The sequence below is a fragment of the Lysinibacillus sp. Bpr_S20 genome, from assembly GCF_023337835.1.
In the GTDB taxonomy this organism is placed as follows: Bacteria; Bacillota; Bacilli; order Bacillales_A; family Planococcaceae; genus Lysinibacillus.
The window spans coordinates 1-57,671 of record NZ_JALNLQ010000012.1 but is presented as its reverse complement, the minus strand read 5'-3'; the positions used below and the strand labels follow the sequence as shown (position 1 = coordinate 57,671).

Here is a 57,671-nt window from a genome sequence, read left to right as displayed (position 1 = left end):
GTAGAGGATACTGGAGTTTGGGAATCCGAAAAAAGAATTTCATAAACTTTAGCTTCCATTTTATCGTTTGTAGGGGTACCAGATCCGTGTGCATTAATATAAGAAATATCACTTGCTTTAAAGGGTGTTTGGTTTATTGCTTGCTCTATTACTCTTATTGCACCTAAGCCGTTTTCATCTGGTGCAGTTACAGATGAAGTATCGGTGGTATTACTACGTCCGATTATTGATGCATAGTAGTTCGCATTTTTTCGCTTAATATTCTTTGGAGCTTCCAAAATTATGAAGGCAGCTCCCTCTCCTAAAGAAGTTCCATCACTATCAAAGGAGAATGGCCTGCACTTTGTAGGGGAAAGAGTATGCAAACTAGAATGTCCTGTCATTTTGTAGATGTCTAGAATATCGACCCCTCCACAAATGACAATGTCAAACTCTTGAAATTGTATCAAGTCACAACCAATGCTAATAGCGTCACTACCAGATGAACATGCGGACGAAATTGCTAGGAAGGGAATAGTAAGACCTATTTCATTCAATACGTCAGGAATATAATCATCTATATTTGTAGGACTATTCTCATTTTCAAAAATGTGACCAAGGCTAGTTCCTAATACTAAAGCTGATTTTGCTTGGTTGATGTCGGTTATAGTTAAGCCTGAATCATTAATAGTATTGGTAATGGCTTCTTTTGAAAGTTGTAACATTCTATCTTTTCCTGTTAGCGAGTATATGGATTTTATTTCCCCACCTATAGAACTACGTAATTGCTCAGTATCGAATGAAGTTATAGGTGAAAGGCCATCTTTCCCACTACATAAGAACTCCCAAGTTTCTTCTATGCTTGATCCTAAACAACTAACTAAACTTAGACCGGTCACTAAAGGGCTTTTATATAATTCCATTAATTAACCTCCTAAATAATATATTAAAAAGAAAATAATTACATTTTATTTCAAATCAATAATTTAATTTCATTTGGTGTTTTTACTAACTCCCCTGTTCTACTATTTACAAATGCTATAGTCATTCTAGATCTATTAATAATTTTATTTTCAATAATCATATATATATTTAAAACAATACTGTTACGATTAATTGTCAAATCTTTTATACATATTGAGACTATATCATCTTGTTTTGCAGAACCATTATATATTGAATGTACTCGACCAACTCGGATTTCAGTCATTCCATCTTCAAATATGCCCTCCTTAAGTCCTTTGTGACGAAAAAATTTTAAAAAAGCTAAACTCGACCATTTAAAGTAATTAGAGAAATGGACTACTTTAAAAGCGTCCACTTCTTCTGGTAAAACACAGTGTTTAAGTTCGAAAAGCATTGAGAATCACCTACTTAAACTGTAATATTTAGTTTTTTTTCAATTAATTCAATAATTGCATTAATAGTTCTAAAATTTTCTGGTACAAATTCTTCATCAGAAATTTTAATGTTATAAACATCTTCTACATGAGCCATTAATTCGGTAAAACCTAACGAATCAACCCCTAATTCATTCCCTAAACTCATATTAGGAGAAATCTCCTCAATCGTGAAATCAACAAGAAGATCCTCTACCAAGAAATACTTTAAGTCTTGCTCCATTTTTGATTTGTCTAACATAAATAGCCTCCTAAGAATAAATAGTTTAGTTGTAAAAAACCCTATTAAGTTACTTTGAGAAAAAGGAACTTTATTATTTGAAAATAATGTATTAATACGGGATTTTTTCAACAAATATACTATAGTTCTTTAGATGCTAATAAATCAAGGTTTATTTTTCTTGGTACATACGAAAAAATAGGGTTTCTAGTTCTTTTAATGTTTTTTTATTATATTAATATAGTTAAAGAGTGCGATTAAAAATACATATATATAATAGGAATAGAATTTTCCTGAAAACTATATTTAAAAATTTTCATTTTTTTCTAAAAATTTTGTACTTTTTAGGAAATTACAGAGACTTAATTTAAAATCATGTATTTCTTTTATCTCTTTTTTATGAATAAAGTAAATTTGAGTAGTAGGAAGATTGAATTTTGAAGTTGGAATATGAACTAATTCATTTCGTTGTAATTCTTTTTGCACTAATAAGCTAGGTAAAAATGAAATGCCTAAACCAGCCATAATGAATTGTTTAGTAATTTCAACTTGTGTTACGGCCATTGATTTCGTATTTGGATAAAAATTTTTAATAATGGGTAATAAATCCTCCCAATATACTGGATGATTATGGGTTAGCATTTTGTATTTATAAAATATTTCCTCTTCTTTTATATTATTAACTTCCGTTTTTGGAGCAACTAGTATTACCTCGTCTTTCCATATACTTTCAAATATTAATTTGGATTGATATGGAACCATTCTAGAAATACCTATGTCTGCATTCCCGGCGTTTACCTCCTGTCCAATATCAGGAGATTTGGTCACATTAATTGTTATATCTATATGTGGATTTTCAATGAAATAATTTTTTAAAAATTCGGGAAATACTGTAGCAGCAATATGTGGAGCAATGGAGATAGTTAATTTTTTTTTATATCCTTGTTTCCAGTTTTGAATTCCTTCTAACCCAGAGTTATAAGCATCTATTAGTTTTCTTGCATAAGGTAAAAAGCAATGACCTGCCTCAGTTAGTGAAATATTTCTTCCATTTTTTTTAAATAAGTCAGTTTCTAAAAGTAATTCTAAATTTTTTATATGTAGTGTAACAGTTGGTTGAGAAATAAATAAAATTTCCGATGTTTTACGAAAGTTTTCATGCTCTGCGGCAGTAATAAAAGTTTGTATCCATTTGATATCCATTGTTTTAATTACTCCTCTCATTAATTACAAATCATAATTAATCTGATTGAATTTTCTTAATTTTAATAATAGTGTCTCGGTAGTATTATGTAAATAATTACAAATTTTAAATTCCGTTGTAATTATTAATTTATGGGAGGAAGTTAAATAATGAATATCCAATTGTTAGAACCGACTGAAGAGAATTTTGCTATAGCTGCCAATTGCGTTAAAAATGGGGGAGTAATAGTTTCACCAAGTGATACCAATTTAGCTTTAACATTAGATCCATGGAACGAAGATGCAATAAATAGGGCATTCGCTGTAAAAAATCGTCCAGCTAATTCCGCACTAACACTGTTCTTTTTAGAACCAAACGACTGGAAAAAATATGGGGAGGCAGTTGATGAGGAAATTGTTCAATCCTTAGTAGACGCTTTTTGGCCAGGACCATTAAATTTAATACTAAAGAAAAAAGATACTGTCCCGGATAGAATGGTATGTGGTGGAGAAACAGTTGCATTAGGATGCTTAAGTAATCCTGTATGGAGAGGATTTATGGGGAAATTAAATAAACCAGTAACAATGACTTCTGCAAACCTATCTGGACAGGCAGATGGAGTCTTAGTTGATTTAAACTTAGCCTTAAATCAGGTTGGGCAAAATGTTGATTATATTTTGAAAGGTGAGGCACAAAATACTACTAAATCAAGTACTATTATTGATTTAACTGGAACACCATACATTACAAGGTTAGGAGATATTACAGCTGAACAAATTAATGCTGTTATTAATATTATCCCTGAAATGGCACTTACAAAATAGTATCAGAAAAGAAGGGATTTTTAGTGAAAACAAATTTAATTTATTTTTATATTTACCGAATTATTTCAAGGTCATATTTTCATCTTCCTGTGTTATTTGTTTATTTTTATATTAAAGATATTCCACTGTTGCAAATAGAACTACTACTAGCTGTTTACGGTTTTATGTTAATAATTTCCTCGAAATGGAATGTGCTTTTAGGACAAAGACTGAAAAAAAAGTATGTAATAGCATTAGGAGAAATAATAAAGGCTATTGGGTTAGTTTGCTTTCTCTTTAGTTCAAATATTTTAATATTAATAGTTGGTCAAATTCTTTCTGGTATAGGCTATAGTTTAGCCGTAGGTACCGATGCTAGTCTTTTACGAAGTCTATTTTCCAATGAAATGTCCGAACAATATAAAAAAGTAGAATCCTCATCTAATAGCTTTATGTTTATTTCGTTTTTACTATCAGGAATATTAGGAAGTATTATTTTTCAGTGGAATGCTGAATATGTATTCTACTTTTCTATAGGAGCAAATATAATAGCGACTCTCTCTATTATATTAATTACTGAGAAGAATATAGATGAAGCTCCTATGAATATTAACCAAAGAATAAACAAAGATATCCATAGCCAAATAGTACCTGAAAATATCTTTTGGAAAAATTATTATGCACTTGCTAGAGGATTTTCGCAAGCGGTATTTGTGGGTTTCTTACCGTATCTTTTTTTTATAACTATTAAGGTTAATTTTTACTATTTCGGTATGATTTTGAGTCTATTTACAATAACGGGATTTTTTTCAGCACGTTTTATCATTAAATTGAGTAAAAAGATAGATAAGAGAAAATTAGCATTTGGAACGGTTTTCATGGCTACTCTTTCTATTATTTTATTTAGCTTTTCTGAAAATTACTTTATAAGTATTATTGCCATAAGTTTATTAGGTTTTTCATCAGGAGGGGTAAGACCTTTAACTTTCAGTAATTTAAATACTACAGAAATGAGCGATAACCAAAGAAGTTTATTCTTCTCTTCCATTGAAAAGCTTTATGGGTTTTGGAATGTTTTTTTATTAATAGGAGGAGGAATTCTATTTTATTTAACAAATTTCAAGAATATCATGCTGTTGTTTGCTGCAATTTATGTTATTTCTAGTATTTTTATTTTTAAAAAATATGAAATTTCCCCTTCAGGATATGCTACAAATAAAAAAATGAATTCGGAGGTTTTAAAATGATAGTTACTTTTTTAGGTCATTCTTGTTTATTAGTAGAGGAAAATAACTATAGAGTCATTATTGACCCTTTTTTAACTGATAATCCCCAAGCAAAAGTAAAGCCTGAAGAAATAGATGTAGATGCAATTCTGATTACACATGGACATTCAGATCATATTGGTGATGCAGTTGCAATTGCTAAAAAAAATAATTGTAAAATTGTCACTAACTATGAATTAGCAATGTATTTAGCTCAACAAGGTGTAGATGTTCATCCTCTAGGAATTGGTGGTGCATTTGATTTTGAGTGGGGGAGAGTAAAGTTAACTCAAGCATTCCATGGTTCTGGAATTGAAGTAAGTCCTGGTACATTTATTTACGGTGGGATGCCAACGGGAATACTGCTAACTATGAATAACAAAACATTGTATCACGCAGGTGACACGGGATTGTTTGGTGATATGAGGATAATAGGGGAATTAAACGAAATAGATGTTGCTGCACTACCGATTGGAGATAATTTCACAATGGGAATGAAGGATGCCACAATTGCAGCAACATGGTTGAAAGCAAAAACATATCTTCCATTACACTATAATACATTCCCTTTAATTGAACAAAATCCTCTAAAATGGAAGGAAATGATGAAAGAAAATAATAATGAAGTAATTATTTTAGACGTTGGTGAATGTCATATCTATGATAAAGGTCAACTAAAGTCGGGAGAAATCGTTTAATGAAAAAGAAAACAATGCTTGATAAAATCTGGGGAAAACACGAAGTATATAGTAAAAAAGATGAACCTAGTATTATATATATTGATTTACACTTAATTCATGAAGTGACATCTGCTCAAGCGTTTGAAGGCCTATCTTTAGCTCAGAAAAAGGTGAGAAGGCCTGATTTAACTTTTGCTACAATGGATCATGTCACACCGACTACAGCTAATCGTTGGAATATTGAAAACTCTATTTCGAAAGAGCAAATTAATGCGTTAATTGAAAATTGTAAAAAGTATGGCATAAAATTGTATGATTTAAACAGTATTGAACAAGGTATTGTACATGTGATGGGACCAGAACTTGGTTTAACACAGCCAGGTATGACTATAGTGTGTGGTGATAGCCATACCTCAACGCATGGTGCTTTTGGCTCGTTGGCTTTCGGAATAGGAACAAGCGAGGTAGAGCATGTACTAGCTACGCAATGCTTGAGACAAACAAAACCTAAAAGTCTTGAAGTAGCTATTACAGGAAATTTAAGACCAGGGACAACTGCTAAAGATTTAATTTTAGCAATAATATCCCGCTTCGGAACTGATTTTGCTACAGGTTATGTGATCGAGTACACTGGTGAAGTTATAAGAAACATGTCTATGGAAGAAAGAATGACAGTTTGCAATATGTCTATTGAGGCAGGAGCTAGAGCAGGTATGATTGCTCCTGATGAAACAACTTTCGAATACTTAAGAGAGCGCGAATATACACCCACTAAGGAATATTTTGATACCTTAGTTGAAGAGTGGAAAAATATTTATACAGATGACGGCGCTACTTATGATTATAGATTGGAATTCGATGCTACTAATGTTGTACCTCAAGTAACTTGGGGCACAAGTCCTGGGATGGGAATAGGTATTACTGATACAATTCCACACCCTGATATGTTCGAAAGTCCAGAAGAAAAACAAAATGTAATAAATGCCCTGAATTATATGGGATTACAACCAGGTATTCCAATGACAGACATACAAGTTGATGTTGTGTTTATTGGTTCATGTACAAATGGCCGTCTTGAGGATTTAAGACAGGCTGCCTCTATAGCTAAAGGGAGAAAAGTATCAGAAAATGTAAGAGCTCTGATTGTCCCAGGCTCTGGTAATGTAAAAGCGCAAGCCGAAAAAGAAGGCCTTGATATTATATTCAAAGAAGCAGGTTTTGAATGGAGGGAGGCTGGATGCAGTATGTGCTTAGGGATGAATCCAGATATCATCTCTTCTGGTCAAAGATGTGCTTCTACATCTAACCGCAATTTTGAAGGTCGTCAAGGTCGTGGTGGACGAACTCATTTAGTTTCCCCAGCGATGGCAGCAGGAGCTGCCATAAGCGGACATTTTGTAGATGTTCGGGATTGGGCTGCTGCAAAAATACCGGTCTTTTCAAAATAATGGAGGTACAAAATATGAAAGCATTTAAAACTTTTAAAGGGACAGTAGCACCTGTTGATCGATCTAATGTGGACACAGATGCTATCATTCCGAAGTATTTTTTAAATAGTATTAAAAGAACAGGATACGGACAGTACTTATTTTATGAATGGCGTTTCAATAAAGATGGCAGTTTAAATACTCAATTTGAATTAAATAAAGAAAGATATAAAAATGCTTCTATATTATTAAGTAGATCGAATTTTGGATGTGGATCTTCGCGTGAACATGCTCCATGGACTATAAAGGAGTTTGGCTTTCATGCAATTATAGCTTCTTCGTTTGCAGATATTTTTTATAATAATTGTTTTAAAAATGGAATTCTGCCTATTGTTTTATCAGAGAAACAAATAGATGAACTATTTAATAATGTGAAAAGTATCCATAATTATAACTTAGAGATTAATTTGTCAGAGCAAATCATTACAGATAATAATAATAAAATAAGTTTTAATATAGAAGAGCATAGAAAAAAATCTCTTCTTCTCGGGATGAATGATATTGATTTGACTTTAAAGCATGAAGATGCAATAGCACTCTATGAAAAATCAAAAAAACCTACTTATAATTTTATGTTCAACTGATAGATTGTAATTCTAAATGAAGCGGCTTATCTTAAAGTCGCTTTTTCTTTATTCAGCAAATGTTCCATTATAATGTAGAGGGAGATGAACAGTGGTGGGCAATCACCTATAAATAGCTTTGTAAATAATTGAATCTTTATCTTTATCAAGAGGTGATATATGAAGCATGCTTTAGTAGTAGGTGGAACAGGGATGTTAAGTGATGTTTCAATATGGTTAGTTAGTATGGGATATCATACTTCAGTAATCTGTAGAAACTACACTAAAATGGATAAGTTAATAAAAAGATCAATAGATAGAAATGCAATAACTCCTCTTTTCGTAGACTATACAAATAAAGAAGAATTAGAACAGAAATTGTTATTTACTACTATAAAGAATGGTGAAATCGGTCTAATAGTTGCATGGATTCATCCTTATGCAAAAAGTACTTTAAAACATATATTAAGGGTAATAAAAAATGATAATATTAAGGTTTTCCATATATTAAATAGTAGATCTGATTTAAAACAAACGAAGAGTTACTTATCTATACCTGAATACTATCTCTATCGTCAAATTCAATTAGGCTTTATCGTCGAAGGGGATTATTCTCGATGGTTAACTCATGAAGAAATTGCAAAAGGTATTCTAGAATCCATACAAAACGATATTGAAGAACAGATAATAGGGGTTGTCCATCCGTGGGAAAAGCGTCCACAAAGGTTTTCATATTTCCAGAAAAAATAATGTAAATTATAGCAAACCTAGTTTCTTCTATTATATACGTATTCTTTTAAGTAATTACGCCAAGGTAAAATATTTTACAAAATAATACTCATATGGATAAAAAAGGTTGTACGGAAAGATGAATAAACCAAAAATAACCATACAACCCTTTCATCATTTATTCTTTCTCGATAATATTTTTTAAATGTGCCAATTTATTAACCCAAAATAAATCAAAGTACTGTAGCCAGTCTTCAATTTCCTTTAGTTTTTCTGCATGTAATGTGTAAACTTTTTCCCGTCCCTTTTTTTGAGCAGAAACTAGTTCAGCCTGTTCTAAAATGTTTAAATGCTTCACGACAGCAGTTCGGCTTATAGAAAAATTCTCAGAAATAAGTGATATGGGTTTATCACTTGTGGCAAGTAGCTGTAGGACATGACGTCTTGTTGGATCAGAAATTGCTTGAAAAACATCATACTTTACAGCAAGCGGTGTCATTGTGATTCCACAACTTCTTTTAATTTTTTGCCGATAAGCATTGTCCAGCCGCCATCCATTGTTGTACGAATAGCTGCAGCAGGCATATTAGCTTTAGGAATGATGTGCGAAGCTTCTTTCCAGCCACCATGTGTTAACGTAAATTCTGTTTGCTCACCAATTTCTTTCAATTCAAAAGTGACAAACCATCCATCAGTATCCCATGCAAAACGAACAAAATGTGGGGCATCTACTTGTTCTACTCGACATGGTGAAGGGCCAAACGGTGATTGTATTGTAAATTCGTGGCCTTCAATTGGCTTAAAATTATTTGGCATTAGCCAAGAAGCAATTTTTTCAGCATCCGTTACAGTTTCCCATACTTTTTCAATCGGTGCTTTAAGTGTAACTGTCTTAACAATATTCTCTAGTTTTTCTGTCATTTAAAATGAACTCCTTTACGAAGAAATGTAACCTTAAGGTGTTATGAATATATAACACCTTAAGGTTATATGTCAATTATAAATACATTGGATAAATTTTCTCCACATCTTTTTGTATCGCCATACATATGTTAAAATTATTTTTATAATTTTCTGACTAAAAAGGAGGGGCTTTAAAATGGTGAACATATCTGTCTTTTTATTAATGTGCATTTTATTAATTATTTTGCCTGGCCCGGATACGGCGATTGCCACAAAAAATACACTCACCGTAAGCAGAAAGGGAGGCTTACAGACTTTACTTGGTTCATGCTGTGGATTATTGATTCATACTTTTGCAGCGGTTATTGGACTTTCTGCGATTATTGTAAAGTCAGCATATGTATTTGCCATTTTAAAATACGTCGGAGCGGTTTATTTATGCTATTTAGGTGTTAAAACTTTATGGGCCTTACGAGCAATACGTACGGAGTCTCCTGTTGTGCAAGACGAAACTCAAATTGATAACAAATATTCACAGCAATCATGCTTTAAGCAAGGCTTCTTAACGAACGTTACAAACCCAAAGGTGGCGGTCTTTTTTCTAACATTTTTACCACAGTTTGTAGATGGTAAGAGCGGTACATTTATGCCGTTTCTTATCATGGGGCTTATTTATACTGCGTTAACAGGATTTTGGTTTGTATTTTATGTTTACTTGTTGGATAAAATTAGTGCATTTATGAAAAAGCCAACGACGAAGGCTATTATCGAAGGATTGACAGGTGCAGTGTTAATTGGTTTTGGCATTAAGTTAGCATTAGAAAAAGCCCACTAAAAGGTAACGGGTTCTGTTTTTTTAGTACAAAAAGCAACATTGCAGGTTAAAAGGTAAATTAATTAGCATACAAAAAGGTACTGCAATTCGCTAGTACCTTTTTGTACAACTTGTGTTGATTTTCCGTGAATCGGAATTTAACGAAAGCCCTTCGTTAGAACAGTAAGCTAAAAAGTTAAACGCCTAAAATTGATTTAATTCGCTCGTTTTCTTCTTTCTTATCCAAATATTCATAGAGGCCAAGTCGATTTTTATGATATCGTCATTTGAATAAAACCTTCTACCAGCTGCAGATGTAAAGGATGGCTTCAATAAATCAATTTCATCGTAGTAATGCAAAGTTCGAATGGTTACACCAGTTTTTTTAGCAAACTCGCCAATTGAATATTGTGTAGACAATTTATTACCTCCTCGTACTTGTTATCTACATTGTAAAAGATAACGTAACGTGAGGAGCAAGAGGAAAAGTAATTTTTACGAAAGGGCAATTCTTTTAAAACTTGCCCGAACAACATTTTAAAAGGTCTCTTTGACTGCACTCAAAGAGTAAATAAAACTTCACCGATATACAATCCGTGAAGCTTGAACACTCTATATCTAGTTAGAAGAAAAGGAGGCCGATGCTAATAATAATGCCGGTGAAGATTAAAATAAATAAGCAGAAGCCCATTATATCTCTAGCCTTTAAGCCGGCAATTGCAAGGGCTGGGAGTGCCCAAAATGGCTGAATCATATTCGTCCAAGCGTCACCCCACGCAATAGCCATAGCTGTTTTAGCATAGTCGGCACCTAATGTGGTTGCAGCATCTAGCATAATAGGAGCTTGCACCGTCCATTGTCCACCACCTGACGGAATAAAGAAGTTAACAAGTCCTGCTGAGAAAAATGTGAACAGATAGAATGTATGTTCATTAGAAACATTAACGAACCATTCTGAGAATACAGTCGCTAAACCAGAAGCGGTCATCATGCCCATAATTCCCGCGTAAAACGGAAATTGAAAAACGATGCCTGTTGTTGTTTTAATAGCATCTTGTGCAGCAGCAAGAAAGCTTTGTGGTGTTCCATGGAAAATGATACCCAACACAATAAAAATCGTATTAATGACATTTAAATCAAGAACAAAGCCTTTCGTAGCAAAATGATGTACTAAATATACAAGGCCGATTATGCCGATTAAAATCGTTAAAATATAGCTACGCTCAGAGCGGCTCGCGAAGTTGTTCTCGGGCTTAGGTAGCTCTGTTTTTTCTTCCGCTAATAAAGCAGGGTCAACCTCTATTGTATCTTTGTCCTTTGGCATCATCCAACGATTAAACAACGGTAAAGTGAAGAGAATCACAATAACTATAAACAAGTTATAGGTTGAAAATAATGTAACATTTGTGGGCACGATGCCCATAGTGTCAGCAAACTTATGGCCTTCAGTCGCAATGGATAATGGAATTGAACCAGCTAATCCGCCATGCCAAATAACAAAGCCTGAGTAGGCACTGGCGATTAATAAACGATAGTCTACTTTTTTAACATGACGAGCTATTTCTTTTGCAAAAAGGGCACCAATTACAAGTCCGAATCCCCAGTTAATCCAGCAAGCGATTAGTGAAACGAATGTAATAATGATAATTGCCATGCCTGGTGTTGTTATTTTACTTGCAAAGGCTGATAATCCTTTTTTAAAGATAGGACTATTCGCTAAAATATGACCCGCTGCTAAGACAATCACCATTTGCATGGTAAATGCTAAGAGTTCCCAAAAACCATCTCCCCAATATATCACCATATCGAGCGGAGAAGAATCTGTTAATGCAACCCCTAAAAGTAATACTAATACTGTGAGTATCGTGACAAATATGTATGGGTCAGGTAAATATTTTTCCATAATTGCATTCGAAATTCTTGTTAACGTTTTCATGTTAGAAATCCCCTTTCCTTTTCTGCCATCCCTTATTGCTAATTTTACATAGAGAAATGAATAAATAAAGATAAAATAGGAATTAAGTACAATAAAATCAACGTAATGTAGAAATAAATTTGCGGTGACTATTGTGAGTGTAAATTTTGTTTAACATTATAAAAAGCCTTACTGCTCTTGTACTTGATGTACAAATTTTCAAGAAGGAGGATTAGTTGAAAATGAGGAGAATTTATTACTAAATAAGGATTTTAGGAATATTTTTTATAACAAATTAGAATAAATAGGGGGTATCTATATGGAGTTGCGAGATTTAAAAGCTTTTATGGCTGTTGTTGAATATGGGAGCTTTACAAAGGCAGCTAGCGAATCCTTTATATCACAGCCTTCATTAAGCAAAAGTATTAAAAAACTAGAGAATGCTCTTCATGTAGAGCTATTAAACCGATCTACCCGCAACATAGAATTAACAGACGCAGGTAGTATCGTCTATAAACAAGGACAAAAAATAACACGCTCTATACATGATTTACATATACTACTGGATGACTTGTCGAACATCAAAACAGGTACGATTAAATTAGGGATTCCACCGCTAATTGGGACCCTATTCTTTCCTGAAATCGCACGGAAGTTTCATAAGCAGTATCCAAATGTGCATTTAGAGTTAGTGGAACGTGGAGCTAAAATGATCGGGACATTAGTAGAAAACGGCGATGTTGATATGGGAATCGTAGTTATACCTACAGATGAAAGGAAATTTTCTGTCCAATCATTTGTGGAAGACCAATTTTTTGTCTTTATTAATGAGTCGCATCCATTAGCTCAGCAAGAACGTATTCTATTACAAGATTTAAAAAATGAAACATTCATTATCTTTACAGAGGAATTCACATTGCACGATTATGTCATTAAATCATGCAAAAGCGTAGGATTTACGCCAATAGTTGGCTATAAAAGCTCCCAATGGGATTTAATTGTGGAGCTAGTTTCCTCGAATTTAGGGGTGACGCTTTTACCATATTCAATTGCCGCAAAGCAGACAAACAAAAATGTCAAAATTATACCGTTACTAAATTTTGATATGCCATGGCGTTTAGGTGTTATTACAAAGAAAAATACATATCAATCTTTTGCATTAAAGCAGCTACTCCATACAATACGTTCTGAAAATTGATTTATGCACTTTTAGAATAAATAGTATTCTAATTAATTCCTTTACTTGTAAAATGATAGTAAGGTAGAATTTTTCTTAATAAACGAGAAATTTTAGGGGGTTTCGATATGGGGAAGGGAAAAGTGTGGAATTCGTTTGAGGAAGCCGTCGCAGATATTAAAGATGGAGATACATTAGCGGTAGGAGGCTTCGGGCTTTGTGGTATCCCTGAAAAATCAATTGCAGCGCTAGTCCAAAGGGGAACAAAGGACTTAACAGTTGTAAGCAATAACTGCGGTGTGGATGATTGGGGTTTAGGGCTTTTATTAGCAAATAAGCAAATCAAAAAAATGATTGCATCCTATGTAGGTGAAAATAAAATTTTCGAGCAGCAATTTTTAAGTGGGGAGCTTGAAGTAGAATTGACACCTCAAGGTACATTGGCGGAGCGTATGCGAGCAGGCGGTGCTGGAATTCCAGGCTTTTACACAGCTACTGGCGTTGGAACACCCATTGCTGAAGGTAAAGAAGTAAAGGTTTTTGATGGCAAGGAATATATCTTAGAAAAAGGGATTGTCGCAGATTTTGCCCTTGTCAAAGCATGGAAGGCAGACAAGCTAGGCAATTTAGTTTTCAGAAAAACGTCACGTAATTTTAATCCTCTAGCTGCAATGGCGGGGAAAATTACAATTGCAGAAGTAGAGGAAATTGTTGAAGTAGGAGAGCTAAATCCAGATCATATTCATACGCCCGGAGTGTTCGTGCAGCGCGTTTTACTAGGTGGCAATTATGAGAAACGTATTGAGCGTTTGACGGTGAAAAAGGGGGATGCGTAATGGCTGATACAAGACAACAAATCGTAAATAGAGCGGTAAAAGAAATACAAAACGGCATGAACGTCAATTTAGGAATTGGTATTCCAACGCTTGTGGCCAATGCAATTCCAGCTGATTATGACGTTCTTTTACAATCAGAAAATGGTCTTCTTGGCATTGGTCCATACCCAGCCGAAGAAGCGGTCGATCCTGATTTAATTAATGCGGGTAAAGAAACGGTGACTGCTGTTCCTGGCGCTTCTTTCTTTGACAGTGCTGAATCATTTGCTATGATTCGTGGAGGTCATATCGATCTGGCTATATTAGGTGGCATGGAAGTATCTGAAACAGGCGACCTTGCAAACTGGATGATTCCAGGGAAAATGGTGAAGGGTATGGGAGGCGCCATGGACCTTGTAGTCGGGGCGAAAAGAGTCGTCGTCGTGATGGAGCATGTCAATAAAAACGGTGAGTCAAAAATAAAAAAACAATGTGAGCTACCTTTGACAGGCAAGGGCGTTGTGCATAGATTAATAACAGATTTAGCTGTTTTCGACTTTACGGAAGAGGGCATGCAGCTGATAGAATTAACAGAGGGTGTCACGTTAGAGGAAGTAAAAGAGAAGACAGCTGCTTCATTTAACGTTGCCTTAGCAATATAAATGGAATGGAACCAGTTCTTTAGAAGAGCTGGTTTTTTCAATAGGAGTGTTGATCATTGGATATACATGAACTAAAAAGCGATATTATAAAACAATTTAAAGTGAGATCTAGTACGGAGAGGCCGTTCATTGTAGCGATTGATGGACTAGGTGGTGCAGGAAAATCCACTGTAGCTAACAAATTAGCGGAGGAGCTACAATCTATTTGTGCAGTAGCATTAATTCATATAGATAATCATATCGTAGAAAGAAGTAAACGCTATGATACTGGCTACGATGAATGGTATGAATACTATTATTTACAATGGGATATTGAGTTTATTAAAAATAATATGCTGTTGCCGTTACATAATAATAAATTACAACTTTTGCTTCCGTTTTATAATCAATCAGCAGATACCCTTAGCGATAGAATAATAAAATTAGATTCCAATAGTATTCTTCTTATCGAGGGGATATTCCTTTTGAGGCATGAATGGAGAAACTTCTATGATTATCGTTTATTTATAGATTTACCCCGAAAAAACAGAGAGGATAGAGTATTGCGACGGGATGCCTATATAGGAAATTATGAGGCACGATTAAGTAAATATAAAAGACGGTATTGGCCAACAGAGGACTATTATTTAGAGAAAGAAAATCCGTTAGCTTGTGCAGATATAGTGATTTTCTAAAGCAGTATTGTCGCTTCGCGGGTATTTCAACCAACATCGCGGGTATTTGGCCTTCTTCCGTGGGTATTTAAGACGAGCGTGAAGGTTATTATTATTTTTCAGACTATTGGCTGTTTTTTAGAGCTATTGTGTCATTATACAATCATAGAAAAGGAGAAAAATAACTATGAGACAACAATGGTCTGATGAATTACAGGTGGCACAGGTACGTATAGCAAGGCCGACAGATAAATTAAAGGAAATTGAAGAATTTTATTGCGAAGGTGTAGGGTTAGAAAAAATAGGCTCTTTTTCAGGACATCGAGGCTACACGGGTATCATGATTGGCCTTCCGAATGCTAACTATCATTTAGAATTTATAGAGCATATTGACGGAAGTCCTTGCCTAGCGCCAACAAAGGATAATTTGCTCGTACTTTATATTCCAAAGCGTTCAACTATCCAGCTTATTGCTGAACGTTTATTGCGAATGGGCTATCCAGAAGTGGAGCCAGAAAATACATATTGGGCTGAAAAAGGTGTCACAATTGAAGATCCAGATGGTTGGCGTCTCGTATTAATGAACACAGAGGGGATTTAAATAGATAGGTGAACGTCCTTACAGTGTTGTTGCCTCATGGTTTATATACCCTGTATAGTATTCGTTTGCTATCTTGAGTAGCGAAAGACGAAATAGGTGGTTGGCAAAAAAACTTTTGTTAGAGGCAATAAAAAAAGATACCTCTCCACTATACGCAGAGGGGTATCTTGTCGTTGGAATGGTCTATTGTCCTAAAGAAGCACTTTGATGATAATGAGTAGCGATGGATTCAATATTTAGTTGGGTATAATTTGCCCAATTAGTCTTTTTAAAATCTTCCTCACTAAAGTAAATATTTAAAAGCTCAGTCATAGATTGATTCCCATTAGGTTTCGTTAATGGAGCATACCATTTAATAGCTGGAGTTTTCACACTTTGTAGCTTAGACAGCTCTGCGAATATTTTAGTGGAATCCTTCAACATTTGACTTTTCATACCTTTGTTCACATCAGTATCCTGTATAGAGATTGTTACGATACCATTCTTTTCTTCAACAGTGAATTTATTTTTAACGATAGCGCCTACTATATCTTCAATGGAAGTATTTTTATCGACTGCAACTTCCTTTGGAGCGGTATTTTTTCCGCAAGCTGATAATAAAAGTGTGGCTAGTAAAAACAAATAAAATAACTTCTTCAATGTGATAACCTCCCTTGTTACTACCATATATGCGCAAAATGGCGGTGAATTATACAAAAAAGAAGGAAGGTTAAAAATTTAATTAAAATGGAGTTGCATAAATAGATAACAGACGTTAGTCATCTGTTCCAGTATGTCATAAAATCAAAACTAGCCTTATCTTATTTTGTATTAATCAACATCTATGGGAGGCATCGAAAAAATGAATTTTCCAGAGTTTAAAAACTGTCTTTTGACATTAAGCGAAATAATTTATTTTGATAGCAATGAGTATCTTCGTGAAAAAACTTCTAATCCATTAAGAATAAAAGAAATTATAGACATTGCTGAAAATTTACTAGCAAATATAACGAATGAAGATGAGAAATATTTTCTAAAGGGCACGCTGGGGAATTTATATAGAATTTATGAGGAACCACAAAAAGCCGTTAACATTTTAACTGAATGTGTTACTATTGCTAGCAATCAGAACAACAGCAATCGAGAAATCATGTCATTAATACGCCTAGGAGAAGCCATTAAATATAACGGTAATCCAATGAAAGCATTAGGAATCTTCAACGAAGTTTTAGATAAAAGTAAAGCAAACAATAATTTGTTATATTTGGATTTTGCCATACAACATAAAGGAAAGTGCTTATTAGAATTAGGAGAAATAGCGGAGGCAGAAAAATGCTTTAAAGAAGCATTGAGGTTAAGGGAACTTAAAGAGGATATATTACTTATTGAATCTACCCAACAAGCATTAAATTTTATAAAGAAACTGAAATGTTAATGTTAATGCCTAAAATCTTTTATAATAATCAATTTCGTATGTAATGGATGGTCAAGTATTTATGGACAGCAATTTATCTTTATAAATCAGTATAAATTGAATAAAGTTTACAAAAACTTGTAGGTAGCTGAGACCATCATTTATGATGGTCTTTTTTTATAACGATTTTTGTAAGCGTATACACTTTTCGCGTAGTTTTTTTCTTTTAACTATTGAATTGCTAGTGAAAACAATGTATAGTGAAGTGATTTGTCTGACGTCTGACTATCTACATATTTTCGGTTTTAAGATCTATGGCTGTTATTCAAGTTTCAATACTAGCACATAATGAACGGAAAGACGGGTATATAGTTTAGGATATCGAACGCCAAAAAAATTATCATATATATGGAGGAACATATGAGATACTTAATATCCTTTTGTGGATTGTTACTTGTTTTTGGTTTAGCTCTGTTAATGAGTAAAAACAAAAAAGAAATAAAATATAAAAACATAATTATTATGTTAATCATCCAATTTATCTTTGCAGCATTACTGCTAAATACAAAGTTTGGTTATGTTCTAATCAAAGGATTTACAAAAGTATTTGATCATTTACTGGCTTATGCAAGTACGGGCGTAACTTTTGTTTTTGGTGGTTTAGCGAATAAAGGAGAGTATTCCTTCTTCCTAAATGTATTATTACCAATTATTTTTATATCTGTATTGATAGGGATCTTACAGCATTTCAAAATTCTTCCTTTCGTCATGAAATGGATAGGTTTACTTTTAAGTAAAGTAAGTGGTATGGGGAAATTGGAATCATATAATGCTGTTGCTTCTGCGATGGTAGGTCAATCAGAAGTATTTATTACTGTAAAAAAACAATTAGATAAGATTAGTCCACAGCGAATGTATACATTATGTGCATCAGCAATGTCGACAGTTTCTATGTCAGTTGTTGGAGCATATATGACGATGATCGAACCCAAATATGTTGTAACGGCCATTGTGCTGAATTTGTTTGGTGGGTTTATTATTGTATCGATCATTAATCCGTATACAGTAGAAGAAAGCGAAGATATTTTAAAAATTGAAGATGAGCATAAGCAATCTTTCTTCCAAATGCTTGGAGAATATATTATGGATGGATTTAAAGTAGCCATCATTGTTGGAGCTATGCTTATCGGTTTCGTAGCATTAATGGATTTAATCAATTCGTTATTTGATATGATTTTCGGTATATCCTTCCAAGATATTTTAGGTTATATCTTTGCACCGATCGCTTTCCTAATGGGTATACCGTGGGCAGATGCTATTACGGCTGGAGGAATTATGGCAACAAAATTAGTGACGAATGAATTTGTTGCAATGATAAGCCTTGGAGAAGTAGCCAAGTCTATGAGTGCGCATACACTGGCTATCATTTCAGTCTTCCTTGTATCTTTTGCAAACTTCTCATCTATCGGTATTATTGCCGGAGCAGTAAAAGGGTTGAACGAAAGACAAGGGAATGTAGTTGCTCGTTTTGGCTTGAAGTTATTGTATGGAGCCACACTCGTTAGTATCTTAACGGCTACAATTGTTGGTTTTGTTATTTAACACTGGAAGCCATTATGCTGAGGCATAATGATTTAAAATAAGCAGTTGACTGCATCCCAATAGACGTGTCTATGGGGGTGCAGTTTTTTTATGATTAAAGTGTGCAGTTCAATTTTTTTGCATTTCAGGAATGTCTAACGGTACAGTTTAGGGAGAGTAGAAGGGGATCGGTCAGGATAGACTTTTACTTGTACCTTTTCTGGCAAAATGAATAAAGATGAGTAACAGTAGTTGAAATAATACAACAAATAAAAATACAATTCCCAAAATAATGAATGATATCATTTTAACTTCAGGAGTTTGAACTACCCCTGCATAATCAACTTCTCTTACGCCTATAAATATCGCCCCAGCAGCAAAAATAAATAGCCATACAGTGTTTAAGGCCCACCATATTTTCATACTCAATATAAATATCTCCTTTCTTTTCTAGATTCGCCCAAGAGCTAAGATAAATGAGCATTCTAATGCGATGTTTAATAAATGTTATCCCGGGCTTTCGGTGATAAACTTTAAAGTTCTACTTAATGTTTTATGGTGTAATTGTAACACTTTTCCTTTTTTAATGAAAACAAACTTAAGGCGGTACTATCTCTCAGCCTTAAGACTGATTTCCCAATAATTCACAAAAGGAAAGAAGTACACTAGATTCATTTCTCCATAAAAAAAGGCGCCAGCTAACCGCAGTTAACCAACGCCTTATTCTTTATTGTTAAGAAGGTTTTATTTCCATTCCTTCTTTATCTTTGAATTTACCGATAATAATCATAATAAAATCGATCAATGTCCAGATACCTAGTCCACCCAAAGTTATAATCATTAAAATACCAGTACCAATTTTACCTGCGTAGAAGCGGTGTATTCCTAGGCTGCCTAAAAAGAAACATAGTAAAATCATTGCTATATAGCTTTTTTCTGAAGTTCGTTGTTGCATTTTTATTAATCACCTTTCTTTTTGTAGTAATTATTTACTACATTACCATTCAGAATTCTACCATTCTTTTATGTATTTCTCTACCTGAAAAAAGTGCCAACCATAGTTAACCAGGGCGTTATTCGTTGCTGTTTAATAGGTAAAGTTTATAACCTACTTTATCTTTGAATTTGCCGATAACAATCATAAACAAATCGATTAATACCCAGATATCCAATCTCCCTAAAGTCACAATCTTTAAAATGACGAACGGAGAATGATAAGTAATGTTGTCTAGGGAATAATGATAAATAAAGGTGAAAGGTAAAATAAGTATATTGTAAACAAATAAAGGGAGAGGGTGCATTTATCGTGTTATTTTAAATTTTTGCATAAAAAATCACCCTCCAATAATGGAGAGTGATTCGCTCAAAGCCTTGTGGCTGTATGATTAAATTAAAAAGCCGCGTATGCCGTAGTTATTATAGAAAGTTTTAAACCACCACTCCTCAAAGTGGGTGTTCGCAGAAGCTTTCCTGCTTATCCTCATGCACCTTAGTGTGAGGCCCGTCATTCCAACTCCAATAATAAAACTCCCTTTTACAGCTTAAAGGTTAAAACTTAATATTATACGAACAATGCAGCCTTTAAGGATATAATAAGGCATGTTAAACAAACTTGCAAGTAAGTTTGTTTGTACAAAAAAGTCAATGGGCAAGAGTTCCAAATGGTACATATCTCAGAATGAAATATTTTCAAAAGCTTGAAACAGATTCATACATTATTCACAAATGCGAACGAAAAATACGAACAATCTTTACTTAGTAAGGTGGAGTATGTAAGATAAAGGAGCATATATAGGGTTTACCTAGTAAATAAGGAAAGGGAGGAAGCAGAAATGGCAGCTTATCCAAATTGTCCAAAATGTAATTCTGAATACACATATGAGGATGGAACGAACTTTGTATGCCCAGAATGTGCACATGAGTGGAGCACAGATGTAACGGAGCAGGAGGCAGATACGCTAATAGTAAAAGATGCCCATGGCAATTTACTTGCGGACGGCGATTCCGTTACAATTATTAAGGATTTAAAGGTTAAAGGTAGTTCTTCAACATTAAAAATTGGGACAAAGGTGAAAAGCATTCGTCTCGTTGAAGGCGATCACAATATTGATTGTAAAATCGATGGCTTTGGTGCAATGAAATTAAAGTCAGAGTTCGTTAAAAAAGCATAATTACTGTAAAAAGAGTCGTGAAAGGAAGCGCCACAAGGCTATTCTAAACCGACTCTTTTTTATTTATATTCAGTAGGTGTCTAAACAACCTACTGAATAAATAAAGCGTCCGGCGGATGTCACGGATTTTGAAAGGGATGAATAAAGGATGTTAATGCCTCGGATATATCCTTATGTGTAGTGGTTGATTGGAGTGGAGGCTGGGCGACTCCTTGGGGATTAGCGATAGGGGAACGAAGGCTAAGAACATCACATCCTGTGATAACGCCTTCGTGACCAACATCCTGTTGGCCCGAGACCCTGCAGCGAGCAACGCGAGTGAAGCGGCTCATCGGACGCCCTTAGGAAAGCGCTCAGCCGGAACGGAAATCAACCCCTCGTTTTGCAGAAAGAAATTATTGAATAATCATTCAACAACTTCTTTCTGCAAGATGAAACATTATGTTGTAAACCTACGTAATAGAATCGCAAAAATAGCTCCGAATAGGGCAAAAATAGTATGTAAAAGTGCTATGTAGCTAGCGCCAATTAACAGTGTACCAATTTCCGTTAAGGAGTAGTGGGTGACATAGAGCGAGTTATTGATATTATTAATAATAGCCCATACGAAAACAGGTATAAAGCTGATGGCAAAAACAATCCAAATATTTTTATAAAAGAAATAAGTAAGACAGCCGAAAATCGCGTAAGATACTGCAAAGCCTGTTTGATTACCAAGCAAGGATGAGTTAATGGCAAACATAAAGGATAGTACGATAAAAACAAGGTGGAGAATTGTTACTGTTCTTTTCATTAGTAAATGATAGCCTAGTGATTGCTTTGAAGTAGCGAGCTGTCGACAATGCTCACAATTAGCTAAATGTTGTTCGATAAATTCTATAGTAGTTTCTTGGAGCGCTTGTTTTTTATACAAAGGTAATAAATCCTCTACAATTGAACAATCTTGTGACAAAAGTTTCCCTCCAATCGGTCTTCTTCCATTATACGACTTTTTGGGGAAAATAAAAAAAGCCTTCCGTATGCTAATTCGTTCGGAAAACTTGTACATGCACCTATTTAATTTGATGTTAATACTTCGTTTGTCAAAGCTTGAATATCGATGTGTGTTTTTTCCTTCACAGCATCCTTGAGAATCTCCGTACGGAAATAGTGAACCGAAGCTTCGAGAGGAATGACTAAAAGCTTAGAAAGAGCTGATTGATACATATGCACAAATTCTTTATCGGTGTTTCCGCGTTTTAACTCAGCAAAGGCTTCGTAGAATTGGTCAAGTTTATCAGCAAACTCAAGTAGGCGACCTTCGATAGTTTTATCCTTACCTTCTTTCATACGCTCAAAGAAGACTGCCTGAAATTCCTGTGGGATCTCATCTATAATAAATTTCTCCATCATTTTCTCTTCTACGTGTGCAAGCATTTGTTTAAGTTCTGGGCTCGCGTGCTTTACCGGAGTTTTAATATCGCCGATAAACACTTCAGCAAAGTCGTGGTTGATGGTTTTTTCATACAATGATTTCCAATTAATTGTAGCTCCGTTCATTTCCTCAAGTGTGGCAAAGAACATCGCATACTGTGATACCTTCCAAGAATGAGCAGCCACATTGTGCTCTTCAAATTTGAAGCGTCCAGGGCAACGAATAATACGCTCTAAGTCATTAAGACTTGTAAAAAATTGATGAATACCTATAAAAATCACTCCTTTTTGTACTATAAGTGCATGTTACTATAATCCTTTCCCTCTTTGTGCAAATTTCAAACAACTTAACAATGATTCATTTTACGTTTACAAAGGATTCACAATTGACGATAAAGCACACTTGTATTGAATGCTATAATGAGGGGGATTGATTAAAAGGGAGGAGTAAGCATCATGATTTCAATTTATACACTTCTTCTTTACATACATATTTTAAGTGCTATTCTTTCGATTGGGCCTTTGTTCGTTGTTTTAACAATTGTTAAGAAAATGCGTACAGCATCTCATGTTGAAATGCCACCATATATTGAGTCTTTTAAAGGAGCAATTACGATCGTCAAGCATTCGGGGCATGTTCTTGTTGCATCTGGTATTTTATTAATGTGGCATGTGGGCTATCATTGGAGTACTTCGTGGGTTGTTCTTACGTTTCTCGTGATGTTTGCCTCCATTGTTTTTTTAGCAAGAGCGTTCAACCGACGCTACAGACATTTAATACACCTGCCTATGACCAACAAAGGTTTGTGTCCTTGTTACATCGCAAAGTATGGATGTACATTTGGTTATTGTTAATCATGTTATGGCTAATGGTAGCAAAACCTGTGCTTTGGTAAAGGACAAAAAATCGAACCCTAAGTTTTTTGAATGTTGCTGCCGCTACGTTGCACTGCGCTTTAGCACAAAAAAGATCAATTGGCTGAAGTTTCGTTTTTTTCCTATAAATTAGAGTGATAAACCAAAAGATACACGCTATGTGAAGTGGTTGATTGGAGTGGAGACTGAGCGACTCCTTGGGGATCAGCAATAGAGGAACGGAGGCTAAAATCATCACATCCTGTGATAACGCCTCCGTGACCAACATCGTGCTGCTGACGCTTCGTTAGCACTACGCTTTCGCGCAAAAGACATCTGTTGGCCCGAGACCCTGGAGCAAGCAAGTAGGGGAACGAAGGCTAGGATCATCACATCCTGTGATAACCCCTTCGTGACCAACATCGGTGCTGCTGCCGCTTCGCTTTCGCGCAAAAAACATCTGTTGGCCCAAGCGGCTCATCGGACGCCCCCAGGAAGCTTTGCTCTGTGCGAAAGCGAAGCGGCAGCAAATGTTTTATCTGTGCGAAAGCGAAGCGACAGCAACAACAAAGCGCTCAGTCGGAACGGAAATCAATCCCTCGTTTTGCACAATAGTTTTTCAACAATATGCAAAAATCGCACCCTGAGAGGAGTGCGATTTTTTTCATCAATTACTTAGCAATCGTTTGAAATAGCTTTTGCGAATAAATAAGTAACTAACGAGGAACAAGGCGAAGAAGCATAAAGAGCTCATCATAGAGACTTGTAAAAATGCTGCGGAAACCATTGTTCGCATAGCAAATAATGTAGCGAATAGCATCGTAATTGCTATCGCGAATGGTACAAATATAAGGATTGCTAACTCCTTAGAGACAACCGTATATAACTCTTTTTTAGATAGCCCGAGTTTCCGTATACCTAAATACTTTTCTTTTTCCTGAAGGAGTGTCGTTTGTAAATAGAAGTAAAGTAAACTCATAGCCGCACTTAAGAAAATTAAGCTCAACATAGAACCGATAAAGAACAATACACTTTTTACAAACATCTCAGTGTTATACAAATCGATTTTTGAAGTTACATAACGCTTCTCATATACATTGGGGAAATCATCCATTATTTTTTTCGCCAGCTCTGTATGTGCTGTCCAATTATCTAGCTCAAATAAGTAGGCTTTGTAGACAGGGTATTCGATTTTGTTATAAACATCATCAGGTACAATGAAATATGTTTGTTGGAAACCTGTTGTTAATAGATTTTTGTCATTTACAGATACAAGCTTAAAGTCCTTCAGGTATTTATCATCACTTACATTAGTAGTTGGTAACATTTTGCGATCACCAGCAACCGCTATAAACTCGTTTGCACCTAAGCTAACCTTTTCATTGTGTAACAAGTTATAATCGGACATTGACATATAGCCAAAACGGCGTTCTTCATTCGATTTAAAGCCAATAAAATACTTTTGTGCGTCCACTGTAGATAATTGTTTGTCAAGATTTTCAATATCAGCTTCTACCTTACTTGGGTCAGCCTTAGGAGGAGCAATATACTGAAAGCTGTATGGATAATTTGCCTCACTGTCCTTTTCAACACTGTAGTAAGAGCTAAATAAAATGCTTGTACTTAAAAATACACCGCTTAATAAGAGCGTGATTAAAAAGAGCATATTTGCGTGCGATTTCATTTTCGCGTTTAGGTTGGAAGCCAGTAGCATATTTGTTTGTTTCAAATAGGCTGACGATCTCTCAAAAGCTTTTAGCAGGATGCGCATTCCTTGTGAGATGATGAGATAAACCGTAAAAAGAATACTTGCGAAAAATGCTAGGTAGTAAAGGATACCGAAACTATTTATAAGCTCATGATCAATTTTTAATAAATAGGCTAAAGTAGTTGAAATAATAATACTAACGAATAATAAAAGATAATGTGGTTTTATCGATTTTTCAATAACAGCATCACTTTTTAATAGTTGAATGGACGCTTCCTTATTAATAAATCTTGTCATTATTCTTGAAATCACAACGAATAATAGAAGGAATAAACCAACCGTTAAAGCAATTGCTTTCATCGGCATATACATTCCGAAAGTTTCTGCTTTTAAAACAACCTTGGCACCCATTAAGAAAAGGGGCGTAATGACAAGCCCAAAAACGATTGCTGAAATAATCGCCATTACACCGATTAGGATATTTTCACGAAAGACTAACGTACGAATCTGTTTCATCGAAGCACCTGTAATCATAAAAATACCTAATGTTTTTGTTTTTTTCTTTAAAAACGCCATTATTGAGTACGCAATGAAAAGAAATGAAAACAAATAAACGAGCATGCTAGCTAGTAATAATGAAATACCAAGTGTTGAGCTTGAATCTAAACTATTAAGACTTGGATGAAAGGCGATGACTGTAAATAAAAAGAAAATAATAATAGAGAACATACTACTAAGGAAATACGAAACATAAGTCCATTTATCACGTAAAATGTTTTGAACGACAATATGATTAAAGCTCATGATGTCCACCACCTAAGAAAGCGAGTGTGTCCATGATTTCCTGGTAAAATTGTTTGCGATTATGACCACGATGAATTTCGTTATATAATTTACCATCTTTGATGAAGATAATACGATTGGCGAAGCTTGCTACATAAGGGTCATGCGTTACCATTAAAATTGCAGTTTTCAGATCTGAATGAATAGAACTAAATAAGTTCATCACATCATTTACTGCCTTAGAATCGAGATTTCCTGTAGGCTCATCTGCCAACAATAAACTTGGTTCGTGAATAACCGCACGAGCAATAGCGACACGTTGTTTTTGCCCACCAGAAATTTCATAAATTCGTTTTGAAAGAAGTTCTTCAATTCCAAGAAATTGAGATATATGTTTAAGTCGTTGTTGCATTTTATCAGCAGGTAAACTATCTAAAGTTAACGGTAATAAAATATTTTCTTTCACCGTTAATGTGTGTACAAGATTAAAATCTTGAAAGACAAAGCCTAATTCTGATCGACGGAACTTGGCAAGCTCGTCATCATCTAGTGCATAAGGATTTCTACCATTGATAAGAATTTTGCCGGCAGTAGGGCGATCGATTGTTGATACGCTATTTAAAAAAGTAGTTTTCCCACTTCCAGAAGGCCCCATGACGGCTACGAATTCATTCTCGCCAAGCTGAAAATCTATGCCATTCAATGCCTTATAGGTGATCTCGCCGATATATTCTTTTTGCAGATTGGTCACTTGTAGGATTGAATTTTCCATCTTTGAACAACTCCCTTACTTTGATTGAATAGCTTAAGTATAAAGAAGGAGCGTCATTTTACCTATTTGGCTGTATGACATCAATATGACAAGTTTGTCATATTGCGAGCATATAATCATGATTTTCTCACGCTCTTTGAAAAGTCTATGGAAAAGGTAGTGACGCGCTCATTAGACTGTAAAGTAAAAGGGTGCTCTAATACAGTTAAAATCTTTTTCACTAAATACAAACCTATACCAGTTGCTTCGCCACTCGTTCTACCTTTCACGCCTGTATAAAATAAATCAAAGGCGCGTGAAATTTCACTCTCAGGAATCGTTTCTCCATTGTTTATAATTTTTAAAGTAGCCCCATCATAAATGATTTGAATAGAACTTTGAGACTCACCGTATTTTATAGCGTTATTGATAATTTGATAAAGCACAATCTTTAACCATTTTCGATCTGAATAAATAATCGTATTTTCACCTATCGTCACTTTTGGAAAAACTTCTTTGGCAATGAAATAATCCTTTAAATCATTAACAACTTCCTTCATAAGCTCTTTCAAGGAGAGTGCTTCTATTTTTAAATCAGCTACTAGGTTGGACGTGCGTTCATAAGTTAGTAGCTGATTGAGGGTAAACGTCAGCTTTTCGCATTCATGATCAATTGTTTGCAAGTGCTCTGATTGGCTAGTTGTATTAGATTGGATAATCAGCTGAATAACTGACAATGGCGTTTTCATTTGATGAGCAAAATGTGAAATCACAAGTTGCTTTTCCTTTTCTTGCTCTTCTAAATATTGCTGCTGTGTTAAGTATAAATATTGCATTTGCCGTAGTTTTTGGCTATAGGCTTGCTCTATCCCGGACTGCGGTTCATGCAGATGGAGATCATTACTTGTTAATGTGTTGTTCTGTAAATGAGCATAGAGCTTTTTTCTGCGATAATAACGTCCAATTAGCCAAATAGTAAATATAAAGCTAACGAGAAAGATAAAATAAAGATAATGTGAAGAAAGATCATCTAATGAATGAATAATCCAAGGTAATAAAAGAAAGGATGCACAATAAAGAATGATGACACTTAGATGATCTCGAAAGAAAAGCTTCATTCTTCAGCCTCCGATAATTGATAACCAAGTCCACGAATGGTTTTAATTTCTAGTCTAGATTGGATAGCATCGAATTTTTTTCGTAATCGGCCAATATTAACAGATAAAGTGTTTTCTTCAACAAAGGCTTCATCATCCCAAATAGCACTTAACAATTTTTGACGAGGGACAACATTAGGATAAGCTTCAAATAGTAATTTGCTAAGCTGCATCTCTTTTAATGTTAACAAGCTCTCGTGTTGCTCCGTATAAAGACGAACGGTATTCGCATTTAAAGTTGTATTAGCAATGGAAATTGAATTAGATTCGGAAGAAGCGTACTCCCCGTATGTACGACGAATAAGACCATTCACCTTGGCCATCAGTACATCTAACGAGAAGGGCTTCGTGATAAAATCATCCGCGCCATTTTCAATACCATACACTTGATCGATGTCGTTCACTCGCGCAGATACGATGATAATCGGGCATTTGGATAGCTGACGGATTTTACGCGACCAAAAGTACCCATCATAGGTTGGTAGGTTAATGTCCATAACAACGAGATGTGGTTGAATAGCTTGAAATTCTTCTACTATATGATTAAATTGCTGGACGGTATAGCATTCGAATTGGTATTTTGATAAATGCTCTACAATAATCTTTGAAATATTGGGATCATCCTCTATTATGTATATTTTGTGCATAGTATCGACCTTTCTTTATTAATGTATCCTGATTTTTAAATATCCATAAATACGGCTCGTAAGCATAATGTGTGATTTCCATTCAGCCACTTCACTTGCGGAGTACGCGCTGATCCTCAAGGAGTTGCTACTAGCATGTGCTTTAATAAATATCACCTTTTGGCGAAGAGCTAAAAGTATTTACTTTAATATAGTGATTGTACCCTGAAATTATAAAAAACAGCCACCACCAACCCAATTGGGAAGGTGATGACCTCTTAGATTTATTTTTTAGGGATATGGAAAGTGATATTTGTACCTTCATTTATCTTGCTTTTAATTTGTAACCTTTGTCCGTAGATCCTTTTAAGACGTAAATCTGTATTACGTAGACCAACACCAGATTTTGACGAATGGCTGCCGGATTGTAGCTCATCTATTATACTTGGATCAATTCCGACGCCATCATCTATAACACTTACAGCTACATAATCCAGAAAATCTTTAATACGGATACAAACTGTACCGCCTTCTTCCTGTTTCAATACACCATGACGAATTGCATTTTCGACTAATGTTTGTAAGGAGATAGGGGGGATTTCAATATTAATATGGTCATCAATATCCCATTCAATGTTTAATAAGTCCCCAAAACGCTGCTGGTTAATGTAGAGATATGATCGTACTAGCTCTAACTCATCCTTAAGTGGCACAACTCGCTGTAAATTCCGCACATCGAAGCTTGCATGGAGATACTCACCAAAATGATGCATTAAGTCAATCATTCGATCTGTATCGATCGTACTAAGGGATGCAATTGAATTTAATGTATTAAATAAAAAATGAGGCTGTATTTGGGCCTGAAGCCAAGCTGTTTCCAAATGTAGTCGTTGATTGATGCTATATTTCAAATCGATTAGGGCTCTACTCCTTACCTTTAACTCTAAAGAATTAATGGGCTTTGTCACATAGTCATTTGCACCATGGGCGAAACCGATATAAACATCCTCAGGATAATTTCGAGCCGTTAATATTAAGACAGGTAATTCAAGCAACGAGTAATGTTCTCGAAGAATTTCAGTTAATGCATAGCCAGATATATAAGGTAGCATCGCATCAATAATGACTAAATCCCACTCATCTTGCTGTAGCAATTCTAATGCCTTCTCACTGCTAGTAACAGTAGTAACAGCATATTCTGTTGTTGCAAATAAACTGCGCATAATTGTTAAGTTTACAGGGTCATCATCGACCATCAAAATATTAAATCGCTTTTCCATTATCGCTGGTGCCTTATTTTCTTCAACAGGAAGTTCCATGTCCTTTTCCTCGAAAAAGGGTTGCTCCTCCTTAATATCTGCCTTGGCTAATGGCAATGTGAAATAAACATCCGATCCTTTGTCAGGTATAGAATGTATGTGCAAAGTGCCACCATGCAATTCGATGAGTTTCTTTGAAATTAATAACCCGAGACCGATTCCATTATTGTTGTCATTTTCTTGTTCGTAAGGTGAAAATAGTCGACTTTGGGTAGCATTATCCATTCCTAACCCAGTGTCACGGATATGGATAACAGCCATATTATTTTCTATACGGGCGCTAATTATTATTGATCCTGCACTCGTATATTTAATGGCATTGTGTAGGAGATTAAAAAGAATTTGAATCAATCGATTTTCATCGGCCACTACATGAGGAAATGACCTAGGAATCATTGCGTTCATTTGTATCTGTTTGCCACTTGTTATAAAGCGTAACATGTCAAAAACACCATAAACTACACTTTGAATGCTAACGTTCTTTTTATGAAGATGTAACTTACCTTCCTTTAAACGAGTAAAATCTTGTATGTCATTTAAAGTAAAGGACATGCTCCTCCCGATATCAATTAGATGCTTTAGGTTTTGTTTATCATCAGCCATGAGCTTATTGTTTGGATTATCATAAATGGACTGTCCTAGTGTAATCATTTTATTCATGGGATCCCATAGCTTTTGTGAGCTGCTGGATAAAAATTCATCCTTTAATGCATCGTCTTTTTGTAATTTAGCAATCAATTGATTAATTTGCCCCTGATTTTCAAAAAAACGTTTAAACCAATAACTCGCAAAACCGAGCATGATAAATAAATAATCAAATGGGTACGTTGGTATATCAAAATTATAGATGGATTTAAAATATCCCCACATGATGCCATTTATTGTTCCGAGAGCTGTCAGTGCTATAAAAGCAGTACTCTGTTTTTGATTTCCAAGATATTCTCTTAAAGCGAGTACTACTACAGATAAAAATGAAATGACATAAAGTATATAGTAAAGAGAGTTTATTGTGTTTAACCAATTAATCGGTAAGACGACAGTGAGAAATGCTGAAAGGGCATAGAATGCAAAGACCCACTGAAAGCATTTAGCATGACGATATTTGACTAGTAAAACGCGCATAAATTGAACAAAGAAAAAAGAAGCTCCGAGATAAATAATAGTGGATAACTTAAATGACCATACATAATTGAGATGTAACCAAGTGAGTATAGATCTATCATATGAAACTAATTCATCTGATAATGGCAATAGAAACCCTACTGTGAATAGTAAAACAACTGGTTTTGGATGTATAAACAAAAACACAAGAGTGCTAAAAAGTGCGAACAATATCAGCGCTATTGAAATTGTAGCAAGAGATAAATTATTAATCATTTGTTGATGTGCCATAGCTGCAGCAGAGCCAAATAGAATTCTTTTATCAATGACAGGGCCTGCTGATGTATCAAAATTAGATACATGTAAAATTAAGTCAATTTCAGGTTGCTCATTTGTAAAGTAAAACGTATAAGGAGCGGCTTGGCCTTGATGATTTTGTGAATCAGTAGCTACTGTTCCAGACTGTTCAACTAACTTCCCGTTAATATACAATGCTGAAGCGGTTGATACTGAAGGAATCTCAATGGCATAGCGATGATCTTTGGAAGCATTGTCATTGAGTAAGATTTTTAAACGGTATGAACCATATCGTTCTGCAGTTGTCTCAGAATCTCGTGTAGGAACCACTCGGGTAGCTTGTTCAAATGATCGGAGAGACTTGTTATGAACAGTGTTTAACGGATCTATTAATAATCCGGGATAGTAGAGCCATTCACCGTCTAAGCTAAGACCTTCTTCATCGGGTAGCTGCTGATCCCGTATATCAAATACACCTTCCTGGATAGTTGGTTGATCATCGGAAGGGAGAAAGTATACTAGCCATAGTAAACGAAGTGTAGTAAGAACTAAAAAAATTAAAATAATGAAAAGTGAATGTCGTATAGTCGCTTTTTTCAACAGTGACATAAGAACCTCCAAATTTTCTTCTTGTAAGCAATTCTGCCTCGGCATAATTGCGTTTGAAATCGGCTTTGTGCTTAGGCCTGCATGACGCAGGGCAGTTAGCCGTTATCGCATGGATGCGATGATTTTAGGCTAACATCCTCTGTGAACTCCTTTCCGATTCCGTGATATCCGCTGGAGGCTTTAACTTCTGAAGCTGACGCTTCGCTTTCGCTACGAAAACACCTGCTGAAAGAAGTTAAAAGACCTATATTTACCATGCCATGAAATTTAGAAAATTGGAATAAAAAATTTATAAAAAAGCTACTTTCAGACTAGTCAGAAAGGACTGATTTCTACTCAGGACAGCTCGTCTTCCTCCTTTGTATTGCTGTCGCCATGCCTTCGCACAGGAGTAGAAACCAGCTGAAAATGAGCGCATGAAGTAAAATATCGATAAAAAACCCTGTTATCAATTAATGATAAATCTATAGTTTCAAGTTTTTAAGTTTTCTTTAAGAGGGGTAACGTATGATAAAGGAATTAAATATCAATGGGAGAATGGATCTATTGTGGGTAAATTCAAGTTAAAGTTATCGTTTGTTATTGTTAGTATGACGGTAATTGTTGTACTTGCGACTTCTAGTATTAGTATTTGGGGTAGCTACCGAAATTTTAATGATATACTTATGCAAAATAAAAATGTTATGCAAGAAAATTATGTGAAAGAAATCACTGTAATAACAGAGGGTTTCGTACAAGAAAAACTAAAAGAACCAAATCAAGATAAATCGATTGAGCCTGATGTGGCAAGAGTGGTTAACAAGTTACTTGATGAAAGAGTAGTTTTATCTAGCGCGTTCATAAAAAGTATAATTGTTCCCTCGTTAATAGGATTAGTCATAGTATTTGTATTAGCTGTATGGCTTACTTCCAAAATTGCACGACCTTTAAAAAATCTTTCTACTAGCATGGAGAGAGAAGAAATACAAACGTTTGAGGAAATTAATGACTGGTATTACGAAGCACATAAGTTGAAAAAAGTAGTGCAAAATATGGCTACTAGCTCAGAAAGCAAAATAGGTAATTTAACAAATCAGCTGAATTTAGACGCCTTAACAGGAATTCCTAACCGTAGAAGGATGGATCAAATTTTAAATGAGTTAATCATCAATAAAGTGCCACATGTAATCGTTTTAATAGACTTAGATGACTTCAAAAGTATAAATGATACTTATGGACATATTGTAGGCGATGAAGTTTTAAAAGCTTTCGCCAACCATATGCAAGAGAACATTGAGCAACATGGCTCGGTACGGTGGGGAAGAGTTCATGATGATATTGCCATCGATGACAATAGATGCAGCTTTAGCGTTAGCGGAGAATTTACGCGTTAAGCAGGCGATGTTAGATGCTACATGTGGGAGACCTGTTACAATGTCTGCCGGCATTACAGCATTTACAGCAAATATCAAAACTGCTAACCAAATAATTACAATTACAGATCGGGCGTTATATAAGGCGAAGCAGTCAGGAAAAAATCGTATCTGTGTCGCTGAAAATCATTTGAAAAATAATGAAATAAATATCGAAATATAATCCGCCCATAAACAGTAACAAATGTTTTTTGTAGCGAAAGCAAAGCGGTAGCAACAAATATTTTATCTGTGCGAAAGCGAAGCGACAGCAACAAATATTTTATCTGTGCGAAAGCGAAGCGGCAGCTATAAAGCGCCCAGATGGAACAGAAATCAACCCCACGCTATGGTGGTAAGACCATGATTTAATATTTGATAAAATGAATAAAAGATAAAAGGCATCGAGAGTTTTCTTCTCGATGCCTTTTAAAGGTTGAAATTTTCAACAGATATAGCATTAAATAGTTCGGTCGTTTCTTGCTTTGGTAAAATATCGAGATCTGCTAATAAGGTGTTTTTAAAATTATGGTAAACCTTTACTGCACTCGCTCGATTATCCACTTCAATATAGTGCTTCATTAACTGTTGGATGGTTTTATCGGAATATGGATTATGTTCTATCGTTAAAAGTAAAATTTGCTCTCGTTTTTTTACATCGTGTATTGCTGTATAATGCTCTACTAAATCATGAAGCAAAAGCGTAAATTTGTTGTTCATAAAACTGGCTTTACTAGTCATCCAGGGATAATCTAATGAGGCCATATAGTCACCTTGGTAGCTTTGTATTAGTGCTTCAGCTCTCTCTATACTAATCTTTCCAGTCTCTGATTTAGCATTTAAAATATGTTCTAATTCATGGGCATCACATTGAAAATCCTCTAGTTGTAAAATATAGCAGCCGTTTGCATACTGTATGACTTCTGAATAGCCCAATGCTGAAAGCGTCGTTCTTAGATAGGAGACTGTTGTATGTAACTGTACTCTTGCCTTTTTGACTTCTGTATCTGCCCATAAAGCATCGATAATTGTATCACGTGGTACATGGTTATTAAGATTGGAAAAAAGAAAGGCAAATAATTCTTTCGTTTTAAGCGTTCTCCAATGAACGGCTTTGTTATTATGTAAAACAACGAATCCGCCAAAGCATTGTATTGTAAGCACAGGTTTATTTTGTATTTGTATGGGAATCGATTTATTTTCTAGGTGAAGGTCCTGGATTCTATTAATAGTTGTCTCTAGACGAGTCTTTGAAATAGGCTTTAGTAAATAATCAATGGAGTTAATTTCAAATGCTTGGACAGCATAGTCCCGATACGCAGTGACAAATACAATAAAGATATTCTTGTTCCACTCTTTTAATAGCTGTGCAACCTCTAAACCGTTCATGCCAGGCATTTCAACATCTAAAAAGGCTACTTGAAAATCCAAGCGTGGGCCCTCTGCAAGTAAATCCTTTACAGTTGTAAAGGATTTAACGACCTCAATTGAATTAAATTCCTTTAACTTTTTCTCCATGTTTACAAGAGCTAATGGCTCATCATCCATTACTATCACTCGAATCAAAAGGGCACCAACTTTCAAATATTTTAAATGGAAATATCAATGACTGACCCTTTGTACGGATATATGGTCACTTGCTGCTGTGGCAAAGCTTTTAATAAATCGGCAGCAGCTACAGTATTTAGAGTAAGCGCATTTTGCAAAACACTCATTTTTACTGTTTGTTGTAGCTCCATAATCTGAGAAGACATTATTGTATTAATTTCCATCATACATTCCTCGTTTACCATATTATCGTATAAAAACATCGATTTTCCAACATATAAAAATGGCAAGTAGAGTTCTAATGTTTTCCTTCAAAATGGCCAATTTACCAAAAATATCATTGAAGTTGTATATTTTTCCGTTTTTATAGAAATAATTCGTACTATCAGGTCCGTTAGCCTGAGTTATTGATTGCATTAGCTTGCATAAAAGTACCTAACTCTAGTGTGCTAGCAGCAGATTGCAAAATAATAAAATATGGAGGTTCAAAATATGAAAAAACAAGCTTTAGCTTTAGCTGTAACATTGACCTTGGGAGTATGTCTATTTATCAGTCCGTCATTTGCAAAGGAAAAACTCGCTTTTAATCCATACGACACATTGTGGGGAATCTCGAAAATTTACAATTTAACTTTAGGAGATTATGAGCCAATCATTGACTCAGATGCGCAATGGTTTTATCCAGAGCAAAATTTAAATGTAGTTGAAACGAAAAATGATAATCCAATGAAAGACCAACACTTTGTTGAGGCTGGGGATACATTATTTACAATTGCACGTGTAAATAGTGTGTCGGTGGAAGAACTAAAGGAATGGAACAACCTTTCATCTGATCTGATTTATGTAGGCGAAACATTAGCTATCAAAGCATCGTCGGCAAAACTTAAAACTGCTGAAAACAAAACGAAAAAAGTAGCAACAACAATAAGTAAGAAGAAAGTAACAACATCAAGCACAAACTCTGTAAGTGCTCCAGCGAATACGGGCAAAACGTTAACAATGCGGGCAACAGCCTATACAGCGTATTGTGAAGGATGTTCAGGGATTACGGCAAATGGAACAGATATAAGATCAAATCCAAACTTAAAGGTAATTGCTGTAGACCCACGTGTAATTCCTCTTGGTACAAAGGTTTGGGTTGAAGGTTATGGTGAAGCAATCGCAGCAGATACTGGCGGAGCGATAAAAGGTAATAAAATTGATGTATTTATTCCTACCGAGGGACAAGCTCGTCAGTGGGGCGTCAAAAATGTCACAGTAAAAATTTTGAATTAGTGTAAGAAAAGAGGGTGCTGTCATAGCGTATAGTTGATTTCCGTTCTTCTGATCTGCGAGGAGTCGCCAGGTCGTAACGAAGATCAATCTATATACATGGCATACGTTTGAACATATATCATCGACAACTTTTGGTGATGAGCTAAGTAAGGGATATCTCATTTGAATTGGAGATATTCCTTTTATTTTTTAAAGAATCAACATCCATTAAAATCTAAGTCCACAGTATTTACTCTTATACCAATTATTCGCAAAATCTAAGTGAAATTGCATAAGTGGAAGGATTATTGGCAACCATCTGAAATAGAGGAGGTATTTTTATGAAAAAAATGAGCTTAATTATTATTTCGTTATTAGTATTTGTCGGTGGTTGTGGTTTCTTTGAGAAGAAGGAGCAAAAAGTGGCAGTTAACGCAAGTTCAGGACCAACTGCAACCGCTAAAGTAATTGGTAAAAATAATGAAAGCTATGGCAATGCATATCTTGAGGAAGAGGATAATGGGGTTAAGGTTACACTCGCACTATCTGGATTGCCAGCTGGAACACATGGCATTCATTTTCACTCTGTTGGGAAGTGTGAGCCACCAACATTCGAATCGGCAGGTCCGCATTTTAACCCAACACATAAAGAGCATGGGAAGTTAAATCCTAAGGGATATCATTTAGGGGATCTTCCGAATTTAGAAGTTGGAGAAGATGGAAAGGTAGATCTGAATTTCTTAGCTGAAGGGTTAACTTTAGAAAAAGATGCTGCTAACTCATTGTTACGTGATGGTGGCACTACATTAATCATCCATGAATCAGAGGACGATTATAAAACAGATCCTTCCGGTAATTCTGGTGCAAGAATTGCTTGTGGCATTATTCAATAAATCAATAAATAAATCACTGTATCCAAAGTAAATCACTTTAGATACAGTATTTTTGTTTTAAGGGTAAAAATCGACAACAAATGATTAATGTTCCGAAATCCAATTTTAGCAGAGGAGTCGCCTAGCCTCACGTGAATCAATGGATCTACATAACATTCCTCTTAACAAATAACCCCTCACTTTAGAGAAGAAGGAAAAGGTTATTTCAATGATTGATATGCATTTTTTATACATATAGCCATAAAAAATGTTTTCTTGGAAAAAGAATTTAGTGTATTAATGTAGATAATCTTAGTGCGAAGAAGTTAATGATGAAATTCAAAAATGTAGGGTTTTTAAGGGGTATAGTATAATTATAAAAGACTGAATTTACAATAAATAGATTGACATTATTATACTATATTTGATAATTTTAAATAGATTATTATTTATAACCAAGGGGGAAGGTTACTATGAAGAAAAAACAATTCAGGCTATTAATGCTAGTAAGTGCCTTTGCACTATTGATTTTAGCTGCATGTGGGTCTGATAGCGGAACAAGTTCAAAGGACTCGGATAAGGGTAGTTCGACAGCATCTGCTAAACCGAAATTTTTGAACTTATTAACAGGTGGAACACAGGGTACTTACTATGCATTAGGTGGGACATTTGCTGATTTAATTTCTAAAGAGACGGACATTAAAACAACTGCTGAAGTATCTCAAGCGTCTGCTGCCAACATGACAGCTTTGCAAGAGGGTAAAGGTGAAATTGCCTTTGTTCAATCAGATATTGCTTATTACGCTACTGAAGGAACAATGATGTTTGATGGTAAAAAAATCGATTCAATTGCTGCTTTAGGTGCACTTTATCCAGAAACAGTACAATTAGTAACAACGGAAGCATCGGGCATTAAAACATACGCAGATTTAAAAGGGAAAAAGGTTTCTGTAGGTGCTCCAGGCTCTGGAACTTACGCAAACGCTGAACAATTACTTGAAATTCATGGTTTGAAAATGGATGATATCAAAGCACAAAACCTTGACTTTGGTGAGTCTACTGACGGTCTTCAATCTGGCCAAATCGACGCAGCGTTTATTACTGCGGGTACGCCAACAGCAGCTGTTGAGGCATTAAATGCAACAACTAAAGTAAATATCATCGGTATGGATGCGGGTAAAGCGGATGAGTTAATTGCTAAATACTCTTACTATACAAAAGATACAGTAAAAGCTGGTACGTATGGTCTTGCAAAAGATACTGAGACAGTTTCAGTACTTGCGATGCTAGCGGTGAAAAAAGATCTTCCAGAAGATGTTGTTTATTCTATGACGAAAGCTATTTATAATAACACAGATAAAATTTCCCACGATAAAGGGAAGTTTATCAAAGCGGAGACAGGTTTAGATGGTATTAGTATTGATGTTCACCCTGGTGCTCAAAAATACTTTGATGAAAAGAAATAACAGAACGTTCGGAGTTTGAATGTGGGTTTTCTAATACGAAGAGGCTCGGATTGCGTAAAGCTTCGAGTCTCTTTTCTTCCGTACGAATAGCTTTTTAAGTGGGGGAACAGATGTAGTGCGAAAGAGAACGTTAATAATTGTTTTAGCTTTTTTATGTATTTGCATTAGTGTAGTCATTTTTCTTCCTCTTCAAAAGGTATTCGCATTTACGGAAACACGTATAAATGACCCGGCAGTGCATTATATACCACTTACAACTGAGGATACATTTGAAATTAGATACACTCACTCCATCCATAAAACGGATGTACTCGAACATTATAAATGCGTAGACGGAACAAGTATTCAAATGTTAGGGATGGAGTATGAAAGTTTAGCAATCGGTATGCCAAGCTATGCAGAGAAAAATCAAACATTAACAGAACGAAACGGTAAATATTTTTTGCAGTTTGACAATGAAATCATTGGAAATTTTACGATTTATATAGGCGATTTGGATTTAGATCTGGTATTAGATTACGAGAATTATGAATACGATTTAAAAAAAGACTTACAAAGGGGAAAATCCTATTTATTTGAGGTGAAGCGTTTATCGCTTTATGAACAATGGAAAGGAGTAAGGATGAAATGACAACTCAGCATAAATCAAACGACGATGTAAAAAAAGAAGAATTCGAACAAATATCGGCTGAAGAGCAACAAGCAATACTTGAGAAATATGATATTGAATCCAATGTCCGGACTGTATCAGGCATTATGAAACATGTCATTTTCTTTGGATTACTAGCATTTTCATTGTTTCAGCTTTACACAGCAATTAAAGGCCAATTCCCAGCGCAAATTCAGCGTACGGTACATTTAGGCTTTGGTTTGACCCTAATTTTCTTGTTATTCCCTGCTCGAAAAAAAGCAGCGAAAAACAAAATAGCTTGGTTCGATTATATTTTAGCTGTATTATCCATTGTAGTAGGTTCGTATTGGACGATAAATTATACAGAGCTTGTCAATAGTAATGGTACCATTACGCAAACTGATTTTATTGTAGGTCTCATAGCTGTCGTATTAGTGCTTGAGGCAGCTCGCCGTGCAGTAGGTCTACCGATTACCATCATTGCTGTATGTTTCTTAATATATGCCTATTTCGGACCGTACTTCCCGGATTTTATGGCACACAGAGGACAAGATATAGAGAGTATTGTTAATCTCATGTACTTTACAACTGATGGAATTTTTGGAACACCGATTAGTGTTTCAGCCACATTTATTTTTGTATTTTTACTCTTTGGGGCATTCCTTGTCAAAACAGGTGTGGGTCAATACTTTAATGATTTAGCGGTATCTCTTGCAGGTAAATTAATTGGTGGTCCTGCAAAAGTAGCGGTATTTTCAAGTGCACTCCAAGGTACGATTTCGGGAAGCTCTGTAGCGAATGTTGTAACATCTGGATCCTATACGATTCCAATGATGAAAAAGCTTGGGTACCGTAAAGAGTTCGCGGGTGCAGTAGAGGCAGCGGCGTCTACAGGTGGGCAGTTAATGCCTCCAATTATGGGTGCGGCAGCGTTTTTAATGGTTGAATTTATCGGTCGCGGAATATCATATTGGGATATTGCGAAGGCGGCGGCGATACCTGCATTGCTTTATTTTACAGGTATTTGGATTATGACTCACTTTGAAGCGAAACGTGTGGGTTTAAAAGGCTTGCGTGATGATCAAATGCCAAATCGTCGAGAGGTATTTAAGAAAATTTACCTTCTATTACCGATAATCTCTATCATCGTTTTAATGTTAACAGGTACACCAGTAATGCGTGCGGCGCTTTACGGTATTCTTATTTCTATTGGTGTTGCTATGTTTAATAAAGAAACACGTTTAAAACCTAAGGATATTATTGATGCATTAGTTGATGGGGCCCGTACAGCACTTGGTGTTGTAGCAGCAACAGCTTGTGCAGGTATTATCGTAGGTGTTGTTGTGAAAACGGGTCTAGGCCTAAGTTTAGCTAATAGTTTAGTACAATTAGCTGGCGGTAGTATTATTTTAACATTAATTTTTGTTATGATTGCATCCCTAATTCTTGGGATGGGAGCTCCGACAACAGCAAATTATGTCATTACGTCAACAATTGCTGCTCCTGCGATCGTGGCATTATTGTCACCGAATACACCACAGGAATTAGTACCGGTAGTCGTTTTATTATCGGCACACTTCTTTGTATTCTACTTTGGTATTATTGCTGATATAACACCACCTGTTGCACTAGCTGCTTTTGCGGCTTCTGGAATTTCTGGGGGAGATCCGATTAAAACTGGTGTAAACTCAGCGAAGCTTGCTATTGCAGCGTTTATTATTCCGTATATGATTGTATTTTCACCTGCATTGCTAATGATTGATACAACTATACCTGAAATTATATGGGTAGTATTCACGGCCATTACAGGAATGGTAGCGATAGGTGCGGGAGTAATAGGTTACTGGTATCGTAAGTTGCTTTGGTTTGAACGCATTATTGCGCTTGCAGCTGGTTTACTTCTCATCTATCCAGAGAAACTCTCGGATTGGACTGGTTTAGCAATCTTTGTGGTTATGTTTGTTATTCAATATGTAACACAGCATAAAGGGAACGGTGATGATGATCAAAAAGGTAAAACTAGTGCTGTAGCTTAGAGGGGCTTACGTTTATAAGTCTTTCCTTGAAAGGAGATGTATCATAATTTGATACATCTCTTTTTTGTTAAGTCGAAATTGATCTAAAATGTAGATTGTTTTTATATGTTTTATGCATAATGAGCATCGTTTATTGCTTTTTTTCCAAAAGGCATTGTATAATACAATTATCAGAAAATTCTATCAAATTGAATAGAGAGGTGATTAAATGAAAAAGTTGTTGAACTCAAAATTTGAAACGTATCTAATGGATCAGGAAATGGAGCTTACTATAGAAGAGGAAAATAATGAGGAGCAAATAACGATGGTGCATTATGAAGAATATCCAGAAGGTTTTTTTACAAGTTTATAATAAATATTTGAAGGACTGTGCTAAAAGTGGAAATAACTTTTAACGCAGTTCTTTGTTTTTTGCATATACAATTCATTTTTGGATTATCAACATAGCGTGTGGTTGATTTCCGTTCCGATATTTGCTTGCTGCACTCTTATTTTTTATATACATAGTTCTAAATCCATATGTACTTTTAAGAAATCGTTTCATGTATAATGGGAAACAAAAATGCGTATAGAGGTGTAGTTATGTCAAATGCAGTATTAGAGGAAACGCTTTATCAATGGTTTGATCATTTTCATAAATACCCAGAGGTAAGCTGGAAGGAATTCGAAACTACTAAAAAGATTGCGTCCATTTTAGATGAGCTGAACGTATCCTATCGTTTGTTAGGGGATGTGCCAGGGTTGATTGCGGAAATTGGTACAGGTGATGAAATTGTTGCTGTACGTGCAGATATAGATGCTTTATGGCAGGAAGTAGATGGAAAGTGGCAAGCTAACCACTCATGTGGGCATGATGCAAATATTACGATGGTGCTTGGCGCTTTATTATTGCTGAAAGATCGACCATTGCAACATCGCGTCCGTTTTATTTTCCAACCTGCTGAAGAGCTTGGCAATGGAGCTTGTGCAGCCTTTGAGCGCGGGGCTGTTGATGGTGTATCGCATTTATTTGGTGTTCATTTAAGACCAATTGAAGAGTTACCACTTGGTCAGATATCGCCTGCTATCCATCATGGTGCTGCTTATTTTTTAGAGGGAGCAATACGAGGCACTGATGCTCATGGTGCTAGACCTCATCAAGGGAAAAATGCAATCGATGTGATTATGGCCGTACAACAAATGCTCAATAGTATACATTTATCACCCTTCGAGCCTCATTCTGCAAAGTTAACGAAAATTGTTGCAGATGGTGGTAGTACGAATATTATTCCGGGTACTGCAAGCTTCTCTATGGATATTCGCGCGCAACGTAATAACCAACTAGAATTACTCCGTAGTCGTATTGAGTTTGGTTTAACATCAATCCAACAGCAGTTTGAAATTGATATGGACTGGAAATGGATCGATTTTACACCTGGTGCTGAGGTTTCTTCAGTTGCTGCACGTATGGCTAAAGAAGCCATTATTGAAACGTTTGGGGAAGAGTATCTTGCAGGGGAAATTTCAACACCTGGAAGTGATGATTTCCATTTTTACACAGTTAAAAAACCTGAATTAAAAGCAACGATGATTGGTATTGGAGCCAACTTAGCACCAGGATTACATCATCCAAAAATGACTTTTGAACGAAGTGCATTAATAGATGCTGCGAAAGTACTTGCTTGTGTGTTAGAGAAAAAACCTGAATACGAATAATGATTGCAAGAGGGAGCTATATCAAAATCTGTTGATATAGTTCTTTTTTATTTTCTTTTTAGCGAAATGTATGAATATTTTGCATTGACCTTAATAGCTATTTGAAAACGTTTTTATACGCTAAAACAGTGGAAATTGCTAGAGAAGCATAAAATTTTTGCGTTGACTTTTAATTTTTTGAATATTATGCTAAAAAACATATAAAATTATTTGCGTCTATGACAACGGGGATTGGCAACTGGTGCAAAAAAGGGGATGGATTCATGAAAAAGGAAATTAATGCTGGTTGGGCTGTTCTGACTTTTGCAATAATGATTATAGCTATGTTAATTACAGTAGTTGCGTTAGAGCAAAGTCCTCACGTACCACTTATTATTGGAACAACTGTAGCGGCAATTGTGGCCAAAATGCATGGATTTAAGTGGATGGAAATTGAGGAAATGATGTATAAGGGAATACGTCTAGCTTTACCAGCGATTGTTATTATTATTTTAGTAGGTTTGACAATTGGCGCATGGATTGGCGGCGGTGTCGTAGCGACAATGATTTATTATGGTTTGAAATTAATTTCTCCGGCTTGGTTTTTAGTAACAATCATGCTGTTGTGTTCAATTGTTGCACTGGCAATTGGTAGCTCGTGGTCGACGATGGCAACAATCGGTGTTGCTGGTATGGGTATTGGTTTAAGTATGGGCATTCCTGCAGCAATGATTGCTGGAGCGGTTATTTCGGGCGCATATTTTGGTGATAAGATGTCACCGTTATCGGATACTACTAATCTCGCGGCAGGTTTAACAGGTACCGACTTATTTGATCATATTAAGCACATGCTTTACACAACAATTCCAGCTTTAGTCATTGCGATCGTTGTATTTGGAATTATGGGTAGAAGCTTCGCTGACATCTCAATGCAATCGGAAAGTATTTTAACAACATTAAAAGTAATGGAGGATAGTTTCGTTATTTCTCCTTGGTTATTACTTGTTCCAGTTGGAGTAATTGTATTGGTAGCGAAAAAAGTACCTGCGATTCCAGCCTTAGTTGTCGGAATTATCTCAGGATTCTTACTACAAATCTTCGTACAAGGCGGTACACCTACAATGGCTGTACATGCTTTACAAGAAGGATTTGTGATTTCAACTGGCAATGACATGGTGGACAACCTATTTAACCGTGGTGGCTTAGATTCAATGATGAATACGGTTTCAATGACAATTGTGGCAATGACGTTCGGTGGGGTGTTAGAATATTCCGGCATGTTAAAAGCACTTATGGATGTCATTGTGAAATTTGCTAAATCTACAGGAAGCCTAGTTGCTTCAACGATTGCAGCATGTATTACAACAAATGCTACATGTTCTGAGCAGTATATTTCAATTGTTGTTCCATCACGTATGTTTGCGAATGTGTATCGAGAGCGCGGCTTGCATTCGAAAAATTTATCTCGTGCGTTAGAAGATGGAGGAACACTAACTTCTGTATTCTTCCCATGGAACACTTGCGGAGTCTTTATTTTAGCAACATTAGGTGTAGGTGCAATGGAATACGCACCATATGCCATTATTAACTTCTTGGTACCTATTATTTCAATTTTTTATGCTTATATCGGATTTGCGATTGTTAAGCTGACACCTGAAGAAATGGAAGCGGAAGAGAAGCGCAAAAAAGAGCAAGAAATAAGTGATACTAATATGGTTATGGCTGACTAAAGTTTGAAGCTTTAAATGCACTCTTTTCTAATAGGTAAGCTCTCGCAGGAGCAACATCATCTGCGAGGGCTTTTCAACCTTCAATAGACCGCAAAGTTCAATTCATATATCGTACGTGGGCGTCCTTGTTGGTGAGTCATTTCTTCGCCAACTACGTTAGCATAACCATTATCCACTAATTTTTTAATAATGCGCTCTGTTGTGCGGCGTGTTACTTGTAAGTATTCTGCAAGATTATGAGAAGTAAATTGAGCAGATTGTCGCTCTCGGCTAAAATGGATTATCTTAGAAATATTCAATGGACTTAAGCTTGTCTGCTTTGCCATTTGTAAAACGTAGGGGTCATCTGTTTTTAAAGATAGTCTTACTTCTGATTTAGGGAATGGGCCTAGCAAGTTTTTATGTTCATCAAGTATATAAATTTCACAAGGTTTAGCAAATGTTAATGCGTGTTTAGCATTTTGGTTAGCCTCAACTATTGAATGCCCATAACCAAATGCAAGCTTAAATGACTGATCGGTTTGCTGTAATAAGTTCTGTAAGTTCTCTTTTTCGAGCGCTTTTTGCAAATGCCCGGCTGTCGTATATAGCTCAAAAGAATACGGTGAAATTTCTTTATAAGTTGAATGCGTGGCTGCGGTGATTTGCGTTAACATGTTATCGTCTATCGGTTTATCTTCAGGAGCTTCCAATAGTCCAACGACAGCTTTCACAGATTCAGATTTTGTAAGAAGCGATTGGGATTTCGTTTCCTCTAAGCATTGTACAATGGAATTAGTTGCATCTAACATGCGCATTGCAGGTATTTGAAGAGCCTGTAATTCATCAAACACACTATGAATACTTGTTATAACAAAGTCAATGCTGTTAGCCTCCCACAAAGCGATATGATGATGCAATATAGATTGAGTAGGTTCCGTGATAGAAATAGGCTGAATATATGGTTTTGGACCGAAATACTCTATTTCTGTTAAAACATTTTCGACAATAGCTGGATTCATAACATCAATAGAAATTCTATTTAAAGGTACAGTATGATTGGCTATAAGCGATAATAAAGTTGTAGAAACTGCCGTCTCATCTTGCTTTATATAATTCCAAGGTATGGGCAGTTCGGACAGTGCGGATTGGGCATGTAAATAGGGTAGCGTTCCTCCGAATAAAAGGGCATCACATGGCTTCATTTCCTTTAACAAAAAGGGTGCCTCTGTAGGTTGCTTGTAGAGATAAAAATCTATTTGAATATTCTCTATGTTTTGTGCGATACTATTTATACGCTTCATAAATGCTTTAGAGCAGATAACCGCTATTTTAGTAGACATGGGTAACATTCCTTTTCTATATTTTTTTGATAATTAGCGACGTATTAGAGACAACTTTATTATACAGGAGACTGATCAAAATGAAAATCCAACAAGTAGAAATTTTTGCAATTCATTTACCACTTATTGATCCATTTATCATCAGTTATGCTACATATGATACAATGCCTTCTATTATTTTGAAGGTTATGACAGACACAGGTATTGTAGGCTATGGTGAAGCAGTGCCGGACGAGCACGTAACTGGGGAGACGTGGGAAAGCACATATGCTGTATTAAAGAACCAGCTTGCTCCTGCAATTATTGGGGAAGATCCAATGGCCTTTGAAAAACTTCACGATAAATTGAACAAAGCTGTGAAGGATGTGCCAGCAGCGAAAGCGGCAATTGACATTGCTTGTTTCGATATTGCAGGGAAAGCGTTACAGGTTCCAGTGTACCAACTACTAGGTGGTCGTTATCATGAGAAATTCCCGATTACCCATGTACTGAGCATTGGAACACCTGAGGCAATGGCAGAAGAGGCGGTAAACCGTGTGGAGATGGGCTATCGATCATTTAAAATGAAGGTCGGAACAGAGGTAGCTCGCGATGTTGCTCGTATCAAAGCGGTGCGTGAACGTGTTGGTGAAGACATCGCCATTCGTGTAGATGTAAATCAAGGATGGGGCAATGCGTCCACTACATTACAAGGTTTACGTGCATTAAAGGATCTAAATATCGATTGGTTAGAGCAGCCAGTAGATAGTGAAGATATTGATGGAATGGTAGAGATCAAGTCAAAATCTGATGTTCCATTGATGATTGATGAAGGTCTTCGCGGTGTACGTGAAATGCGCGAAATTATTGCAAAGCGTGCTGCAGATAAAGTAAATATTAAATTAATGAAATGCGGTGGTATTTATCCGGCTATGAAACTAGCGGTTATGGCTGAAATGGCAGGCATTGAATGCCAAATCGGCTCAATGGTCGAATCTTCCGTTGGTTCAGCAGCTGGCTTCCATGTAGCATTCTCTAAAAAAATAATGACAAGTGTAGAATTAACGGGCCCATTAAAATTCTCTAAGGATGTTGGGAACTTACACTATGATGTTCCATTTATCTGTTTAAATGAGAAACCAGGATTAGGCGTAGACGTTGATGAAGAGATCCTTAAAGAATTATGTAAATTCTCAACAATTGTAACAGCTTAAGGAGGCGGCGACATGGAGAAAATTTATGAAGGTATGCTTGGAGAAACGCCGTTTTTTGTTACAACATTAAATCTTCAGCATTTGCAAGAAATTGAAAAATTGCAGCTTGAGGTTTATGAATATTTAGCAGACAAAAGTATTTTACAACCTTTAAGTACTGAGGAGTTTGACTATATTTTAAGCGGCAATGGCATGATGATCGGAGCTTACGTAGGGGATGAGCTAATGGCCTTTCGTGCACTATTGAACCCACCTGTTGATGAAGAGCACCTTGGCTACGATTGTGGGATTGCCGAGGAAGAATTTCATAAAGTTTTATATCAAGAAATATCGAATGTCTCACCAACATACCGTGGCTATGGATTACAAAAAACATTAGCCCAAGTTATCATGGGCCACATCGATTTAAAAAAATATGATTACGTATGCTCAACAGTAAAGCCATATAATATCCCTAGCTTGAAAGATAAATTTTCCCAAGGGCTAGTCGTAAAAGGATTGAAGATTAAGTATGTAGATAAGCTCCGGTATATTTTCTATAAAGACTTGCGACAAGAGCAATCAGCCTTTACAGAAAAGAAGTCGATATCGATGGGGGATACAGTAGGTCAGCAACAGCTTTTAAAACAGGGTTATACAGGTACTTCTATGTATGAGGATCAAGGTGATTGGTTCGTCGTTTATGAAAAATAAATAATAGTAAAAAGGGTCGACAAAAGAATAATATATAAATTAAGGTGTATCAATAAACAATAGTTGATTTTCACTCCGAGTTGGCGCTTTCCGCGGGCTTGGCTTCAATCTTCTCTTCACTACGTTCCTGCGGGGCTTTCAGCTCAAGCTAATCCCGCAGGAGTCGCCACTCTCCGTGAAAATCAACGATTCCTTTTCATTAAGTTAAATAGACAAGCTGAAACAAATAGTATTATAGCTATTGATGTGAAATTATAATAAGTTCTTTCATTCCGCAAATACGTGTAATGCTCCTCGTAAATCTCTTCAATCACCTCAAATGGATTTTGATTAATCATTTTTATCCTCCGTAAGATATCGAGCACACTCAAGTTGGATAGCGAAAAAATAAAAAGAATCCAGTTTGAATAGAAAATTGATCAAAATGGATTCTTTTTCATTATATTTTTTAATAGGAGAGGTAAGGCTGTTTTTCATTTCGTCGGGCAAAAGCCACAAGCCATTAAGCCTGGTATGTCTTTAGAAAAACAGCATGATTTTCGGACTGGTACGTTCACTAAATTAGTGGGGCTCTGACCACCTGTATATTGTGCCCACCAAGATTTGTTTGAGAAACGAGCCCATGTTTTAGGGTCCTCTAAAGCTTCAATATCCTCCATCGCCTGATCGGCTAGACCAGGATTAGAAAGCAATATGTGATAGTGCCAAAGTAAATATCCGAAGAAATTTTCCCAGATAGTTAGTGGGGAAATAGATGTCACTTTACGAAGCTGTTGAACGACAACATGCCCATCATAGAGAATCTTCTCAATAACAGCTTGACGCTCATCCTCGTCGACATAACGCCAATCGTTTGGGTTCACGAACATTGCAACAGTAAAACTATCGAATTCTTTTGCTGCATCAAAGCGTAGCTCGATAGGTTTACCATCCCAGACTTCGTCATAGGCGGCAAGCATGTAAAGTTGCATAGCAAAAAACATTCCGTAGCGGCGTGCAAAGTGAGAAATAGCGGCCGTTTCAGTTGCTGCATCTGTAATCCCCATCATTAGGTTTAAAAAATCAGGATGGTAAAAGTCTTTATGTATATCAGCTAATGTAAATAATGTCCGCTTTGGTTCCGTCGTATAAATGCTATAGGAATTCAATTGACGAACTTGATCCATCGTTAATGCTGGCATTGTCATCACCTTTTCTTTCAATCATCTGTTACGTTTATTATAAATTAATCATTTTTGCTTCACAAATGGAATGCAATATAGTAAAATACATTAAACATATCTGAAAGGTAGGTTTTAAAATGTCACAGCCTCATGCAATTCCAAGGCCGCTTGTTCGACTTAATCAATGGACGATTCTTGTAAGTGTCATTCTAACATGGATAACAGGTGTCTTTTGGATTTTAGCCATTCCTTTAGTAGCAAATTTACTTGGTGTTTTATGTAATTTTAATCCTATTATTCGAGTAGGGAAGCTGTTTCTGAAAAAGGCGCCATCTACTTATATACCAGAGGATGCGCAACAGCAAAAGTTCAATTCTAGTATTGCTAGCTTTTGTTTAACTGGTGGATTTATAGGTTTCTGGCTAAAATGGCAGGTGGTGGGCTATGTCTTTACAGGAATGGTTGCTGTAGCTTCATCGCTGGCAATTGCAGGATTTTGTATAGGTTGTTTCCTACATTTTCAGTTAAAGCAATGGCAATATCGTCGCTCGTTGAAGAGTAGTCAGTAAAAAAACTTAAAACAATTTTCAGATTAATGTTGACATTTTAATTGATAATGATTATCATTATCGTATAAAGATTATTCCTCCTCTACAATACAGTGTAGAGAGGATGAACTTTAGCTACTTTTCTCCAGAAGTTTGCTAGTTCATGATTACGCTCCTAAAACCCCCCTCATTTTTTGGGAACGTAAAAATCTCTAGACGACTCACTCCATTGTGACTGAGTCGTCTTTTTTTGATAGAAACTGCAATTGTGTCGATAAATCAGCAAAGTATTCCTATAAAGAGAATATCTCAGAGACTTATGCCAATATGGATAAGTTTCTCTTTTTTTGATCCATAAATAGGGTAATTAGTTAATCAGTAACAAGGATTAGTATAGTATAATTAAAAATAGGAATTTACTATAAAATTAGTGGAGGGGATTAAATGAAGAAATATGTGATCACTTTACTCATCGTTGTGGCCTTTTTAATCAACCCATCGTCTTCTAAAGCAGATGTACAGTGGGATGGGGCACAAATTGTGAAGGGTCAAACGGGAAAAATGACCTTTAAAAAAGATGTAAAAGTGTATAAGCAGAATGCAAACGGTACATATAGTTCGATGATGGTCAAACGCAACAGCTATTTCCGAGTATATAATATCGAAAAGTATAACAATAAAACATTTTATTGGATGAGCTCGGGTTACCGTGTACAAGCAACGGATTTAGTTGTTTTTAAGAAAATACCTTTGAACATCCGTGCTTCTTTTTATGATAATCCAGGCTATATCAACATCAATGGTCAACCCTCCGCCTTTGACTATGGAACACATTACTTGGAAGGGTATGTAGATGGGGGCCCTAGTTATGATATTTCTATTGGTGAAAATCTATATTACGATCGTACGCACCCAACTGAAGGAAAGTTTAAAGGGGGCTATATTGATGCCACGGATATTCGCATTGCAGAAACGATAAAAAGAGATAAAAAACTCTATAAGCTAACAGCTAATGCACAGCATTTAAGAGGTCCAATGGCTGGAGCAGGTACAGGAGGGAAATATTCAAAAGGCACTGTTTTTCAATCGTTAGGACTTGAAATAAATGGATACCTTAGAGTGCAATTGCTCGGAACATGGGGAGAAGATTTTATTTTTACTTATATTCCTGTAAAATCACTCCAACCTGTGCAAACCCAAGGGAAACGCTATATCCGATATGGTGTTGTTGGTGAAGGTAATGGAAAGTTAAGAGAACTAAAACGTTTTGATGAAGTAATGTTTTTGACAGAAAAAAATACGACAGCTTGGATTGAGATAGGTGGGGAAATGTATCGTGTACCGAAAAAAGCCCTAGCTACCATAAAACCGAACGAGTCACCAATTATTACAACATCTTTCTTGCCAAATGATACGCTTCAGCAGTTAGTGTATGGGAATGGTGTATATAAGAAAACGGCTAATAATCGTTTTGAAGCGCAGAACGAAAAGTTCATTAACTATCATGAGACAGAACAAACTTTTAATTATGAAAAGGATGATATCAAATATATATTTGAAAAACCAGTTACAGAAGGCTCGAAGGTGACTAGAATGGAGTATGGAATGAAAGAAGAAGGGTTTGTTCGTGCCATTCATTTCACATTCACAAAACCACCGTACGGTACGTTTAACAATGTTGTGGAAACGTCTTTTGGTGAATTATTTGCACCAGGTTACGGTTATATCGATGGACGTAACAACATACTAATGTCTTATGAATAAGTAGAAAAACAGGTGTGGAAAAAGAATTATTTTTCCACACCTGTTTGATTTTTGATGGAGTTATCTTTTTTGATAGAAACTGCAATTGTTCCGAAAAACGAGATAATATTCCGATAAATCAAGACATTCCTATAAAAATGAACTCATCACCATATCATGGGGGTGAATTTCGTTCCGGCTGGGCGCTTTGTCGCTACCGCTTCGCTTTCGCGCAGATAAAACATTTAATTAAAAATATGTAACCTTCTATAGTTATACCAATAATTACAATTTAATATATAATATACCTTGATAAGAAGGGGTGATTATTTCATGTTTTACATTAGAAATTTAGAAAATGAGTTTGAGTTCTTTCTAGATATGTTATATGAGTCTATACATATTCCAGAAAGTAAACCATCAAAAGAAGCTTTACTAAACTCGCCTGACATAAGAAAATATCATGAAGGTTGGGGGAGAAGGGGAGATAGAGCTTTAATTGCCTTTAACACAAAAAATCAAGCTGTTGGTGCTGTCTGGTACAGATTATTTGATGACAATACTAAAAGCTATGGTTTTATAGATTGCAATACTCCTGAAATCGGAATCGCTGTTTCAGAAGAAGTAAGGGGAAAAGGGGTAGGCACTTTACTGATGCGTAAAATAATTCAACAAGCAAAAGATGAAGGATACATTAACATTTCACTTAGCGTAGACCTCAAAAATGACGCGGCCATTAATATTTATAAAAAACTTGGCTTTAAAGATTATGAAGTAGTAGGGACATCTAAAACAATGATATACAAATTATAGTGTTCGCTAGAATAAAAAATGTACATTACTAAAAGGCGATTTAGTAATGTACATTTTTATTATTGAGTAGGACTACTTTGAACAGCACTCTTTTTCCCAAGTATCATTGTATAGTAGCTATGTAATAGCATGCCAACAATGATGACCCCTAGACCTGCTAAAGCAATTCGATCTGGGAATGCAATGTCGAGCAACAATACTTCACCAATAATGACAAAGAGTATTTCAGTTGATTGTGTTGCTTCAACCGCTGCGAGCTTGCCTTGATGATCGCGAACGCGGTCAGTTGCAATGAAAAATAAAGTTGTGGCGATGACACCAGAGCTTATACCAACTAGCAACGATTGCATTACTTGGCTGCTTGAAGGAAGTCCGACCGTTGCCATTGCATAAATGGCTAGAATAATCCATGCGGGCATGGAGGCGATGGTCATTCCGAGAACTCGTTGATATGTATCGATGCGTCCGCCACAGATGTCCATCATTTTGCGGTTACCAAGAGGGTAGGCAAACGCTGCAATGACAACGGGTAAAATGCCAAGCATTAAACTTTTAAACGGAACTGATTGTGCCTGTGGTATTTGAATAAGTAAAATGCCGGCTAAAATGACACATGAAATAAGTAATGAAATAAGCGGTATTTTTTGACGTACTGTTTTCCCGGCCACTACTGAAACAAATAGGGGAGCTAGTAATACGCCAGCGACAATTGTGAATTGCCATGTTCCAGAGACGAGCCAGCCTGGACCGAATGCTGCTGCAAATGTCAATGGGGCATAGAACAGTACGAACCCAATAAAGCTCCAAAGCAGCCAAGCTACAGGCTGTGCTTTCATCTCACCTGATAATTGGGAAAAGCCTTTGCGATAGAAGACGATCACGAGTAAAAACGGTAGCATAAAGAAATAGCGCAGGGATGCACTCCATAGCCAGCTCCCGCCTTGCATTTCCATTGCATGATTCAATATAAATGTAACAGCGAAAAAAAGTGAGGCTAAAATGCCTAATGCAATTTCTTTCATTAAAATCACCTCAATTTATGTAGTTTGAAAATTCAGTCATCATCTTCAAAAAATTTACGAAGAAGGGGTAAACCCTTCTTCGTAATTATTTTCCTTGTTGTTCAAAGAGCTGTACAATTTCGATAATCACTTGTGTTGCTTTTTCCATTGTTTCTGCAGATACATATTCAAATTTACCGTGCATATTTTCGCCACCTGCAAAAATGTTTGGTGTTGGTAAGCCCATGTAAGAAAGCTGAGAACCATCAGTACCGCCACGGATAGGTAGTGTAATTGGCGTAATCTCTAACTTTTCCATTGCTGTACGTGCGATGTCGACAATTTCCTTTACAGGTTCAATTTTTTCGCCCATATTATAGTATTGATCTTCGATTGTAATGCTTAAAGCATCCTCGCTGTATTGGGCTTTAATTTTTGCTGCAGCATCAAGCATTAATTGTTTTTTCGCTTCAAACTTTTGACGGTCATGGTCGCGAACGATATAAGAAAGCTCAGTATGCTCGATCGCACCGCTAAAGCCCATTAAGTGAATAAAGCCCTCATAGCCATCCGTTTTTTCAGGTACTGCATCAGTAGGCATTTCATTTTGGAAGGCAATCGCCATTGTAATGGCATTGACCATTTTATTTTTCGCAGAACCAGGGTGTACACTCGTACCTTTTGTCACAACCTTTACGCCTGCAGCATTAAAGCTTTCGTATTGTAGCTCGCCAAGTGGTCCCCCATCCATCGTATAAGCATAGTCGGCTCCAAATGCAGCCACATCGAATTTATGAGGACCGCGGCCAATTTCTTCGTCAGGTGTAAACGCTACACGTAATTTACCATGTTTAATAGAAGGATTATTTATTAGGTATTCCATAGCCGTCATAATTTCAGCGATACCAGCTTTATCGTCAGCGCCTAATAATGTAGTCCCATCCGTTGTAATTAACGTTTGACCTACATAATTTTTAAGCTCAGGAAAATCTGTTGGCGACATCGCTAAATTTTCGTTTAGCTGGATCACTCCACCATCATAGTTGTTAATGCGTTGTGGATTAACATTTGTGCCAGTAAAATCTGTTGTAGTGTCTACATGCGCTAAAAAGCCAATAGTAGGCACTTTTTTATCTGTATTTGCTTCGAGTGTTGCAAATAAATAACCATTTTCATCTAATGTAATATCAGTTAAGCCTATTGCAGCAAGTTCATCTTTTAGTACATGCAATAAGTCAAATTGTTTTTGTGTTGAAGGAGTTGTTTCGCTTGTGAAATCAGATTGTGTATCAATTTTTGCATAACGAATTAAACGCTCGATTACTTGTTCTTTCATAAGTATGGCCTCCTAATGTGTATGTTTAACTTCTTTCAGCCTCCTGCAGATGTCACGTAATTGTGACGAGGCATAATTAGTTATTATTGTAACACTTTACTTCGGATTTCGGAATATTGAGAAATACTTAAGGCAATTAGTAGTTGGGCACTGTAATATGTCAACATAATAAACTCATGTGAAAATGGTAAAGGCATCATAAATTTATTAATAGCTAAATAGGAATCTGATGAGATAAATAGTAGAGCTCCGATCGTCGCAAAGGTAGAACCAGTCCGAATCGCAGTCCAACCCATCGTTAATATCACTGAAATATAGGCAATTACTGCGATACCAAGTACGACTTCTCCTGATGAAAACACCGTACCTGCAATCCACACAGCCATACTTGCACCGTAAACGAGCAATACAATCTTTGCCCAGGTAGGTACTTGTCGTTCATTCGTAGAAAAAAAGGCAAGGATATAAAAAATATGCCCTATTAGGAAGCTAGTTAGCCCAATTAGAAACCACTGTAATGTATAATCACCGACCATACAAAAGACAAGTCCAATAACAATTAGTAGTTGATACTTTTTAATGCCTACATTTTTTGATGTAGCGGCTAAAATAATGATGAAAATCATTGGGATGACTTTAAAGATAAGTATCAGGCTTTGTGGAATATGGGAAAGGAAAAAAATATAATATAGACCAAACAAAATAATAAATGCTATTAAAAATTTTTTAGACAAAATTCTCATCTCCTTTTCTTTGAAATTCTTTATCTATGTTAGAATTTCCTTTATTCTTTCGTATAGGAAATGCATAAGAGTGTACTCATTCATCTTATGTATGAAACTTTTTTAGTATGTAACCGTAAATAAGTGGACAGTAAGGTAAGAGAGGGTGAGCGAAATGACCAAGCTATTAATAGCTTCGGCAGTTATTGGATTAATCGCGAGTGTTTTATTAACACCGCTTATAACGAAAAAGCGAGAAGACGGATCGAAAAAGGTAATCGGATACTTCTTTATCGGTGTATTTGTACTAGGATTTTTAGCTACTGGTATAACCGTATATGTGACGAAAATGGATGTAAACTGGCTTGCTTTTTGGCCCGCTATTATTCTATTAACATTAGGTGGCGCGCTTCTTGCAAGTGGTATTGAAAGAAAAATAAAAGGTGTCTTATTTTTGGCAAGTTTAGGTGTTGCAGTGTTTGTATTATCAGCTCCTTTATGGAATGCTAACGAAAAATTCAAGTCAGCTGAAATGAAGCAAGAGGTTGAAATAAAACCATTCGATGAAACACAAACACCAGCTAGTGTTCCGCCTAAATTTGCACGTAATAAAATGAAAAAAGCGTTCGGGCAAGTACCGAATACGAGTTATTATGAGCTAGGGCGCTTACAAATTCAAAAAGTGAATGGTGAGTATGTTTATATTGCGCCAGTTGAGTTCTCTGGCTTCTTTAAATGGATGAATGGTGAGACGACTCCTGGTTACTTTATGATGAGCGCAACAGATTCGGCGGACAATCCTAAATTTGTTAAGCAGGAAATGAAGTATGTTCCTTCTGCTTATTTAAATTCAAATTTAGAGCGTCATATACGTTTACAACATCCATTCCTTGTTTTTTATGGAGATGTTCAACTTGAAATAGATGATGAAGGTAAACCATACTACATCCGTTCTTATGGTGAATTTATTTCTGCACGTAATGGCTTCGATGTAAAAGGGATTGTGCTTGTAGATGCACTAACAGGGAAATCAGAAGTTATGAAACTGGAGGATGTCCCGGAATTTATTGATGGAGCGGTTTCTCCAGAGACAGTAAGCTTGCAAAATAGTTATTTCGGTAATTATGTACATGGATTTTGGAATAGCAAGTTTGGTAAGAAGGACGTTAAACTACCTTCAGATGAGGGAACAGAGGCAAATGTTAGCCCAATTTTTGATGAAAAAGGCGATATGTATTATTTCACAGACTTTACGAGCCCTAAAGAGGGTGTCGATTCCATGCTAGGCTATTCCTTAACAAATGCCCGAACAGGTCAAGCAACCTATTATACTGGAAATCAAGACGCTTCTTATATGGATTCGCAAGGTAACTTGCAAATTATCGAGAAGAAATTTATCGAGAAAAAATGGTCTGGGGAAATGCCGGTATTGTATAACTTTTACGGTGAGGCAAGCTGGTTAACTGCAGTGCTTGATTCAAATGGTTTCTTACAAAATTATTTCATCGTATCTGCAGCGAATCCTGAAATCTCCGCTTATGCGACAACTCCTAAAGAGGCATTAAAATTATATAAAACAGCCTTAAGTCGCGGTGGAAATACAGTCGAAGGAAGTTCACATGCAGAAGAGAAAAATGCAAGTGGAAAAGTACTTCGCGTATACAAGGAACGTCTAGGAGACTATACAGTTGTATCATTCTTACTAAATAACGGTAAAAACTATTTGGTAAGCTCGGAAACAGAACCACTTGCAATTTATTTACAAGAAGGCGATGAGGTCATTCTCACTTATGGTGATACAGGAGAGCAGTTTTTACCAGTTCGATCAATGATTGTTAAAGGATTAGTAGAAGAGAAAAAATAATATAAAAGACGATCAAGTAGTAATGCGCTACAAAGATCGTCTTTTTTATGTTGGTTGAGATTCTATATAGAGAAGCATCTTTTCCTGGTGATTCGTATAAAGTGCTTTTGCATGATCGTTTAACGTAAATATTTCATGAATATACCCTTGAAGTAAGTTATGTTCATATTCAAAAGTATAAGAATCTTCGTTTTCTATTATATGTGCTAATAAAAGTGCATGTAATACAACGACCTCTAGATTTTCTGTATTTGTAATGAATTTAAGATTGAGAATGGAAGTATGAGAAACGAATTGATTAACGTAATCAATAGCATGCTTATAAACGGTTAAGTCGATATGTGGCTCAAGTCGTTTTCTTAATAATGTACAATTATTATTTAAGTCTTGGATTTTTAAAAACAAACCTTTTACACTTCGCTTATGTTGTTGTTCTAATGTACGAGCAAGATCTTTGTTCATATAGGGCATTTTTATATAACTCCTTTCCGCATAGCGGTCTTCTATTAGTATTAATGGAATTCTATCAAATGGAAAGAGTCTTTTTGTTTAATTTATATGTAAATTTAACTTATTTCAGAGGCTGTTGAATATAGGAACTCAGTCTTAGAACGCCAGTGAATTAGGGGAGGTGTCCATTTTTTATTGTTCTAGAACTTAGGATACGAAAGATATTAAACTAAAATGAACTCAATATTTATATAGGAAGCTTTTCAACGAAATGATAAAGTGTAAATTTTTATTAGAAAAAGTGTTGACCTTTTTGGATTAAGGGTGTAGACTTATACAAGTCGTTAAGATAACTTCTGAAAAACAACAACTACATTAAATAAATTAGCTGTTGACATCAAGTTTACGACATGATATTATATAAGAGTTGCTGTTGAGAAAACAGTAACGAAATGAACCTTGAAAACTGAACAAGCAAAACGTAATCAATAAAGTTTTTAGTAGCTAACCTTGAGTTAGTGAACAAAACAAAATTTTGGACATCAAACATGATGCCAGCAAAACAATTTGAGCTAATCAAATTTCTTTTTATGGAGAGTTTGATCCTG

56 protein-coding genes, 1 other RNA gene and 2 pseudogenes (1 of these 59 running past the window's edge) are annotated in these 57,671 nt (G+C 35.8%); 32 read left to right on the top strand and 27 right to left on the bottom strand.

Annotated features, from left to right (window positions below):
• From MWJ95_RS21400 to MWJ95_RS21385, 4 genes are all read right to left on the bottom strand, one after another.
• Positions 1-902, bottom strand: the 5' portion of a protein-coding gene (locus MWJ95_RS21400; protein ID WP_249107196.1) for a beta-ketoacyl-[acyl-carrier-protein] synthase family protein. It extends 256 nt beyond the left edge of the window; only the first 902 of its 1,158 coding nucleotides appear in the window; it begins with the start codon at positions 900-902; its stop codon lies off the left edge, out of view.
• 50 nt (positions 903-952) lie between these two features.
• On the bottom strand, positions 953-1,339 hold the full coding sequence (locus tag MWJ95_RS21395) for an acyl-CoA thioesterase (RefSeq protein ID WP_249107195.1): 387 nt from the start codon (positions 1,337-1,339) through the stop codon (positions 953-955).
• A 14-nt stretch (positions 1,340-1,353) separates the two neighbouring features.
• Entirely contained in the window at positions 1,354-1,620 is a 267-nt protein-coding gene (locus MWJ95_RS21390) for an acyl carrier protein (RefSeq protein ID WP_249107194.1), read from the bottom strand.
• A 285-nt stretch (positions 1,621-1,905) separates the two neighbouring features.
• Positions 1,906-2,802, bottom strand: coding sequence for a LysR family transcriptional regulator (locus MWJ95_RS21385; protein WP_249107193.1), 897 nt, complete (start codon positions 2,800-2,802; stop codon positions 1,906-1,908).
• Between the two features lie 150 nt (positions 2,803-2,952).
• Here MWJ95_RS21385 and MWJ95_RS21380 point away from each other — a divergent pair, with 150 nt between their 5' ends.
• The 6 genes from MWJ95_RS21380 to MWJ95_RS21355 all read left to right on the top strand — a co-directional run bounded on the left by MWJ95_RS21380 (position 2,953) and on the right by MWJ95_RS21355 (position 8,330).
• On the top strand, positions 2,953-3,606 hold the full coding sequence (locus MWJ95_RS21380; RefSeq protein ID WP_249107192.1) for an L-threonylcarbamoyladenylate synthase: 654 nt from the start codon (positions 2,953-2,955) through the stop codon (positions 3,604-3,606).
• Between the two features lie 23 nt (positions 3,607-3,629).
• On the top strand, positions 3,630-4,832 hold the full coding sequence (locus MWJ95_RS21375) for an MFS transporter (protein WP_249107191.1): 1,203 nt from the start codon (positions 3,630-3,632) through the stop codon (positions 4,830-4,832).
• Entirely contained in the window at positions 4,829-5,548 is a 720-nt protein-coding gene (locus MWJ95_RS21370) for a metal-dependent hydrolase (RefSeq protein ID WP_249107190.1), read from the top strand. Before MWJ95_RS21375 ends, MWJ95_RS21370 begins: the two co-directional genes overlap by 4 nt.
• Positions 5,548-6,978, top strand: coding sequence for a 3-isopropylmalate dehydratase large subunit (gene leuC / locus MWJ95_RS21365; protein WP_249107189.1), 1,431 nt, complete (start codon positions 5,548-5,550; stop codon positions 6,976-6,978). Before MWJ95_RS21370 ends, leuC begins: the two co-directional genes overlap by 1 nt.
• A gap of 14 nt (positions 6,979-6,992) precedes the next feature.
• Positions 6,993-7,601, top strand: a complete 609-nt coding sequence (leuD, locus tag MWJ95_RS21360; protein WP_249107188.1) for a 3-isopropylmalate dehydratase small subunit — start codon at positions 6,993-6,995, stop codon at positions 7,599-7,601.
• A gap of 159 nt (positions 7,602-7,760) precedes the next feature.
• Complete coding sequence (locus tag MWJ95_RS21355; protein ID WP_249107187.1) at positions 7,761-8,330, top strand: short-chain dehydrogenase; 570 nt, start codon at positions 7,761-7,763, stop codon at positions 8,328-8,330.
• 157 nt (positions 8,331-8,487) lie between these two features.
• Here MWJ95_RS21355 and MWJ95_RS21350 read toward each other — a convergent pair whose 3' ends face one another.
• Positions 8,488-8,808, bottom strand: coding sequence for an ArsR/SmtB family transcription factor (locus MWJ95_RS21350; RefSeq protein WP_249107186.1), 321 nt, complete (start codon positions 8,806-8,808; stop codon positions 8,488-8,490).
• On the bottom strand, positions 8,805-9,230 hold the full coding sequence (locus tag MWJ95_RS21345) for an SRPBCC family protein (protein ID WP_249075599.1): 426 nt from the start codon (positions 9,228-9,230) through the stop codon (positions 8,805-8,807). The genes MWJ95_RS21350 and MWJ95_RS21345 overlap by 4 nt, the downstream gene beginning before the upstream one ends.
• 178 nt (positions 9,231-9,408) lie before the next feature.
• Between MWJ95_RS21345 and MWJ95_RS21340 the strand changes: the two genes are divergently transcribed.
• Positions 9,409-10,047 carry a LysE family translocator gene (locus tag MWJ95_RS21340; protein ID WP_249075598.1) on the top strand — a complete coding sequence of 213 codons (639 nt, stop codon included), beginning with the start codon at positions 9,409-9,411 and terminating at the stop codon, positions 10,045-10,047.
• Between the two features lie 183 nt (positions 10,048-10,230).
• On the opposite strand, the gene MWJ95_RS21335 is transcribed toward MWJ95_RS21340, so the two are convergent.
• Positions 10,231-10,446: a MerR family transcriptional regulator gene (locus tag MWJ95_RS21335; RefSeq protein WP_249107185.1), complete on the bottom strand. Its 216-nt coding sequence runs from the start codon at positions 10,444-10,446 to the stop codon at positions 10,231-10,233.
• 202 nt (positions 10,447-10,648) lie between these two features.
• Positions 10,649-11,962, bottom strand: a complete 1,314-nt coding sequence (locus MWJ95_RS21330; protein ID WP_249075596.1) for a short-chain fatty acid transporter — start codon at positions 11,960-11,962, stop codon at positions 10,649-10,651.
• A 298-nt stretch (positions 11,963-12,260) separates the two neighbouring features.
• On the opposite strand from MWJ95_RS21330, the gene MWJ95_RS21325 reads away from it, so the two are divergent.
• From MWJ95_RS21325 to MWJ95_RS21305, 5 genes are all read left to right on the top strand, one after another.
• On the top strand, positions 12,261-13,139 hold the full coding sequence (locus tag MWJ95_RS21325) for a LysR family transcriptional regulator (RefSeq protein WP_249075595.1): 879 nt from the start codon (positions 12,261-12,263) through the stop codon (positions 13,137-13,139).
• Positions 13,140-13,246: 107 nt separating this feature from the next.
• Positions 13,247-13,954 (top strand): CoA transferase subunit A, encoded by a 708-nt coding sequence (locus MWJ95_RS21320; RefSeq protein WP_249075594.1) that lies wholly within the window; start codon positions 13,247-13,249, stop codon positions 13,952-13,954.
• Complete coding sequence (locus MWJ95_RS21315) at positions 13,954-14,595, top strand: 3-oxoacid CoA-transferase subunit B (protein ID WP_249075593.1); 642 nt, start codon at positions 13,954-13,956, stop codon at positions 14,593-14,595. Before MWJ95_RS21320 ends, MWJ95_RS21315 begins: the two co-directional genes overlap by 1 nt.
• A 56-nt stretch (positions 14,596-14,651) precedes the next feature.
• Positions 14,652-15,269 carry a kinase gene (locus MWJ95_RS21310; protein ID WP_249107184.1) on the top strand — a complete coding sequence of 206 codons (618 nt, stop codon included), beginning with the start codon at positions 14,652-14,654 and terminating at the stop codon, positions 15,267-15,269.
• A gap of 166 nt (positions 15,270-15,435) precedes the next feature.
• Complete coding sequence (locus MWJ95_RS21305) at positions 15,436-15,849, top strand: VOC family protein (protein WP_249075591.1); 414 nt, start codon at positions 15,436-15,438, stop codon at positions 15,847-15,849.
• Positions 15,850-16,032: 183 nt separating this feature from the next.
• Here the strand turns inward: MWJ95_RS21305 and MWJ95_RS21300 are convergent, their stop codons facing one another.
• Positions 16,033-16,488: a hypothetical protein gene (locus MWJ95_RS21300; protein WP_249075590.1), complete on the bottom strand. Its 456-nt coding sequence runs from the start codon at positions 16,486-16,488 to the stop codon at positions 16,033-16,035.
• Between the two features lie 202 nt (positions 16,489-16,690).
• Between MWJ95_RS21300 and MWJ95_RS21295 the strand changes: the two genes are divergently transcribed.
• Both MWJ95_RS21295 and MWJ95_RS21290 read left to right on the top strand, forming a co-directional pair.
• Positions 16,691-17,263 carry a tetratricopeptide repeat protein gene (locus MWJ95_RS21295; protein WP_249075589.1) on the top strand — a complete coding sequence of 191 codons (573 nt, stop codon included), beginning with the start codon at positions 16,691-16,693 and terminating at the stop codon, positions 17,261-17,263.
• 399 nt (positions 17,264-17,662) lie between these two features.
• Positions 17,663-18,844: a NupC/NupG family nucleoside CNT transporter gene (locus MWJ95_RS21290; protein ID WP_283164809.1), complete on the top strand. Its 1,182-nt coding sequence runs from the start codon at positions 17,663-17,665 to the stop codon at positions 18,842-18,844.
• A 171-nt stretch (positions 18,845-19,015) separates the two neighbouring features.
• On the opposite strand, the gene MWJ95_RS21285 is transcribed toward MWJ95_RS21290, so the two are convergent.
• From MWJ95_RS21285 to ssrS, 3 genes are all read right to left on the bottom strand, one after another.
• Complete coding sequence (locus MWJ95_RS21285; RefSeq protein ID WP_249075656.1) at positions 19,016-19,246, bottom strand: DUF3923 family protein; 231 nt, start codon at positions 19,244-19,246, stop codon at positions 19,016-19,018.
• A 310-nt stretch (positions 19,247-19,556) separates the two neighbouring features.
• Positions 19,557-19,778, bottom strand: a complete 222-nt coding sequence (locus MWJ95_RS21280; protein WP_249075587.1) for a TM2 domain-containing protein — start codon at positions 19,776-19,778, stop codon at positions 19,557-19,559.
• Between the two features lie 436 nt (positions 19,779-20,214).
• Positions 20,215-20,407, bottom strand: a non-coding RNA gene (gene ssrS, locus MWJ95_RS21275) — 6S RNA.
• A gap of 248 nt (positions 20,408-20,655) precedes the next feature.
• Between ssrS and MWJ95_RS21270 the strand changes: the two genes are divergently transcribed.
• Positions 20,656-20,994: a zinc ribbon domain-containing protein YjdM gene (locus MWJ95_RS21270; RefSeq protein WP_249075586.1), complete on the top strand. Its 339-nt coding sequence runs from the start codon at positions 20,656-20,658 to the stop codon at positions 20,992-20,994.
• A gap of 439 nt (positions 20,995-21,433) precedes the next feature.
• On the opposite strand, the gene MWJ95_RS21265 is transcribed toward MWJ95_RS21270, so the two are convergent.
• The gene (locus MWJ95_RS21265) at positions 21,434-21,946 is read right to left on the bottom strand and encodes a zf-HC2 domain-containing protein (RefSeq protein WP_249075585.1); all 513 of its coding nucleotides are present in this window, start codon (positions 21,944-21,946) and stop codon (positions 21,434-21,436) included.
• A 104-nt stretch (positions 21,947-22,050) separates the two neighbouring features.
• Complete coding sequence (locus MWJ95_RS21260) at positions 22,051-22,689, bottom strand: YfbR-like 5'-deoxynucleotidase (protein WP_249075584.1); 639 nt, start codon at positions 22,687-22,689, stop codon at positions 22,051-22,053.
• A 174-nt stretch (positions 22,690-22,863) separates the two neighbouring features.
• Between MWJ95_RS21260 and MWJ95_RS21255 the strand changes: the two are divergent.
• Positions 22,864-23,303: pseudogene (locus tag MWJ95_RS21255) on the top strand (hypothetical protein).
• A 626-nt stretch (positions 23,304-23,929) separates the two neighbouring features.
• Here the strand turns inward: MWJ95_RS21255 and MWJ95_RS21250 are convergent.
• From MWJ95_RS21250 to MWJ95_RS21230, 5 genes are all read right to left on the bottom strand, one after another.
• Entirely contained in the window at positions 23,930-25,774 is a 1,845-nt protein-coding gene (locus MWJ95_RS21250) for an FtsX-like permease family protein (RefSeq protein ID WP_249107183.1), read from the bottom strand.
• Entirely contained in the window at positions 25,764-26,525 is a 762-nt protein-coding gene (locus tag MWJ95_RS21245) for an ABC transporter ATP-binding protein (RefSeq protein ID WP_249075581.1), read from the bottom strand. The genes MWJ95_RS21250 and MWJ95_RS21245 overlap by 11 nt, the downstream gene beginning before the upstream one ends.
• Before the next feature lie 116 nt (positions 26,526-26,641).
• The gene (locus tag MWJ95_RS21240; RefSeq protein ID WP_249107182.1) at positions 26,642-27,622 is read right to left on the bottom strand and encodes a sensor histidine kinase; all 981 of its coding nucleotides are present in this window, start codon (positions 27,620-27,622) and stop codon (positions 26,642-26,644) included.
• The gene (locus tag MWJ95_RS21235; protein ID WP_249107181.1) at positions 27,619-28,308 is read right to left on the bottom strand and encodes a response regulator transcription factor; all 690 of its coding nucleotides are present in this window, start codon (positions 28,306-28,308) and stop codon (positions 27,619-27,621) included. The genes MWJ95_RS21240 and MWJ95_RS21235 overlap by 4 nt, the downstream gene beginning before the upstream one ends.
• Positions 28,309-28,571: 263 nt before the next feature.
• Positions 28,572-31,613, bottom strand: coding sequence for a hybrid sensor histidine kinase/response regulator (locus MWJ95_RS21230; protein ID WP_249107180.1), 3,042 nt, complete (start codon positions 31,611-31,613; stop codon positions 28,572-28,574).
• Between the two features lie 590 nt (positions 31,614-32,203).
• On the opposite strand from MWJ95_RS21230, the pseudogene MWJ95_RS24660 reads away from it, so the two are divergent.
• A pseudogene (locus tag MWJ95_RS24660) lies at positions 32,204-33,188 on the top strand (GGDEF domain-containing protein).
• Positions 33,189-33,433: 245 nt separating this feature from the next.
• Here the strand turns inward: MWJ95_RS24660 and MWJ95_RS21215 are convergent.
• Together MWJ95_RS21215 and MWJ95_RS21210 are read right to left on the bottom strand one after the other, a co-directional pair.
• The gene (locus tag MWJ95_RS21215) at positions 33,434-34,561 is read right to left on the bottom strand and encodes a response regulator (protein ID WP_249107222.1); all 1,128 of its coding nucleotides are present in this window, start codon (positions 34,559-34,561) and stop codon (positions 33,434-33,436) included.
• Positions 34,562-34,593: 32 nt separating this feature from the next.
• The gene (locus MWJ95_RS21210) at positions 34,594-34,815 is read right to left on the bottom strand and encodes a polyribonucleotide nucleotidyltransferase (RefSeq protein WP_249075575.1); all 222 of its coding nucleotides are present in this window, start codon (positions 34,813-34,815) and stop codon (positions 34,594-34,596) included.
• A 229-nt stretch (positions 34,816-35,044) separates the two neighbouring features.
• Between MWJ95_RS21210 and MWJ95_RS24555 the strand changes: the two genes are divergently transcribed.
• The 8 genes from MWJ95_RS24555 (at position 35,045) to nhaC (ending at position 44,215) form a co-directional block, all read left to right on the top strand.
• Complete coding sequence (locus tag MWJ95_RS24555; RefSeq protein WP_283164808.1) at positions 35,045-35,827, top strand: LysM peptidoglycan-binding and 3D domain-containing protein; 783 nt, start codon at positions 35,045-35,047, stop codon at positions 35,825-35,827.
• A gap of 320 nt (positions 35,828-36,147) precedes the next feature.
• Entirely contained in the window at positions 36,148-36,699 is a 552-nt protein-coding gene (locus tag MWJ95_RS21195; protein ID WP_249075574.1) for a superoxide dismutase family protein, read from the top strand.
• Between the two features lie 452 nt (positions 36,700-37,151).
• Positions 37,152-38,144, top strand: a complete 993-nt coding sequence (locus tag MWJ95_RS21190) for a TAXI family TRAP transporter solute-binding subunit (protein ID WP_249107177.1) — start codon at positions 37,152-37,154, stop codon at positions 38,142-38,144.
• Positions 38,145-38,259: 115 nt separating this feature from the next.
• A complete protein-coding gene (locus tag MWJ95_RS21185) occupies positions 38,260-38,775 on the top strand; it encodes a DUF1850 domain-containing protein (RefSeq protein ID WP_249075572.1) in 516 nt (171 codons plus the stop codon).
• Positions 38,772-40,811, top strand: coding sequence for a TRAP transporter permease (locus tag MWJ95_RS21180; RefSeq protein ID WP_249075571.1), 2,040 nt, complete (start codon positions 38,772-38,774; stop codon positions 40,809-40,811). The genes MWJ95_RS21185 and MWJ95_RS21180 overlap by 4 nt, the downstream gene beginning before the upstream one ends.
• Before the next feature lie 208 nt (positions 40,812-41,019).
• Positions 41,020-41,163 (top strand): hypothetical protein, encoded by a 144-nt coding sequence (locus tag MWJ95_RS21175; protein WP_249107176.1) that lies wholly within the window; start codon positions 41,020-41,022, stop codon positions 41,161-41,163.
• A 230-nt stretch (positions 41,164-41,393) separates the two neighbouring features.
• Positions 41,394-42,506: an amidohydrolase gene (locus MWJ95_RS21170; RefSeq protein ID WP_249107175.1), complete on the top strand. Its 1,113-nt coding sequence runs from the start codon at positions 41,394-41,396 to the stop codon at positions 42,504-42,506.
• Positions 42,507-42,769: 263 nt separating this feature from the next.
• Positions 42,770-44,215 carry a Na+/H+ antiporter NhaC gene (nhaC, locus tag MWJ95_RS21165; RefSeq protein WP_249107174.1) on the top strand — a complete coding sequence of 482 codons (1,446 nt, stop codon included), beginning with the start codon at positions 42,770-42,772 and terminating at the stop codon, positions 44,213-44,215.
• Between the two features lie 80 nt (positions 44,216-44,295).
• On the opposite strand, the gene MWJ95_RS21160 is transcribed toward nhaC, so the two are convergent.
• Complete coding sequence (locus tag MWJ95_RS21160) at positions 44,296-45,537, bottom strand: hypothetical protein (protein WP_249107173.1); 1,242 nt, start codon at positions 45,535-45,537, stop codon at positions 44,296-44,298.
• 80 nt (positions 45,538-45,617) lie between these two features.
• On the opposite strand from MWJ95_RS21160, the gene MWJ95_RS21155 reads away from it, so the two are divergent.
• Positions 45,618-46,730 (top strand): mandelate racemase/muconate lactonizing enzyme family protein, encoded by a 1,113-nt coding sequence (locus tag MWJ95_RS21155; RefSeq protein WP_249107172.1) that lies wholly within the window; start codon positions 45,618-45,620, stop codon positions 46,728-46,730.
• A gap of 12 nt (positions 46,731-46,742) precedes the next feature.
• Positions 46,743-47,423 carry a GNAT family N-acetyltransferase gene (locus MWJ95_RS21150; RefSeq protein WP_249107171.1) on the top strand — a complete coding sequence of 227 codons (681 nt, stop codon included), beginning with the start codon at positions 46,743-46,745 and terminating at the stop codon, positions 47,421-47,423.
• A gap of 473 nt (positions 47,424-47,896) precedes the next feature.
• On the opposite strand, the gene MWJ95_RS21145 is transcribed toward MWJ95_RS21150, so the two are convergent.
• Positions 47,897-48,604 carry a Fe-S oxidoreductase gene (locus MWJ95_RS21145; protein ID WP_249107170.1) on the bottom strand — a complete coding sequence of 236 codons (708 nt, stop codon included), beginning with the start codon at positions 48,602-48,604 and terminating at the stop codon, positions 47,897-47,899.
• 119 nt (positions 48,605-48,723) lie between these two features.
• Between MWJ95_RS21145 and MWJ95_RS21140 the strand changes: the two genes are divergently transcribed.
• From MWJ95_RS21140 to MWJ95_RS21125, 4 genes are all read left to right on the top strand, one after another.
• Positions 48,724-49,155, top strand: coding sequence for a DUF4395 domain-containing protein (locus MWJ95_RS21140; protein WP_249075563.1), 432 nt, complete (start codon positions 48,724-48,726; stop codon positions 49,153-49,155).
• Between the two features lie 423 nt (positions 49,156-49,578).
• Positions 49,579-50,898 carry a hypothetical protein gene (locus tag MWJ95_RS21135; protein ID WP_249075562.1) on the top strand — a complete coding sequence of 440 codons (1,320 nt, stop codon included), beginning with the start codon at positions 49,579-49,581 and terminating at the stop codon, positions 50,896-50,898.
• A 14-nt stretch (positions 50,899-50,912) separates the two neighbouring features.
• Complete coding sequence (locus MWJ95_RS21130; RefSeq protein WP_249107169.1) at positions 50,913-51,140, top strand: hypothetical protein; 228 nt, start codon at positions 50,913-50,915, stop codon at positions 51,138-51,140.
• 70 nt (positions 51,141-51,210) lie between these two features.
• Positions 51,211-51,690, top strand: coding sequence for a GNAT family N-acetyltransferase (locus tag MWJ95_RS21125; protein WP_249107168.1), 480 nt, complete (start codon positions 51,211-51,213; stop codon positions 51,688-51,690).
• Between the two features lie 59 nt (positions 51,691-51,749).
• Here MWJ95_RS21125 and MWJ95_RS21120 read toward each other — a convergent pair whose 3' ends face one another.
• The 3 genes from MWJ95_RS21120 to MWJ95_RS21110 all read right to left on the bottom strand — a co-directional run bounded on the left by MWJ95_RS21120 (position 51,750) and on the right by MWJ95_RS21110 (position 54,770).
• On the bottom strand, positions 51,750-52,712 hold the full coding sequence (locus MWJ95_RS21120; protein ID WP_249075560.1) for a DMT family transporter: 963 nt from the start codon (positions 52,710-52,712) through the stop codon (positions 51,750-51,752).
• An 85-nt stretch (positions 52,713-52,797) separates the two neighbouring features.
• A complete protein-coding gene (pepT, locus tag MWJ95_RS21115) occupies positions 52,798-54,027 on the bottom strand; it encodes a peptidase T (protein ID WP_249075559.1) in 1,230 nt (409 codons plus the stop codon).
• An 83-nt stretch (positions 54,028-54,110) separates the two neighbouring features.
• Positions 54,111-54,770 carry a lysoplasmalogenase gene (locus MWJ95_RS21110; RefSeq protein ID WP_249107167.1) on the bottom strand — a complete coding sequence of 220 codons (660 nt, stop codon included), beginning with the start codon at positions 54,768-54,770 and terminating at the stop codon, positions 54,111-54,113.
• Positions 54,771-54,924: 154 nt separating this feature from the next.
• Between MWJ95_RS21110 and MWJ95_RS21105 the strand changes: the two genes are divergently transcribed.
• Entirely contained in the window at positions 54,925-56,613 is a 1,689-nt protein-coding gene (locus MWJ95_RS21105; RefSeq protein ID WP_249075557.1) for a hypothetical protein, read from the top strand.
• Positions 56,614-56,658: 45 nt separating this feature from the next.
• Here MWJ95_RS21105 and MWJ95_RS21100 read toward each other — a convergent pair whose 3' ends face one another.
• Positions 56,659-57,084: a hypothetical protein gene (locus MWJ95_RS21100; protein ID WP_249075556.1), complete on the bottom strand. Its 426-nt coding sequence runs from the start codon at positions 57,082-57,084 to the stop codon at positions 56,659-56,661.
• Positions 57,085-57,671 lie beyond the last annotated feature (587 nt).

What these genes read in the sequence shown, in the direction of transcription:
- MWJ95_RS21395 (WP_249107195.1), bottom strand. Translation starts at nt 1,339, where the DNA reads ATGCTTTTCGAACTTAAACACTGTGTTTTACCAGAAGAAGTGGACGCT.
- MWJ95_RS21390 (WP_249107194.1), bottom strand. Translation starts at nt 1,620, where the DNA reads ATGTTAGACAAATCAAAAATGGAGCAAGACTTAAAGTATTTCTTGGTA.
- MWJ95_RS21385 (WP_249107193.1), bottom strand. Translation starts at nt 2,802, where the DNA reads ATGGATATCAAATGGATACAAACTTTTATTACTGCCGCAGAGCATGAA.
- MWJ95_RS21380 (WP_249107192.1), top strand. Translation starts at nt 2,953, where the DNA reads ATGAATATCCAATTGTTAGAACCGACTGAAGAGAATTTTGCTATAGCT.
- MWJ95_RS21370 (WP_249107190.1), top strand. Translation starts at nt 4,829, where the DNA reads ATGATAGTTACTTTTTTAGGTCATTCTTGTTTATTAGTAGAGGAAAAT.
- leuC (WP_249107189.1), top strand. Translation starts at nt 5,548, where the DNA reads ATGAAAAAGAAAACAATGCTTGATAAAATCTGGGGAAAACACGAAGTA.
- leuD (WP_249107188.1), top strand. Translation starts at nt 6,993, where the DNA reads ATGAAAGCATTTAAAACTTTTAAAGGGACAGTAGCACCTGTTGATCGA.
- MWJ95_RS21355 (WP_249107187.1), top strand. Translation starts at nt 7,761, where the DNA reads ATGAAGCATGCTTTAGTAGTAGGTGGAACAGGGATGTTAAGTGATGTT.
- MWJ95_RS21350 (WP_249107186.1), bottom strand. Translation starts at nt 8,808, where the DNA reads ATGACACCGCTTGCTGTAAAGTATGATGTTTTTCAAGCAATTTCTGAT.
- MWJ95_RS21345 (WP_249075599.1), bottom strand. Translation starts at nt 9,230, where the DNA reads ATGACAGAAAAACTAGAGAATATTGTTAAGACAGTTACACTTAAAGCA.
- MWJ95_RS21340 (WP_249075598.1), top strand. Translation starts at nt 9,409, where the DNA reads ATGGTGAACATATCTGTCTTTTTATTAATGTGCATTTTATTAATTATT.
- MWJ95_RS21330 (WP_249075596.1), bottom strand. Translation starts at nt 11,962, where the DNA reads ATGAAAACGTTAACAAGAATTTCGAATGCAATTATGGAAAAATATTTA.
- MWJ95_RS21325 (WP_249075595.1), top strand. Translation starts at nt 12,261, where the DNA reads ATGGAGTTGCGAGATTTAAAAGCTTTTATGGCTGTTGTTGAATATGGG.
- MWJ95_RS21320 (WP_249075594.1), top strand. Translation starts at nt 13,247, where the DNA reads ATGGGGAAGGGAAAAGTGTGGAATTCGTTTGAGGAAGCCGTCGCAGAT.
- MWJ95_RS21315 (WP_249075593.1), top strand. Translation starts at nt 13,954, where the DNA reads ATGGCTGATACAAGACAACAAATCGTAAATAGAGCGGTAAAAGAAATA.
- MWJ95_RS21305 (WP_249075591.1), top strand. Translation starts at nt 15,436, where the DNA reads ATGAGACAACAATGGTCTGATGAATTACAGGTGGCACAGGTACGTATA.
- MWJ95_RS21295 (WP_249075589.1), top strand. Translation starts at nt 16,691, where the DNA reads ATGAATTTTCCAGAGTTTAAAAACTGTCTTTTGACATTAAGCGAAATA.
- MWJ95_RS21290 (WP_283164809.1), top strand. Translation starts at nt 17,663, where the DNA reads ATGAGATACTTAATATCCTTTTGTGGATTGTTACTTGTTTTTGGTTTA.
- MWJ95_RS21285 (WP_249075656.1), bottom strand. Translation starts at nt 19,246, where the DNA reads ATGAAAATATGGTGGGCCTTAAACACTGTATGGCTATTTATTTTTGCT.
- MWJ95_RS21280 (WP_249075587.1), bottom strand. Translation starts at nt 19,778, where the DNA reads ATGCAACAACGAACTTCAGAAAAAAGCTATATAGCAATGATTTTACTA.
- MWJ95_RS21270 (WP_249075586.1), top strand. Translation starts at nt 20,656, where the DNA reads ATGGCAGCTTATCCAAATTGTCCAAAATGTAATTCTGAATACACATAT.
- MWJ95_RS21250 (WP_249107183.1), bottom strand. Translation starts at nt 25,774, where the DNA reads ATGAGCTTTAATCATATTGTCGTTCAAAACATTTTACGTGATAAATGG.
- MWJ95_RS21245 (WP_249075581.1), bottom strand. Translation starts at nt 26,525, where the DNA reads ATGGAAAATTCAATCCTACAAGTGACCAATCTGCAAAAAGAATATATC.
- MWJ95_RS21240 (WP_249107182.1), bottom strand. Translation starts at nt 27,622, where the DNA reads ATGAAGCTTTTCTTTCGAGATCATCTAAGTGTCATCATTCTTTATTGT.
- MWJ95_RS21235 (WP_249107181.1), bottom strand. Translation starts at nt 28,308, where the DNA reads ATGCACAAAATATACATAATAGAGGATGATCCCAATATTTCAAAGATT.
- MWJ95_RS21230 (WP_249107180.1), bottom strand. Translation starts at nt 31,613, where the DNA reads ATGTCACTGTTGAAAAAAGCGACTATACGACATTCACTTTTCATTATT.
- MWJ95_RS21210 (WP_249075575.1), bottom strand. Translation starts at nt 34,815, where the DNA reads ATGTTTTTATACGATAATATGGTAAACGAGGAATGTATGATGGAAATT.
- MWJ95_RS24555 (WP_283164808.1), top strand. Translation starts at nt 35,045, where the DNA reads ATGAAAAAACAAGCTTTAGCTTTAGCTGTAACATTGACCTTGGGAGTA.
- MWJ95_RS21195 (WP_249075574.1), top strand. Translation starts at nt 36,148, where the DNA reads ATGAAAAAAATGAGCTTAATTATTATTTCGTTATTAGTATTTGTCGGT.
- MWJ95_RS21190 (WP_249107177.1), top strand. Translation starts at nt 37,152, where the DNA reads ATGAAGAAAAAACAATTCAGGCTATTAATGCTAGTAAGTGCCTTTGCA.
- MWJ95_RS21180 (WP_249075571.1), top strand. Translation starts at nt 38,772, where the DNA reads ATGACAACTCAGCATAAATCAAACGACGATGTAAAAAAAGAAGAATTC.
- MWJ95_RS21175 (WP_249107176.1), top strand. Translation starts at nt 41,020, where the DNA reads ATGAAAAAGTTGTTGAACTCAAAATTTGAAACGTATCTAATGGATCAG.
- MWJ95_RS21170 (WP_249107175.1), top strand. Translation starts at nt 41,394, where the DNA reads ATGTCAAATGCAGTATTAGAGGAAACGCTTTATCAATGGTTTGATCAT.
- nhaC (WP_249107174.1), top strand. Translation starts at nt 42,770, where the DNA reads ATGAAAAAGGAAATTAATGCTGGTTGGGCTGTTCTGACTTTTGCAATA.
- MWJ95_RS21160 (WP_249107173.1), bottom strand. Translation starts at nt 45,537, where the DNA reads ATGTCTACTAAAATAGCGGTTATCTGCTCTAAAGCATTTATGAAGCGT.
- MWJ95_RS21155 (WP_249107172.1), top strand. Translation starts at nt 45,618, where the DNA reads ATGAAAATCCAACAAGTAGAAATTTTTGCAATTCATTTACCACTTATT.
- MWJ95_RS21150 (WP_249107171.1), top strand. Translation starts at nt 46,743, where the DNA reads ATGGAGAAAATTTATGAAGGTATGCTTGGAGAAACGCCGTTTTTTGTT.
- MWJ95_RS21145 (WP_249107170.1), bottom strand. Translation starts at nt 48,604, where the DNA reads ATGCCAGCATTAACGATGGATCAAGTTCGTCAATTGAATTCCTATAGC.
- MWJ95_RS21140 (WP_249075563.1), top strand. Translation starts at nt 48,724, where the DNA reads ATGTCACAGCCTCATGCAATTCCAAGGCCGCTTGTTCGACTTAATCAA.
- MWJ95_RS21135 (WP_249075562.1), top strand. Translation starts at nt 49,579, where the DNA reads ATGAAGAAATATGTGATCACTTTACTCATCGTTGTGGCCTTTTTAATC.
- MWJ95_RS21125 (WP_249107168.1), top strand. Translation starts at nt 51,211, where the DNA reads ATGTTTTACATTAGAAATTTAGAAAATGAGTTTGAGTTCTTTCTAGAT.
- MWJ95_RS21120 (WP_249075560.1), bottom strand. Translation starts at nt 52,712, where the DNA reads ATGAAAGAAATTGCATTAGGCATTTTAGCCTCACTTTTTTTCGCTGTT.
- pepT (WP_249075559.1), bottom strand. Translation starts at nt 54,027, where the DNA reads ATGAAAGAACAAGTAATCGAGCGTTTAATTCGTTATGCAAAAATTGAT.
- MWJ95_RS21110 (WP_249107167.1), bottom strand. Translation starts at nt 54,770, where the DNA reads ATGAGAATTTTGTCTAAAAAATTTTTAATAGCATTTATTATTTTGTTT.
- MWJ95_RS21105 (WP_249075557.1), top strand. Translation starts at nt 54,925, where the DNA reads ATGACCAAGCTATTAATAGCTTCGGCAGTTATTGGATTAATCGCGAGT.
- MWJ95_RS21100 (WP_249075556.1), bottom strand. Translation starts at nt 57,084, where the DNA reads ATGCCCTATATGAACAAAGATCTTGCTCGTACATTAGAACAACAACAT.